The organism is Marinobacter sp. AC-23 (genome assembly GCF_001858325.1).
In the GTDB taxonomy this organism is placed as follows: domain Bacteria; phylum Pseudomonadota; class Gammaproteobacteria; order Pseudomonadales; family Oleiphilaceae; genus Marinobacter.
In genome coordinates, this window is record NZ_MBPP01000025.1 from 56,786 (window position 1) to 97,438 (window position 40,653).

Below are 40,653 nucleotides of genomic sequence, written 5' to 3' on the forward strand. Positions count from 1 at the left end.
GTGTGAGTGTTCAGGTGGCGGCTGTGACCACGCTGGCAAGCTTGGCGTTGGCAACCTGCAATGCGTTTTTGTTTGAGCGGGAGCAGTTTCCGGGAAAGAATTTTCTTTATGTGCTCATGCTAATGCCTTTGGTGGTGCCGGGAGTGATACTTGGGGTCTCTATTCTGGTGTTCAGCAGCACTGTGGCTAACTGGTTTGAGGTGCAATTTAACTACGAGATTGAAGCTCTGCGGCCTGGCCTGCTGTTAGTCACTCTCGGCCAATTTGCCTTCATTACAACCATTGCCACCCTGGTGATTTCTGCGCGCCTGCGCAAATTCGATATCACCCAAGAAGAAGCCGCAATGAACCTTGGGGCCAGTCGGCTGACGGCCATCGCTACTGTAACCGTGCCATTCCTGAAGCCCGCTTTGTTGGGTGCCGGCGTGGTGGCATTCTTGATGTCGTTTGAAAACTTCAATACTACTCTGATGCTGGTTGGTTCAGACGCTCCACTCACTATTGCCATGTTTGACCGGCTTCGGGAGGGCTCAACACCGGTATTGAACGCAGTTTCGGTGTTGCTGATGGTGGGGTCGGCGTGCCTGGCACTGGTCTCGATGTTTGCGCAGCGCCCGGATAAACATTAATAATCTGCCATGTTATGCTAAGTTTGTATGAGGCATTGAGCTTCTCACCGCCAAAGACCCGTTCTGGAACTTGAATACCTATGTCCAGTGGTAACCCATGAGAGAAAAAAATGACAAAGGGCAGAAGGTTAGTGCGGCCATTGCCGAGGGCGAGCAGTTCATAAAAACCATTATGGATAGCACGCCCAATATGATGGGCTATTGGGGCAGGGATTTACGTTGCCGCTATGCCAATAACGCTTATAGTGAATGGTTTGGCATATCGCCGGAAGATGTAATCGGGATCCGGTTTCAGGATCTGGTAAGTGAGCAATTGTTTGCGCTGAATGAGCCTCATATACGTTTAGTGTTAGCTGGTGTGCCACAGCGCTTTGAGCGTACGCTGAAAAAATCCAATGGCAGCGTTGGCCATATCATTGGTCACTATATTCCTGATTTTGACGCCGATGGTACGGTCATAGGGTTTTCCATTCAGGCCAGTGAAGTGACGGTTCTCAAAGAGCTTGAGGCGAAACTCAAGCTGGCGGCGTGTGTTTTTGAGAATACGCTTGATGGTGTTTTGATTACTGATATTGATGGAACTATCTTGTCCGTTAACCCGGGATTCATTGATATAACGGGATATACAGCGAATGAGGCCGTTGGCCAAACACCCCGTATTCTGCAATCCAACCGGCACGACCATGCGTTTTATGCCTCCATGTGGGAGGCTATAGAAGCGGATGGCCGCTGGCACGGCGAGATATGGAATCGTCGTAAAGACGGGGACCTTTATCTGCAACGCATGACTATCAGCATGGTGCTTGGCGAGGATGGTGAGCCCGTGCGCTATGTGTCGGTGTTCAGCGACATTACGGCGCTTTGGCGCAAAGATGAACATATTAAGCACCTGGCTTTTCACGACGCGTTGACCGATTTGCCTAACCGTACGTTGCTGATGGATCGCATGGATCAAAAGCTTCGCCATGCGGATCTTGAGCAGAACCACTTTGCCCTGATGTTTCTCGATCTTGATGGGTTTAAGCTCATTAACGACAAGCTTGGCCATCATGTAGGCGACGACCTGTTAAAAACTGTTGCGAATAAGCTTCTGGCTCTGGTGCGACGATCCGATACCGTGGCCCGTGTGGGTGGCGATGAGTTCATATTCATCCTCGACAATCCTCAAGCGAGTAATGAGATTGCTGATGTCGCGAACCGTATTGTCAGATCGATTAGTGAGCCAATAGATTTTCATGGAGAAACACTCCAGATAGGTGTATCCATTGGCATAGCCATGTTCCCAGCCGACGGGCTTACATCTGTTAATTTAATCAGAAATGCCGACACTGCGATGTATGCTGCCAAAATCTCAGGCACGAACAGTGTCAGCTTTTTCTCTACTGGCGAATTTGCGGCGTGATTGGCTAGCTTGCCGCTGGCAAATCCTGCACATAGGCACCGGGCGCCGGTTCAATTATTGGCAGTTTTCCCTCACCTGCGGCACGAGCTTTCACCTCGCCACCACCAAACTGCTCCGCCCAAGTGACCCAATCAGGCCACCAGGAGCCTTCGAACGATTTGGCGCGACGTAACCAGGCATCCGGATCCAGGTTGCTGTCTTTATGAAGGCGGTAGCCATACTTCTTTCGATCCGGAGGTTGATGATGCCTGCGATATGTCCCGACCCGCCGAGTACGAAGCGCACCGGGCCGCCCAGGCACCGGGAGCCCTGGTAGCATGAGATCCAGGGGGCGATGTGATCCTCGATGGCGGATGCGAAGTAACTTGGTACCTTAACCTTTCCCAGATCAATCGGTGTGCCTGCCAGCTCAATACCACCAGGCTCCCGCAGTCGGTTGTGCAGGTACATGTTGCGCAGATAGAAGCTGTGCATAGCCGCCGGCATGCGGGTGGAGTCTGAGTTCCAGTACAACAGATCGAAGGGTGCAGTATCGCGCCCCAGAAGGTAATTGTTGACGAAGAATGACCATATCAAGCTGTTGGCCCTCAGCATGTTGAAGGCCGTCGCCATTGAGGCCCCCTCAAGACAGCCCTGCTTTTCCATGGCTTTCTCGAGTTTGCTGACGGAGTCTCATCGATGAACGCCTCGAGGTCGCCGACCTCTGAGAAGTCCATGAGGCTATTGAGAAAGGTTGCGCTTTTAACCCGGTTGTCTTCCCGCGCTGCGAGCCAAGCCAGGGTGCAGCCGAGGAGGGTGCCGCCAATACAGTACCCGACGGTGTTGAGTTCACGCTCGCCGGTGGCTTGCTCAATGGCATCCATGGCGGCGATTGGTCCCTCCAGCATGTAATCTTCAAAGGTCTTGTGGGCCAGCTCTGGTCCTGGATTAATCCAGGACACGACGAACACAGTGTGGCCGTGCTCTACCCAGTAACGGATGAACGATTTTTTCTCACCCAGATCAAGAATATAGTACTTGTTGATCCACGGTGGAATCACCAGCAGCGGGCGCCGATGGACGGTTTCGGTGGTTGGTCGGTACTGAATGAGTTGCATTAGATCGTTCTGGTAAATTACGTCGCCTGGGGTGGTGGCCAGATTTTCACCAACTTTAAAGGCGTCCGGATCCGACATTCGGAAGGGCATAGGGCCCTCGCCCTCATCCATGTCACGTAGTAGGTTGGCCAAACCACGCAGCAGATTTTTCCCCCGGCTCTGGATTGTTGCACGCAGCACCTCTGGGTTACTCAGGATGAAGTTGCTCGGTGCCAAAGCGTCGGTCATCTGACCGGTAAAAAATCGCAATTTGCGCCGGGTGTGGTTGTCCAGGCCTCGTACATCGTTGACGGTGTCCATGATCCAGCGATTCGACAGCAGGTATGCCTGTTTGATGACGTTGAACGCCATCGCCTCACTCCAGGCCTGATCGCGAAAGCGCCCGTCACCGGGTTCTGGCTCCGCTACGTCCAGTGGCTTATTTCGCAAACCGCTGGTCAGTAACCCCCACCCGAATCGAGAGCTGTCCCTGACAAGACGCATCTGGGCCAGGATCAGAGTGTCTGGCTGGGTTACGAGCTTGCCGGTTAGAGAAATAAAGGGTTTGGCTATGCTTTTGACGCTGACCGGGCTGGGCGGGCTGCCACGCAACCGGCGCATAATCGAGCGTTTTACAATATTACCGCCATGTATGCTTGCGCGCATCAGGGACTGGGGCACAACGTCGGGCTCGAACTCGGTGGAGGATGTAATTTTAAATGGTTTTTCAGACATTTACGCAGTCTCCGCTCTACGGCCACTGGGGCCGTAGAAGTATCAGGAACGACAACGGACGCAGGTGTTCGATGCGTCTACCAAGACGTGGTGTTACATATACACGCCGCCGTTAACGTTAATCTGCTGGCCGGTGATGTAGTCTCCTTCTGCTGCCAGGAACACGACGGCTCGGGCGATTTCCTCCGGTTGGCCAAAACGGCCCATTGGCACCCTGGCAACGATCTGTTCGCGTATATTCTCAGGAACCTGAGCGAGCATTTCGGTCTCGGTAAAGCCAGGAGCAATGGCGTTAACGGTAATGTTGTGCTTGGCCGCCTCCAACGCCAGGGTTTTGGTGAACGCAATGATGCCACCCTTGCTGGCGGCGTAGTTGGCTTGCCCGAAGTTACCCGCCTGGCCGACGAAAGAAGTGATATTGATGATGCGCCCGTACTTCTGTTCCAACATGATGTTCAGCACTTCGGAACAGGTTGCGTAGACACTCCCCAGGTTGGTATCGAGAACCTCGTTCCAGTCATCATCGGTGAGCTTTCTCATGGACTTGTCGCGGGTGATACCGGCGTTGTTAACCAGGATGTCGATGCGGCCCCAGTCTTCGTGCACCTTCTTGATCATGCCCCGTGCCGCAGGCATCGTTGAAAGATCCGCTTTGATGGCCATTGCCCGGACGCCGGTGGCCTCAATTTCCTTGATGACTTCGTCTGCATCGGACTGGCGCGATCGGTAGTTGATTGCGACGTCGGCGCCGCGTTGGGCAAGCTGAAGTGCGATGTGTCGACCGATGCCACGAGATCCACCGGTCACCACTGCCACTCTACCTTTGAGGTCTTGCATGGCACTCTCCTTGAGATGATGTTGGCACTTAATTATTTTGATTATTAAAACATCACGCCTACGCAGGGAAATGCTGCGAGAAGGGCTCTATTTCAAGCTAGCAGAGGCCCCGCCGCTTAACAAGGAATCAGCAGAAAATCAATGGGTCACGTCGCACGGATGAAATCCCGTAACCGCGGCGCAATAGCTTCGCGCCATTGGCTGCCGTTGAATACACCGTAATGGCCAACACCCGGCTGCAAGTGATGCAGACGGCGGGATTCAGGTATATTGACACACAGATCGTGGGCGGCCCGGGTTTGTCCGGGGCTGGAAATATCGTCCTTCTCGCCTTCGATCGTCATCAGGGCGGTGTCGTGAATCGCGGCTGGGTTCACCAGGCGCCCGCGGTGCTTGAAGCAGCCCCGCGCCAAGTGAAATTCCTGGAAGACACGCTGAATGGTATCCAGATAATACGTTGCTGGCAGATCCATCACCGCCAGGTATTCGTCATAGAAGTCGCGGTGCCGACTGACCTTCTCGGCCTTATCATCGCGAATGGATCTAAATAGCCCGCGATAGGCATCAACGTGGCGGTCGAGGTTCATATTCACAAACCTGCCAGTTGCAAGAATCCGGGATAAACCTTGCGCATGGCTCCGGGGTAGGGCGCGGGTACCGGATGGACCAGGTTGTGTTTGAACCACGCCAATTTGTGCTCGGTGGCCAGTTTGCAGGGCGCGGTGGGATCGACACGGCCGTCTATAGGGCCGCTCATCAGCGCCAGCGAGCGAGGTGTCGCGGGGTGGCCATCCTCGGCCATAATGGCGGTTGCAGCGAGTGCCGCGACCACAGGCTGACAGACCGCCAACACGTGAGTGTCGGGCCCTATGTGGCTGATGAAGTCGACAACGTAGTCGATGTAATCGTCGAGGCCAAAATCGCCCTCAGACAGCGGAACCCGGCACGCATCGCGCCAATCGGTGATGTATACGTCGTGATCCGGCAACATGGCTTCTACAGTGCCCCGCAGCAGCGACGCAAAATGGCCAGATAGAGGCGCAATAATCAGCAATTTCGGGTCATCAGGCCGCGCCACGTCGCGCTGGAAATGTTTGAGCTGCGCAAATGGTTTACGTTTTACAATGGTTTCATGAACGGCGACTTGCTCGCCGTTACATTCGGTTGTGGGCAGATTGAAGGCAGGCTTTGGGTAGCGGCGAGTAAGGTCTTCGAATACACCGTAGGCTGAGGCAACGCTGCGTGCCCCGGGAATGCGGGATAAAGGGCTCAGACGGTGCTGGAGCAGGGTGCTCTGGGCGCCGGTTAGCATGCGTATGGGCTTCAGCGCGGCGCGGCCTATCTCATGGGCAAAGTACATCATGGCATTGTCCTGCTTGAGTTCTGGGTTGCGGCATTTTCCCAGTAAGCCTTAGGGGGCCGTGACAGATACATTAACATGGTTTTGATGAATCGAAATTTGGGTAAGGAAATATCGGCGCCATAAGTCTGCGACTACTATGCTGAAAAGATACTGAACGCTACCGGGCGAGGAGGTGCGACATGCGTATTGAGAGTATTGCGGTGTATACCGCAGATTTAACTTACGCGGGTAAGGCCTATGCCTTTGCGGGAGGAAGATCGCATCGGGTGTTTACCAGTACAGTGGTGGTGGTGACCACGGATACGGGGCTGCATGGCTACGGTGAAGTTTGCCCCTGCGGCCCTAACTATATGGCGGCTTTTTCTGAGGGGGTTCCTTCTTGCCTGTCGATGCTGGCGCCCAGTGTGATAGGTGAGGATCCCACGCACCTCACGCGTATCCACGAATGCATGGACCAGGCGCTGACCGGGCATGCGGTTGCCAAGGCGGCCATTGATATTGCCTGCTGGGATTTGTTGGGCAAGCATACTGGGCTGCCAGTCTACGTTTTGCTCGGCGGGCTGCTTTCGCCGTCTATGCCGCTGCACCGAAATGTTCCATTGGCGGAATCGGATGAGATGGAAGAATCTTTGCGCCAGTTTCGGTCAGAAGGGTTTCGTCGTATTCAGATCAAGCTGGGGCGCAGTGTTGAGGAAGATATCGATCTCGTTCGCGCTCTGAGCAAGGTCAAACATGCAGACGAGCTTTGGATGTGCGACATCAATCGGGCCTGGCGGCAGGATGAAGCGGTGCGTTTCTCGCGGGCGCTTGAAGATCTGGAGATCTATCTTGAGCAGCCTTGTTACAGCTACGAGGAGTGCCTGTCGGTTCGCCGTCGAATTCGCCATCCAGTTAAACTGGACGAAAGCCTGAACTCCCTGGCCGACGTGCAACGGGCCTTGCGCGACGATGCCATGGACGCTATGGCTCTGAAGGTCAGTCGGGTCGGAGGTCTGACGCCGTCACGGATCATTAGAGACGTGTGCGTGGATGCCGGCATAGCCATGACCATTGAAGATGCCTGGGGCAGTGGTATAGCCACGGCAGCCTACGCGCATTTGGCTGCCAGCACCCCTGCAAAAGCTTTGCTGACCACAACGGATCTCCACAATTACAATACCTCCCAATTGGCAACCGGAGCGCCTGTCGTTTCTTCCGGCCAGATGACCCTCAGTGATCGCCCGGGGTTGGGTGTGGTTCCGGATTTTGAGCAGCTGACGCTGCTTGATGTGTATGAGTAAGTTGGCCGATTTTGACAGTACTGTTGGAACGGCCGGTTTTTTCGCCAGAGACTTTCGCGTTATACAAACCCCCAGATTATTTGAGCTCTGATCTATGACCGCTTATTTCATTCAGGCCTTTATTTATCTCTTGGCTGCCGTGATCGCAGTGCCTTTGGCAAAACGCTTTGGCCTGGGTTCCGTGTTGGGCTATCTGGTTGCGGGTGTGGTGATCGGGCCGGTTATGGGGCTTGTCGGACAGGAAACCAGCACGATTCAGCATTTTGCTGAATTTGGTGTTGTGATGATGCTATTCGTGATTGGTATGGAAATCGATCCGAAGGCGCTTTGGGCTATGAGGGTTCGCCTTTTGGGTCTTGGCGGTTTACAGGTGACGTTGACGGCTGGCGCCGGGATGGCGGTGGCTTGGTGGCTTGGGCTTCAATGGCAGACGGCGCTAACGGTTGGCCTTATTTTCGCGCTGTCGTCTACCGCGATCGTGCTGCAAACCCTGGAAGAGAAGGGCTTGTCGAAGACAGAGGGCGGACGCAATACGTTTTCTGTGTTGCTGTTTCAGGATATCGCTGTTATTCCCATGCTTGCCCTGATCCCGCTACTGGCGTTGCCGGGCCTGAAGGGTGATTCTGGCTCTGAATCTGGTCCCGAAGGGGGGTTGAGCCTGGTGGCCAGCCTGCCGGGCTGGGCACATGCTCTGGTTGTTGTGGGCGCAGTCGCGGTGGTTATTGTTGGCGGATACTACCTGAGCCGTCCATTGTTCCGTTATGTGGTGAAGTCCGGGTTGCGGGAGGTTTTCACCGCCACGGCGCTGATGCTGGTTATTGGTATTGCCGCGCTCATGAGCCTCGTAAATCTCTCTCCGGCCCTTGGCGCCTTTCTGGCAGGTGTGGTACTGGCTAACAGTGAGTTCCGCCACGAGCTGGAAGCCAATATTGAGCCGTTTAAGGGGCTGTTACTGGGCCTGTTTTTTATCACAGTGGGTGCTGGAATCAACTTCGAGGTATTGGTGGCAGAGTGGAGCACCATTGCTTCACTGGGCGCGGCTGTGATTGCAGTCAAGGCACTGATCCTGCTGGTCCTTGCACAGATGTTCGGGATTCGCAGCAGCAACGGTTGGCTGTTTACCCTGGGGCTGGCGCAGGCGGGGGAATTCGGTTTTGTGTTGCTCACCTATAGCGTGCAAAGCAATGTGATTCCGCCAGAGATCTCTCAGATTCTCTCGCTGGTTGTCGCACTGTCCATGTTCCTCACGCCACTGTTGTTCATCGTTTACGACCGCATCGTACTTCCACGGTACCGACGCTCCAGGAACGATGAACGGGAAGCGGACACCATTGATGAGCAGGCACCGGTCATTGTGGCCGGGGTGGGGCGGTTTGGACAGATTGTCTGCCGCTTACTGCGGGCCAATAACGTTCCCATTGTTGTGCTCGACCACGAACTCGAGCAGATTGAAAATGTTCGTCAAATTAACATCAAGAGCTTCTTTGGGGATGCCAGCCGGCCCGATTTGCTGGAAAAGGCCGGTATTGAGCAGGCGCGCTTGTTGGTTGTGGCCATTGATGACCGGGATCGCGCCGTAAAGATGGTAAAACATGTAAAGCATTTCTTCCCGGGTGTCTGGGTGCTGGCGCGTGCGTTCGACCGTGGCCACGGCTACCAGCTTCGGGAAGCGGGTGCTGACGACGTGATGAGCGAGACCTACCATTCTGCTCTGGAGCTTGGTGGCCATGCCCTCACGGCTGTGGGCGTGCATCCGATGCGAGCGAAACAGATGACCTGGGCGTTTGTTGAAAATGAGCAGGCTCATGAGGAGCAGTTATTTGAGGCGTGGAAAGAAATAGAGGAGGGCATTAATTTCAGCCCACGCTATGGCGAGCTGTTCATGAAGCTTGAAGAGGCGCTAAGCAGCACTATGCACGGGAACTGGGAAGAGCCAAGGCCTGAGGATGTCCCGGTCTGGACGCCGCCCGCTAAATGAATAAAAACCGCAGGCGCTTATCTTTTAATCAATCTGTATCGCGGCCACGCCTTAGCAGAATCAACAGTGCCAGCGCTGCCATAATGCCGACGAAGACGGAGAATATAACGCCGGTTGTTTTAAGGCCAAGCACGCTGGCCATTAAGCCGATGCCTATCACGGGTACTGAGATGGCGATGTAGGCAACAATAAAAAAGGTTGAGGTGACCGCTGCGCGCTCCGATGGAGGACTGGCCGCAGCTATGGCACCCATGCCAGCGCGAAAAGCGATGCCCTGACCCATGCCGGCGATTACCGCGCCCGCCATGAACAGGGCGAGCGACTGCACATGGATACCGAGCGCCACCGGCGTAACGCCAGCAACGAGCGTAGCGCACCCGATTGGTAAACGCAGGTGCAGTGGCAATTTTCCCTGCAAAAGCTGGCCGAGTGTTGAGGCAATAAAGATGCTGCCTGCGACAACACCGATCAGTAGCCGGTTATCATAACCCAGCACGTTGCCCATCATTGCCGGCGCAATCGAGGTGAAAAAACCACACACCGCAAAACCCGCAAAACCCGCAATGGCGGCGGGCACAAACACACCGCGTACTTCCGGGGGCACGCTCAAGCGTTGTAGTGAAAGCTTTGGGTGCGTTGGTTTTTTTACGGTTTCTGGTGCCCACCAAACACAGATGAGCGCCAGCGTGGCAAGCGCGATGTGTATCAAATAGGTTAGCACCAGCGGCGAGGGCAGGTATTGCGAAAGTGCGCCCGCAAGCATAGGCCCAAGGCCCAGCCCACCCATATTCGCGGCGGTGGCAATAAACGTTGCCCGCTCACGCCAGTGTGGCGGTGCCAACTCCAGCACAGCCACGGTCGCGGTGCCGGTAAAAATACCGGCGGAGAGGCCAGAAAGCACACGGCCAGCAAGGATCATCGCCAGTCCATCGGCCTGCCAGAAAACCAGATCACTGATAATCGAACACACCAGGCCACCAAGTAACAGCGGCCGGCGGCCCAGCTGATCGGACCAGCGCCCGGTGATCACCAGTGCGGCAATCACACCGAAAGCGTACGCGGCGAAGATAATGGTAATCATCAACTGGGAAAACCCGAACGCTTCCTGGTAAATCGGGTAGAGCGGAGTCGGCATGGTGGTACCGATCATCACGACGCTAAATGAGAAAGCGGCGCCAAGAAAAGCCAGGAATGTTGATAAACTGCGTGGGTCTGTGTGAGTGGTTGATGCTTGCATGATGGTCTGGTAAAGATCTCCTAGATTACTTTGCCCGTTTCGGTCTCTGGTTTACCAGGATCTAACCAGGTCGATACATCTGAAATTTTTGTGACCCGTCCACTGTAAAGTAGTCGGCTGGTCCGCCGCCTCGCATTACCGGTTCTGCCGCAGCAGTATCGTAGATTCCATCTTTAAGCAGGTGTTGCGCGATATGCACACCGACCACCTCACCAAATACCATCCAGGTGTCCACTTTCTGCCCATCTGCGCCCGCAAGCTGGAGCACCTGGGTAACCCGGCATTCCAGGGTTACCGGGCTTTCCGCTACGTGCGGCACCGAGATAACCCGGGAGGCTTTGGCGCCAAGCCAGAGAGGGCAAATTCATCAACTTCCGGCCCTACCGCGGCGCAGGTTTTGTTCATGGCCTCACTGAGTGAGCGCGTCACCAGATTCCAGCAGAACTCGCCGGTCTCTTCAGCATTGCGGACGGAGTCCTTGTAGCCAATGCTGGAGAATCCGACGATGGGAGGATGGTAGTTGAAAGCATTGAAGAAGCTGTAGGGCGCAAGGTTAAGCACACCGTCACGGCTTCTGGATGATATCCACCCAATCGGGCGCGGCGCCACCAAGGCGTTGAACGGGTCATGGGCCAGCCCGTGGCCACTGGCGGGTTCGTAAAAATGGATATCTTCTGGCATAAAGCGCTCTTTAGGGGGCTGCAAAGGAATTAAGCCGGTTTTACAAGTTGGCCCAGGTTAGAACTCCAGGTAGATTTTGCCGAAGTGCTTGCCGGATTCCTCATGGCGGAAGGCATCAGCAATCTCTTCCAGTGCAAAGGAACGGTCGAGGATCGGGTGCAGGTCGTTGGCTTCGATCGCGCGAATCATCTCTTGCTGGTGAGCCCGGCTGCCTACAATTAGGCCCTGCAGGCGGGCCTGTTTGGCCATCAGTTTTGCGGTTGGCACATCGCCAGCCCGACCGGTAAGAATGCCTATCAGTGAGATGTGGCCACCAATGCGTACGGCATCAATGGATTCCGGCAGTGTGCCGGGGCCACCAACCTCAATGACATGGTCGACGCCCTGCCTATTGGTCAGTTTTTGGACCTTCTCGCCCCAAGCCGGTGTCGTTTTGTAGTTGATAGTGTGGTCTGCACCCAGCTCTCTGAGCCGTTCCAGCTTCTGGTCCGAGGACGAAGTGGAAATCACTTGTGCGCCCATCATTTTTGCAAATTGCAGTGCAAAGATGGACACGCCGCCGGTACCCAGGGTCAGGACGGTATCGCCGGCTTTCAGGCCTCCGTTGATGACCAATGCACGCCAGGCGGTCAGGCCGGCGGTGGTGAGTGTGGCGGCTTCGGCGTGGCTGTAGCCCTTCGGCGCGTGGGTAAACCAGTTTGTCGGGCGGATCACCTGCTCACGTGCGTAACCATCCTGTCCATCGCCGGGAGTGGTAGTGAAATCATCAATGGGTGCGGGCCCATTCAGCCACTGGGGAAAGAAGGTTGACACTACACGGTCACCAACCCTGAATTCGGCCACACCGTGGCCGACGGCTTCCACAACACCGGCGCCATCTGCCATGGGGATGCGGTTGTTTTCAGTCGGGATTGCTCCGGCGACTACCGCGTAGTCGTGGAAGTTAAGGGAGCAGGCATGAATGCGCACGCGCATCTCGCCTGGTCCCGGTTCGCCTGGCGGCGGTCCGTCATCCAGGTGCAGTTGGTCCAGTCCGCCCGGTTTGGAAAGAGTAATGCGCTTCATTTCAATGGCCTCCTCTACAATTGATTTTAATCTATTACCTGTACTTGTTGCGATCGCCATCGGGACATTCGTGAGTTGCGCGATGACAGTTTCATTGTGAGTCAGTCGGTGCCGGACACCGGATTCACGCGGCGATAAAACGCTTCCAGCATACTGTACGCACCGAACGCGAATAGCCCGACGGCGACAAACCCCATAAGGAATGTTCCGAAGGGTTGCCTGCGAAACGTGTCAAATACCTCAGCTATGCCGCCGGCTTCCTCCGGATTTACGTGATAGGCCGCAATAATAAAAAATAGGCCGACGACCACGAACACCAAACCGCGAATCATTAATCCAAACCGGCATACGGGGTAGGCCCACCGTTGGGTTTGAGGTGGCATGTCAAAATGACGACCAAACTGTGCTCTTGCGCTTTTAATGCCGCCAGTAGTAGTTTGCCCATCGGCGCTGTCAGCAACTGTGACAGAGCGCCTTTGCTTCCTGTGGTCTGGCCGCCTTGATCAACTGCTGCCAATGCGGCGAGCCCACCGACCAACAGGTAAACGATGCCGCGGGCGGCGTATCCAATGCGGGCAAAGAGGGCGAGGGCGCTGTCCATTCCACTCCTTATATAAAGTGTCAGTGTCATAATGCCCCTTTCAGGGCTGTTGTGTTCAGTCTACTATCCCAGACGGATTTCTGGTAACTCCAAAAACAGGGAATGCATCGGCTAATGTTTCTGAGCGACTCCAAAACACTGACGACACCCCGTGGCACCTTTACATACCGCAACGCTGGCCGAGGGGCACCATTGGTGATGATCCATGGTTGGCCAGAAAGCTCCTATTCCTGGGAGCACGTTAGCCGCCATTTGGCTGCCGGGTTCAAAATCATCGCGCCAGACCTGCGCGGCTTGGGCGACAGTGAGCGCGCCGTCGGCGAGGAGCATTACCATAAGGCAGAGCTGGCACAGGATGTGATCAGCATGCTGGATGCTCTTGGTATACAGCAGTTTCAGCTTATAGGGCACGACTGGGGAGGCATTGTTGCGCAGGAGATGGCGCTGGCGATCCCGGAACGGGTTACCCGATTGGGTATCATGAACATTGCTGTGATCAATAACTTGAATGGCAACATGGAGGTTGTTAAGAAAGTGCGCTCAACAGGTGGCGCCAGCTATTGGTATCAGCACTTCCAGCAAGCGCCTGGCATGGCAGAAGCGATGATTCCCGGAAACGAGGAAGTCTGGCTCCGGTACTTCATGAGAGGGGCAGAGCACCCTATCCCGGAAGACTCGATTGCTGAATACGTGCGCATGTACTCCATCCCCGGCACGCCTGCCGCGGCAGCCAACTATTATCGTACCTTCAATAGCGATGCCAAACGCTGGGCTACTCTATCCGATCATGTATGGCCTATGCCGAGCATTTATATCTACGGCAACCGGGATCATGTGATCATTCCCGAATACCTGAATCACATTGAGGGCTGCTTTGAGGATATTCAGGTTGTTCAGGTAAAAGCCGGACACTTTCTGCATGAGGAAAAACCAGAAGAGGTGGCTGGGTATATCAATGGCTTTTTTGAACCTGCTCTGGCGGTGAAATAGTGAACACTTCTATGAAATTTCCGATCGTTACTGTCACCCTGGTTTTGGCCGCGCTGCTGTTTGTTCTATGGGACCAAACCCGAGAACAGACGCAAACGGTTGATGCAAGTCGGTTTACCAATCTGAAGGAAAATCCCGTAAAGCTTAGTACAACCGTGGATTGGGTTGTTACCCAGGTGCCGGCCCTTTGCGGGCAGGCGAATGGCAAAGCCGAAGGCGACAAAGCCCGCTGCATAAAGCAGGCAGAGGCACGCACCTCAACCTGCCGGCGCGGGGTGTACGATCGATTTCCGAGCATTGTGGCGTCAGATGCCGTTTTCCGGGATGTGTCGATTACGTTGATTAATTGCCTGGCTCCGAGCTCGTCAAGTTAGCAACACCGGAACTCTGTGGTATCCACCTACCGGCGCAACTTCTCGCTCTGGCGGTTGTCCTGGCACCAGTTCAATGGACTGCACTTCGCTGAGCAAAGTCTGTAATACAATCCTTAGTTCCCAAGTGGCTAGAAGCCGGCCTGGGCAGATGTGCTTTCCGGCGCCGTACACAATATTCGCGGCCGCATTCCCTTCTGGATCAAACTGGTTGTTGCCGAACACAGCTTCGTCGCGGTTGGCGGATGTCCAGTTCAATTTAATTTTTGCACCAACTGGGATTTCCCGGCCACCGATTCGAACGGGGCAGGTGGTCACGCGCCGATTGGAGGCGAATGGGTTGTCGATGCGCAGTATCTCATCGATGATCGCTTCCATCTCGGCATTCGGGGCAGTTCGCAGCCGATCTACAAGCTCGGGGTGCTGGGCTAGATGGGCGATAAGCACACCAACACACAGAGCGATGGAGCTTAAATCGCCGCCTGTCCAATTGCGCAGAATTGAAACCAGTTCTGGCTCTGTGAGCGGTTGCCCATTGACGGTCTCACGACAGAGCTTTGTGGTTAGGTCGTCGGGCGCATTGCTGCCAGCTGCACGACGGGTTTGGACAACATAGCGGATGATCTCATCAAACTGTTCAGCTATGTCCGCCATCCAGGCATGGTCACTGGAACGGGTAGCCGCATGATTTTCTTTCATCCAGGCCAGCAGCTTTGGCTCCAGTTCCGCAGGCCATCCCAGCCAGGCACACTGAGCACGAACGGCAAACACGGCACCTATGTCATTTACGGCATCCAGTACTTCACCACGGGGCAATTCCGCCACCAGCTGAGTCGCGACGCGTTTGAATATGGGTACGAACGGCTCTACCGCTTCTTGGGAAAGATACTGTTTGATAACGTTGCGGTAGAGGGAATGTTCTTCTCCGTCTAGCCCATTCGGGACCTGCAAATAGCGAGAGACTTGGCTGGAAAACCGCTTGTTATCCAGAGCTGCAGCCAGAACGTCGGTATGGCGCAGCAGCACCCATTCTCCCTTAATATTTCGCACGACAGGATGTTTGGGGCGTAGCTCGTCGGTGTAGGCTCGCAAGTCGCACCCAGCTACGGACAAATCATCCGGCATGTGGTCAGTCATATTGACTCCTCTGCCATCACAATATGTTGCCCGCCTAGCATAACTGCAATTGTTCAAATCAAAATTGCGAAAGAACAAGGCTGGCCGAACTTTGCATCACTTGCTGTAGATTCATTTTGTCGCCATATTTGATTCAGGGCTCTGACGCAGGTTTTCTCCAACCTCTGAGAGAAAGGTCCGGATTCGGGTTACTCGCCGCAGATCCGGGTGAGTTAGCAGCCAAAGTTGGGTCGTCAATTCCGGCACCGGTTCGGAAAGCCGGATGAGTTGCCTGTCGGAATCCCCGATATAGCAGGGTAGTACCGCTATCCCTGAGCCCTCACGTGCGGCTCCTTGCATTCCCAGCATGGAGTCGACTCGGTAATGGCAATGATCGCCGCGATCACCTTCGGTCATCCATTTTTCCAGATTGGCGTCGCCCATGTGGATGTCCGGCCCTATCCACGCTTGTGTTGAAAGATTGTGTATTGGCAGGGGGTAGTGAGTGGCCTGCCATTGTTCGCGTTGGCCGTAGACCGCTTGGGTAATATCTCTAACCCGCCGACCAACGAGTGTTTCCGGTGGGCTGCGGGTGGGACGAATGGCGATATCGGCTTCGCGTCTGGAAAGGCTATGAAGTTGGTTGGAGATGACGACTTCCAACTCGATTTCTGGATGTTTCTTGCGAAAACCCGCGAATATCTTGGCCAGAAGGCCAAAAAATAAAGTGTCGGTGGTAGTAACGCGAATGGTGCCAGTGAGTTTGAGGTCTTTTCCTGCAATGCGACGTTCGGCGCCCAGAACTTCCGCCCGAATGCGGGCGGCAGAAGCCGTCAGGTCTTCGCCTGCCAAGGTCTGGGTGTAGCCGCTGCGTGTCCTGTTGAAGAGGCTTACACCGATTCGTTGCTCCATATCTGTCAAGCGGCGAAAGATGGTGGCATGACTCACTTTCAGGAGGCGCCCTGCACCGGACAAGGAGCCAGTTTCGGCGATCGCAAGTACAATCTGTAGGTCATCCCAACGGATTGATTGTTCATTCATGCAAGCTAACATCTCAAGTTTTTGGAATGTCTGTTCTCTATTCAACAGGTTAGCCTGTCACCAGACATATGGACAGAGGTGTTATTACATGAAGGTGCTTATATTACTGGCTCATCCCGAGCGGGCCTCATTCAATGGTGGACTGGTCGACTTGGCCGCCGAGGTGATGGCGCATGCTGGCCATGAGATTGAGATAGATGATCTTTACATGGAAGGTTTTGATCCCGTTGAGCGGGCATCCTGGTATACGCAAAGAGCGGATAGCAGGTATTTTGCCCCACTGACGGAGCAGCGGGCGCATCACGAGGGCAACTCCTTGCCCGAGGATGTACAGCGAGAAATTGCGCGGCTGGAATGGGCAGAACTTGTGATCTTCCAGTTTCCCCTTTGGTGGCATGCTCAGCCGGCGATACTCAAAGGCTGGTTTGATCGGGTTTTAGTATACGGAGGTCTCTACTCTGGGCGTATGCGTTACAACCACGGGTATTTTCGAGGCAAGCGCGCTATTTGTTCCGTCACTACCGGTTCGCCGGAACACACATTCATGCCGTTCGGGCGTGCGGGCAACATGGTGGAATGGCTGTGGCCGATTCAATCGTCGCTGTATTACGTTGGGTATGATGTGCTCGCACCCCAGGTGAATTATGGAGTTCAGGGTGGTGGCCTTGCCTATCAGAAGGAGGGTGAGTTCAAGGAGCATCTGAAAGCGGCGAAGAAAGCTTGGGCTGCCCGTTTAACCGGTTTGGAAAACGAGTCCGCGATTCCGTTTACAGGATGGGATGACTGGGATGCGGACGGAGTGCTGAAAGCCAGCCACCCCATGCGCTGGCGGCTATGAGCGGGCTCCCAATGCCAAAGAACGCAAAGTGACGGCTTTGTTCCGTGTGCCCATCGAAGAAGGGGCGTTCAAGAGCCGAACAGGTGGTCCCAACGAGGAGGCTGAAGATATGGCCTTACCTGTTTGGCACGGAATACAGGCGATTTGTGCCGAGTATTTCTTTAATCCGCTATATAACGAATCTTGCAAGCATGCTAAAAGATGGCCATCTCGGCGGCGGCCTTGTTCAAGCGTGTGTTTCAGGAACAGTCTGCCTATTTCAATTCATCAGGGTTTCAGCATGTCTGATAAATTTTTCTTCAAAGGTCGACAGGATGCACGCCAGCACCACACGACCTACGGCGGTTTCCAAACCAACGCCAGTCAAAAAAGCGGTAGCAAAAAGCACCCGTTGAAGCTTGTGGTTACCTGCGAAGCCCGCAAGAAAGAGGTTGAGGCACTGGTGGAAGAGGCTCACCTGTATGCGGATATCACGCTCGATTCCAGCAACGGCGCTGTCGAATCTATTGGGGAGCTTACCGCGATTTTGAGCAAGGGCAGCACCATTAAGAAGCAGGCTAAAACGCCTTCTCGAAACGACCCATGTAGTTGCGGTAGCGGCCTGAAATTCAAGAAGTGCTGTGCCTAATACACAGAAAAGGAGTACCCATGCTTATTTGCGGTGTTGAGCTCAGTGGCAGTGATGCCGTGGTGTGTTTGCTGAACCTGGATGCGGGGCAGTTCAGCCTGCCAGAGAACAAGGTTCGCAAAATTACGTTGAAAAAGAACCATACCCGTGAAGACTTGCAGCAGTTTCAGGCGTCTTTTGTGGCGTTTTTGGCGGAACACGATGTAAAAAAAGTGGCGATTAAGGAGCGTATGCCCAAAGGCAAGTTTGCTGGGGGGGCCATCAGCTTCAAAATGGAAGCGGCTATTCAGTTGATGCCAGCCGCGGATGTTGAGGTGAGCCTGTTCTCACCTGCGACCATCAAATCGACACTTTCTTCCAAGCCGATGCCTGTTCCCTTTGCAGCGACAGGGTTGAAAGTGTTTCAGGAAGCCGCTTTTGTTGCAGCTTATGTGGGGCATCTGGCGAAATAGCTGCTGGTGCTGCTTTTCTCCAGATGATCCTGGGGTTTACTGTGCGGTTGTCACGTACTTCAGAACCTCAACCACTTGCTCGGGAGTTTGCGCCCACGCCATGGCGGATGCGTCTACTTCCTTCAGGGGGTGGATAATATCGTCGTTGTGCAGAGTAACGTAAGGTGTGCCCATGGCGGCACAGAACCCGGCATCAAAGGCTGCGTTCCATTGCTTGTACTTGTCACCAAAACGAATCACCGCCAAGTCGCACTGTTCCAGCAGAGTCTTGGTGCGAATGCTGTTCACCTTGGATGACTGGTGATCACGCCAGAACCCTACTTCTGGCTTGCCCAGCATGTCGCCTGCCGCATCGCTGGCTTCATGGTTGGTGACAGGTGCGGTGAATTCCACCGGCAATCCGGCGGCTTCTGCTCCAGCCTGAATCTGCTCACGCCAGTCAGTGTGGATTTCGCCAGAGAGATACACAGTCCAGATCATGGAGTTCTCCTAGATAACGTTGATAGGGGAGGTTTGAACCTGCGAGACCCTATCATAGCTTGGCACTTTACAGAATCTTAGCCTCGTTAATCCTCTTCGTCATCGGTCACCTTCGCAAGCTGAGCCCGGGTCTTCAGGCGCCCCTCTCGGCGAATCTCTGCATTATCAAACCGTCGTTTTTGCTTGCCCCCTTCTGGAATGACTGCGGGCACATCCACGGGTTTGTCGTTGGCGTCCAGGGCTACGAATGTGAAAAACGCAGACAGAATATGACGTGTCTCGCCGGTATAACTGTTCTCAGCTACAACCCGGGCGCCGATTTCCATAGACGATCCCCAGCTGCGGTTCAGCGACAAACTGAACAGCAAGGTATCGTTACCCTTCGCCGGGGCACGAAAGTGGATGGAATCCACCGCAGCGGTCACACAAACATGAGCCGAGTGGCGCTCGGCAACCACCAGTGCCAGGCGGTCGCACTTCGCCATAATCATGCCCCCGAAAACAGTGTCGTGGGCGTTCATGTCATTAGGGAAGACTTTGTAAACGTGCTTCTCAATGGCAGATGCGGATACGGGTTTCGACGAGTTCTCAGGCATAACATCCTTTCTTTGCGAGTGCTTTGGGCTAAGGTTGTTCATGAGGGTACTACATCTTTGAAAGCGCTGTGCAGAGCTTGTAATTCCTCCATTCGCGCCAATTATATATAACCAGAGAACAATCTTTGACCAGATGCGAGGGGTTCGATGGATTTCAAAGATTATTACGCCGTACTCAGTGTGAGTGAATCTGCTTCACCTGAGGAGATTAAAAAAGCTTATCGGAAGTTGGCACGAAAGTACCACCCGGATGTCAGTAAAGAGGATAACGCCGATGAGAAGTTTAAAGATCTCGGTGAGGCTTACGAGGTGCTGAAAGACCCGGAAAAGCGCGGCGAGTACGACCAGCTGCGCAAGCACGGTACCCGGTCAGACGGGTCTTTCCAGCCACCCCCTGGTTGGCAGAGCTCGTCAGGGTTTGGCAGCGGCGGTTATACCGATGCAGATACTCGCCAGTTCAGCGACTTTTTTGAACAGATGTTTGGTGGCGGCCAAGGTTCGGCGCGCGGCGCTGGCAGTGGTTATCGGCAGAACGTGCGCATGCGTGGAGAAGATGTTCGCGCACGGCTGCCGCTTTCACTGGAAGAAGTGTTTAACGGGATCGAGAAGCAGGTTTCCTTTGTAGTGCATGAGGCAGATGAACAAGGCCGCATTGTTGCGCGCCAGAAAAACCTGAAAGTGAAAATCCCCGCAGGCATGCGGGAAGGGCAGCATCTGCGACTTAAAGGCCAGGGGTCGCCTGGTATAGGTGGCGGAGCGCCGGGCGATTTATTGATTGAGGTAGAGCTGGCGCCGCATCCGCTGTTCAGTATCGAAGGCCGAGATGTTGTTGTTACCATTCCGATAGCGCCCTGGGAGGCCGCGTTGGGTGCGACAATCACTGTGCCGACAGTGGGTTCCAAAGTGAATGTGAAGGTGCCCAAAGGCACCTCTTCGGGCCGCAAGTTGCGCCTCAAGGGTAAAGGGCTGCCGGGTAAGCACCCAGGCGACCAGATGGTTATCTTGCAGATAGCCGTGCCGGAACAGCACTCCGAAGAAGCAGAGAAACTTTACGAGCAGCTCGCCGAAGCCGAGAAAGCGTTCGATCCACGCCGCAAGTTCCATCTGTGAGGGGGAGAGTAAAGGATGAGTGACAAAAACAGCATTCTGACCGTTGAAGTGATGGACTCTAATGGCAGCACCTTCACCCTTCACGAAGTGTGTGAGCGGGGTGAGTGTCACGCGGAGTTTGTAATTAAACTGGTAAACTACGGCATTATCACGCCAGTGGAGCCGGCAACTGAGGCCCGCCAGTGGGTGTTCGATGTGGCTGCCCTTGCCCGCTTGCACAAGGCCCTGCGCTTACAGCGAGATCTGAAAATGAACTTGCCTGGCCTGGCCATGTCCTTGGAGCTTCTGGATGAAGTTCAAGACATGCGGAAGGAGATGGAGCGGGTTAAGCGCCAGCTGCGACAATTAACGGGAGAGTGGTAAGCCTCCTTGCCAAACCCGTTTTATTGATTTTCTTCGAGCGCCTTGATCTCGGCGTAAATCTTTTCTGCCTCCTCCATTAGGGTTCCGTGGCTTCTCAGATCCCCATTGCGCTGTGCATGCAGCGCTTTTGTTAATTTTTCCTCGTAGGCTTTTTGTAGCTTTTTTTTCGGATTGCCCTTTAAAAATCCCAGCATGCTTTCGTCTCGTTTTGCATTGTGTTTAGAATTTTACGTCGGTGTCGTTACTTTTGCTCACCAGTTACAATAAGGAAATGCGCCAGATCCCCAGTGAGGACGTATCTAATCTTGTAGTGACAGTGAACCACAGTGTGGTTTGTAGTAAAGGCGCCACCAGTGTTTTCTATTTTGAAGAAACACCTCGTCCGGTTCTAAAAGAGAGAAAGCATCATGAATTCCAGCAGCCCGCCCAATTTTGTTTGTCGCTGGGAACCCACCGAGCTTGCAAGCACTATATTGTCTGCGTCTAGCCGCGAAGTGGTAAGGCATTGGATCAGCGCTGTTGCATTTCTTGATGAAAATCAGCATCCGGTTCTGTTGGCTATGAGCAATGAGAGTGAGCCTTCCTTTAACCAGCTCGTACAAGCTGTGGATCCAGGATTTGCACCCTCTGTGGTTCTCAATGAGCTACTGCGTAAAGGCATTGTTGAGCAGGTAGATAGTGGCTGCGTGCTACTCAGGCGGAGTACCTATATACAGGATGTCCCCGGTTTTGAAACCTCGCCCAAAGCGAGGCGACAGAAGCATCGCTCTGGCTCAGTTGCAGGAAGGCGGCATAGCGATGAAGCCTGACTGCAGGTGTTGGCAAGTGCGCCAACCATCTTTTATAAATCTGCAACAAAACCCTACATAAAGAAGTCCCCTTTTATTGTTTGCTTTGCTACAACTATGGTGCGAAGTATCTTAACGACGACAAAAACAAATACTCCGGCCCCGGAATAACACTTTAAGGGAGTTCCCATGGCCTCTCGCTTTCTGAAAAGTCTGATCTCCAGCCGGCTGCTTCGGCCGGTCTTTCTGGTTTTGATTGTTGCAGGCGTGGCACAAGTTGTGATCAGCCAATGGTTGATCACAGAGCAGGTTGATCGACTGGTAAACACTGCCAGCTCAGAACTTGAGACCAGCAGTAGTGAACTTAGCGAGTCCTTTGGAAATACCCGTGACGATGTTCGGGTGCGCTTGCAGACTATGCGAGAGGAGAGCATTGGTGAATTAGCTAATGAGCTTACGCAGCAGCAGACCGACCAGCAGGAGCGAGTTGCAGAGAATGTGCGCAATGCAGTTATGGCGGAAACGCAAGGCCTGGCAGATGTATTGGCAGCCGTTGCGGGGCCGCTGATCTGGGACAGAGACATTCCAAGACTGACCGAACTTGTGGAACTGGCCGACGCCAGAGATTCGGTGCTGTTTGCTGTCTATTTTGATCAGTATAGTGAGCGTATGACTCGGTACGTAGACCGTACCGATGAGCGTGTTGTTAAGCTTATGAAACAAGGCAAGGGCCGTGGCGCGGCCAGCCGCGTGCTTGATGCGGCTAATCGTGACCCGAATATCGTCATCATAACCGCAGACATAAAGCCAAAAGGCTCCGCTATTGGCCAGCTAAAGCTTGGACTTTCGCTGGAAGGTATAAATCGAGACCTTGCCCAACTTAAAGAGGAGTTTAGCGCGACTCTGGCGAGCACCATCGATGCATCAGGTCAAACGCTTGATACGGAAACCGAACAAGTTAATCAGCGGCTTCAAGAGCAGCTCTCGGCTATGGGTGCTGATACGCAATCGAGTATTAGCGACACAGTAGACGCACTACGGGCAGAAGCATCTGGTTTGTCCTCCAGCCTGGTAGTCGTTGCAGTGAGCTCCATGATTATTCTCTTGATTTTGATGGCTGTTGTGCTTGGGGGTGGCGTTCTGCCACGTATCCTTCGCTTGAACTCTGCCATTCGCGGTATCGCTGATGGGGAGGCCGATCTGACCCGCCGGGTGAACCTGAAGGGCAATGATGAGCTGACGGAGATGGCCCGGGGTGTTAACCAGTTTATCGCCCGCATTCAGGAGCTGGTATCCGATGTTAAGAGTTCCGCAGAGTCTGCCGTCGGGCAGGCGCAAATCCAGGGAGAGGTGAGCCGCGATGCGGTTGCAGCGGTTAATGCCCAGCAGCGCGAAGTGGCAGAGGTATCGGAAACCATGGCGGCTATGTCCCACAGCATTGCCGGGGTTGCGGGTAACATTCAAGAGGTTGCGGGGGCTGTGCGTAGTGTCAGTGCAGAGAGTGAAGCCACCGCGGGGATATCCCGGAACGTGCGCGAGCGTTTGGATGAGGTTGTATCCAATGTAGAAAGAGCTGTAGCAGCGATCAGCACACTCAACAACCAAAGCTCAGAAGTTACTTCTGTGTTGTCGGTTATTGGCGCCATTGCCGAGCAAACCAACCTGCTCGCTCTTAATGCGGCCATTGAAGCCGCAAGGGCTGGGGAGTCAGGCCGTGGTTTTGCAGTTGTCGCGGATGAGGTAAGAACCTTGGCAAGCCGGACTCAGAAATCCACCACAGAAATTGAAGCCATCATTGCGCAGTTGCAGCAGGGCAGCAAACAAGCAGTATCGGTGATTGGTGACGTGTCTAAGCAGGTTGCGGAATCGTCTGCCCAGTTCCGTAGAGCGGATGAGCACTTCGATCAGATTAATCAGTTACTCAGCCGTTTGCAGGAACAGGCTCTGAGTATTTCGTCTGTGGCAGAACAAGAAGGCCTGCAGGCAGGAAAACTCAGCGTCAGTATTGAAGATATTGCCCGCTCATCTTCGGGCACTGTTGAGGCGATTCAGCGCTCTGACCATGCCAGCTCAGAAATCAGCGAACTGCTTGCCGCACTCCAAACCAAAGCATCCCAGTTCCGCGTGTGAGGGAGCGGGGTGCCTTGGTGTTGTGTTTGTTTACCCGCAAACACGTGCCCGTGCGCCTTCATATTCCTGTTTGAGCCGCGATACCAGAGCCTGAACACTGACTACGTCGTTGATTTGGCTAACCCCTTGACCGGCTGACCACACAGTTTTCCAAGCTTTGGCTTCGTCATCCACCGGCTTGAGTTTTTCGCCGTAATTGATTTCGCCAGCCTGGCTTAACTTGTCCATAGGGAACCCGGCGGCTTCCAGGCTTTGCCGCATGAAGCTGGCGGGTATGCCAGAAACCGCTGGAGTATGAATAATGTCGCCGGATACGGATTCAATGATCATGTTGCGGTAGGCATCTTCTGCCCGGGATTCTGTGGTGTTGATAAAGCGTGTGCCCATGTATGCCAGGTCCGCACCAAGGGCTTGGGCGGCCAGTATATCTTCGCCGTGGGATAGCCCGCCGGCCAGCAAAATGATGCCATCAAACACGTCGCGTATTTCATGCACCAGAACAAACGGGTTAATGGTGCCCGCGTGCCCACCGGCGCCGGCTGCAACCGCAATAATCCCGTCCACACCTGCCTCGGCGGCTTTGCGCGCGTGCTTCTGGTTGGTTACATCGTGAAATACCACGCCACCATAGCTGTGAACGGCCTCCACCACCTGGCTCGCCGCGCCCAGCGAGGTGATGATGATGGGTACTTGATGTTTTACACACAACTCCAGATCAGCCTGCCAGCGCGGGTTAGAGCGATGCACGATCAGGTTGACGGCATAGGGGGCGATATTTTCTTCAGAGTGTTCTTCTTTCAGCTTTCCGTGGCCCTCGTTCATTTGGATCAGCCACTCTTCAAACCCTTCGCTGGTGCGTTGGTTAAGCGCTGGAAAACTGCCAACTATGCCTTCTCGGCAACACGCAAGCGCCAATTCCGGGCCGGAGATGATAAACATGGGGGCTGCGATGAGGGGCAGGCTGAGAGAATTCTTGCGAAAGGCAGGGAGTGGCATGAGATCTCCTTAATTTGTATTGGAACTTATGTAGGATATAGAGGATCTTAGCCTGCTTGAGCAATTGTGGGAACGTTCGTTTGCTAACAAACATCGGGCTACCTCTGTAAAACAAAAGGAGTAAAGAATGGGTGAAGCTAATCGTCGTAAACAAACCGGTGCACCGCCGCCCCGAAAAACCGCCTCGAAAAAGCCTTTGGTTATCGGCGTGAGCGTGCTGGTTCTGGCCGCTATTGTGCTCGGTGCTTTTTTCCTTACCGCATCGCCCAAACCAACGTCAGATGCGTTGCCAGTCGCTGTGCCTAATGCAGAAGCCTTTCCGGAGCGGTTGGACCAATACGGAGTTTCTGTAGGTGCTGATGACGCCCCGGTTGTTGTGCGGGAGTTTGCAGACTACCAGTGCCCGGCCTGCGGTATGTTCTCGGAGGCCAGCAAGCGACTGAAAAAGGAATATGTTGAGGCAGGGCAGGTACGCTTTGTGTATTTCGACCTACCGTTGCGACAGCATCAGAATGCTTTTCCAGCCGCTGAGGCTGCCCGCTGTGCCGGCGACCAAGGCGCGTATTGGGAGATGCATGATCGCCTCTTTGACTCTCAGTCTGAATGGAATACCTCTAACGACCCCGTTGCGACCTTCACCCGTTATGGTAACGATCTGGGCTTGGAAGAGCGCCGCTTTCGCCGTTGCATGACAACAGAGCTGCATCGGGAAGCCGTTGAAGCAAGCCGCCGCGTTGCCATGCAGTTGCAAGTAACCAGCACCCCAACGGTGCTTGTGGACAACATTCGCCTTACCCGCCCGGGTTGGGGGCAGCTTTCAGCTGTTGTGCAGCGAGAGCTTTCCAACGCTGGAAAGTAACTGCTAGCTTCAGGCTTCGGCCAGCCCTGACTTGAACAAAAGCCAGAGTGGGTTAAAATCTGCGCCCTCTCTGGCTTAATCTTTCCAGATAAACAAACCCATGCTCCGGATTTACGATCCGGCCCGCAGGAGAATCCCCATGAGCAACAACGTTGTTGTGTGCGCGCTTTACAAGTTCGCCGTTCTGAATGATTACAAAACCCTTCGTCATCCATTGCTGGATATCATGCAGGCCAACGGTGTGCACGGCACGCTCCTGCTTGCCCGGGAAGGTATTAACGGCACCATTGCCGGAAGCCGCAGCGGTATTGATGCAGTGCAGGCCTGGCTGGCCAGCGATGAGCGTTTTAGTGGTATTGATTACAAGGAATCCTTCGTAGATATCCAGCCGTTCAAGCGCACCAAGGTGAAGCTCAAAAAAGAGATTGTCACCATGGGCGTTGATGGCATTGATCCGAAACGCATCGTGGGCACGTATGTAGAGCCCGATGAGTGGAACGCTTTGATTTCAGACCCGGAAGTGCTTCTTGTGGATACCCGTAACCAGTACGAAGTGGAGATTGGCACTTTTGAACATGCCATGAACCCCGCCACGGACACCTTCCGCGAGTTCCCGGATTACGTGAAACAGAACCTGGACCCGGCAAAACATAAAAAGGTTGCCATGTTTTGCACAGGTGGCATTCGTTGTGAAAAGTCCACGGCGTATCTGAGGGAGCAGGGTTTTGAGGAGGTTTATCACCTAAAGGGCGGCATTTTGAAGTACTTGGAAGAGGTGCCGGAAGATCAGAGTCTCTGGAAAGGTGAATGTTTTGTATTTGACGATCGGGTTACGGTCAATCATCGTCTTGAGCGCGGCGGCTATGACCAGTGTCATGCGTGTCGTCGCCCGATTACTGAGGCGGATAAAGAACACCCGGGCTACCAGCAGGGTGTGAGCTGCCGCAGGTGCATCGATTCCCTGAGTGAAGACCAGAAGGCGCGCTTCGCCGAGCGCGAGCTTCAGATGCGCTTGGCAGAGGCTCGAGGAGAGTCCCATGTGGGCGGTGACGCCGCCCGCATTATTGCTGAACGTAAAGCGCGCAAGAAATCTGAACGTGAACGCCAGGCCGAAAAAAGCCTGAAAGGTGAGTGTCAGAACCTACCCGTGCGTTAACAAGTGTTAATACGCTTGAACCAATTATTCAAGGAGCTTTCATGAGATTTAAGAAAACCGTTGCCATTATCGCCATCTCGGCTGCACCACTTGCTTATGGCCAGGATGACAAAAACTGGGAAGGCGAGGCAGAGCTCGGCGTACTTATGACTTCTGGTAATACTGACGAGACCAACGTAAACGGGCGTTTAGGGCTGGTTCATGAGGGAATAGACTGGCGCAACATTGCCGAGTTTAGCTCCAACTACTCTGAATCTGAAAATGAAGACACGGGTGAAGATCAAACCACCGCTGAGAAGTACAAAGCGGCTCTTGAAACGAACTACAAGTTTGATGAAAGCCAGTATTGGTTTTTGCGCGGCACCTACGAGAAAGATCGTTTTTCCGGGTACGATTTTGAATCCACTGCCACCACCGGTTACGGGAATCGAGTTTGGCAGCGTGGCGAGCGCTCATTCCTTGATCTGTCGGCGGGTGTCGGTTATCGCTATAACAAGCTGGTAGTTGTGAACTCCGACGGTGACGATGCTGAGAACGAAGCAATTGCACGTCTGGCTGCGCAGTTTAACTATGCGCTTTCTGAAAACGCGCTGTTTCATCAAAAGCTAAGTACCGAAATTGGTTTGGATGAAAACAACGTGATCAGCCAATCCGAGACGGCTATCAAAGCAAACATAATGGGCAACCTCTCCATGAAGGCAGCTTATCGCGTGAAGCATGTATCCGATGCGCCGGCCGGCACAGCCTCCACCGATACCGAGACGTCCCTCTCACTGTTGTACGGCTTCTAAGCTAAAACCTTACACCTTGTTCCTGAGCCCCAATTCGTCCGGATAGGGGGCCAGGTACTGTTGCAGACGCAGGTAATCTGCGGGTTCCCTGCGCTGCGCCATCCTCAGCAATGTCATGGGCACAATCAGAGGCACCTCGCCGCGGCCATAGGCGTCAATTTGTTCAATCAGAACCTTGCGATCCTCGCCCTCCATAGCATCCCGCAAATAACCCATCAGGTGCTGCATTACGTTTATATGTGAGCCCCGGCTTACTTTCTGGTTCATGGCCTCCATAAATGCCTGAATATAGCGGTTCGCGATGGCTTCCAGTGCGTCTGATTTTAGGTCGCTCAGCATGGGGCCAAGCTGCCGATAGATTTTCTCTGAGTGCGCCAGTAACTGGAATTTGTGACGGGTATGGAACTCGATTAGCGCTTTCGCAGTGAGGTTCTCGCTCGCCACATTCTGCATCCAGTCGTCATAGGCAAACACCCGCTCAATGAAGTTCTCCCGCAGTGCGTCATCGTTCAACCGGCCTTCTTCTTCTACCGGCAGCAACGGGTAGGCACGCATGAGCGCTTCTGCAAACATTCCCTGTCCATCACGGCGCACTACTTGGCCTTCCGGGTTGTGAACTTTGATACGCGCCATGCCGCAGCTTGGGGATTTAGCCATCAGAATGTAGCCGCGCAGGTGGGCCAGTTCAGGCAAAATTCCGTTTGTGAACTCCTGCATAGCGCTGGTGTGGTCGGCAGAGCCTTTCGTGTCTAACAGGCGCATGCCGCTCGGGTATTCGCGCAAATGAATGGCCGGGCGGGGGACGCCCAAACCGGCTTCCAGTTCTGGGCAAATAGGCCGAAAATCAAAGTGCTGTGATAACACTTCTGTGCAGTATCTGGAATGTTTATGGCCGCCATCATGGCGAACTTCTTTGCCTAGCAAACAAGTGCTGATCCCCACAGGAATGTCGCTCACGTTTCTCTCCGTTTGCTTAGTTTTTTATCATTGAGTGCCAAAGTAGTAGCGTAAATCTCGCGAACATCACTGGCAAACTGTTCAACTGAAAAATCTTTGGCGAATGCCAGAGCTTGCTTGGAAAGTGTGTTACGCAGCTCGTCATCCTCCAGCAGCCGCCTTACCTGTGCGCACCACTGATCTTGTCGCTCGGGGGTTTTGAAACCGTTAAAGCCTTGGCGGACAACATCTTCAATGCCGCTTGACCGCACGGCGACCACCGGCAGGCCTGCGGCCATGGCTTCCAGTATGACCATACCTTGAGTTTCGGATTTTGACGCAAACAAAAAGGCATCGCCCAGGCGGTACCACACCGCCATATCTTCCGGTGGCACTGCGCCAACCAGCGTGATGTGTTTTTCCAGGGCGAGTTCCCGGATCCTGTCTTGAAGGCGATCTTTCTGATGGCCCTCACCGATCATCAGGAAGTGAAAAGGCCTGCTTGTTTCCTGGCGCAGCGCACCGATGGCGTCGATCATGAAGTCAATGTTTTTCTCGTTCGACAGCCGTGACACGCTGATGAAAATTTTCTCTTCGTTCAGTTTCAGAGCCTTACGAAGCTTTGCAATCTCAGCGTCCGTGACTGTTTGAAAACGTGTGTACTCGATCCCTGTGGGCTGTACGAATGTGGGTGTCTTCACACCGATCATCCGAAGGTATTCCTCAGTTGAATAAGTGGGCACGATAACGCCATCGCACTTGTTGGCGAAGCGTTTGATTAGTGCATGAGAGATGAGATTGCGGAAGATAAGCCCCGGCAGAGGCACAAAATGGGCGTAATGCTCTAACCGGGTATGGTATGTATAAATGGCTGGGACCTTGAGGCGATGCGCCATAAAAAGCCCAAGCGAGCCCAGCCAGAACGGGTGGTGTAGGTGAATAATGTCTGGGTGAAAGGCCCGCACACGTTTGCGGATACGGCCAAGAAAGATATTGGCCAGCCGGAACTCTCGCTTCTCGCCCATGGCAAGAAGCGAAGGAACCCGGAGCACGCGCTCTTCTATTTCTGGTTGGTCTTTGTAGCGCGGCGCTACAACCAATAGCTTGTCGCCAAGGTTTTCTAACCCTCGCCTGAGTCGCGCAATGGATATAGGCACGCCACCTATAAACGGTAGGTAGTTATTGGTGAACATGGCCACCCTTAACGGCTTCTCCAGCCATGGTGTCGGATCCAGGTTGTAGTCTGGGTAGTAATCCTTGCCCACAAAAATGATCGAGTAGAGTTTGATTGTGATGGCGGCAAACACTGCCACAATCAGGAGGAAATTCAGATAGCCGGCATAAAATAGCGAATACACAAAGAACCAGAAGCTCTCGAGTCGCTTAAGGATTGGATGCTGGCCAACTTCTAGTTGTTGAAGCGTATGGGTGATCTCGCCCGCCGGGCTAACATTCACTCGCACGTAGTGATAGAAGCTGGTGTCGTCGTTCAATACTAACCCACCAGCGCCGCCGGTGGTGACGAACAGCGTGTTACCCAACTGCTTCTCTGAGTACAGCGAGAGGTTGGAGGAGAATACTGCATCAATATTGTGTTTTTCGACCATGCTCATGAGCGCATTGCGAAACTCCGAGGGTGCAAGGTAGTCCTCCGGCTGGTCGAACAGGGCATCCTCCTTGGGCTTTAGAGGAGGATGCCCAATAAACAGAAATCGGGCGTTCGAACTGTCCTGGCTGAGAAGGTCGTCCAGCCAACGAATCTGCCATTGCCAGGGTGTTTTTCCGGTGCTGTCCAGAAAAATTAGCCGACTGTTGCCCGCTTGAATGCTGTAGAAGTGCGGCCCGAAGTGGTCGTAAAAACGGAAGCTGCCAAAGTTATCGTATTCATGGGCGCCAAATGTGAGCAAATAAGGAATATTCAGGTGACTGAGGCTTCCATAAAGGGCGCGATATTTGTCTTCGCCACCCCCGCTCACAGCGTTGCCGGCTGAAACCAGAAAATCCATTCCTGAGGCGTTCAGCTCTGGAATAATGCGCTCTTCAAAAATGCCGACGGAGTTATTGATGTTACCCACCACGGCAAAGCTGAAGGGTTCGGTGGCGGATATATCACGATGAATGCGCTCTACCTGCTCGGTGTGCACGCCGGCAAAGTCTTTCATGAAAAAGTTCAGATAGCCTTTATAGCCAACCAGCAGTACCACGATTAAAAGGCAGAGATAGAACAGTAGCTTTGGCGGGTTTCGGAAAATCATCCGGGTTTCCTGCGACTTTTAATCAGTTCTCTTTGCAGCACGATCAGGCCGATGATCATGCCAAGATAAATGGTGATCAGGCGCCAGCTTACAATAACCAGAATCAGATGGTTCCCTGAAAGGATATCGCTGAAGAAGCTGCCGAAGACACCTTCTGAGATGCCGGATGCTCCGGGTGTTGGCGAGAAGTACATAATGAATGTAGTGACAACCAGCAGCCCCAGCGACATCAGGTAATCAACATCGTAACCCAGGCTGTATATCAATAGGGCAGGAAAGCTGAACAGGCTAAGCAGGAATACGGCGGTAAAAAGGACTGACAGCGCCACGAAAAGAGGCCTGCCTCGAAGGTAGTCACCAAAACTGTGTGAGAATCGCAGCATTTCCCGTCTAGCCTTGAACTGCCAGTGCCTATGGCGGGTGTCGTTTATGATATGCCAGCGATTAAGCGTTCGAAGCAGGCTGCTGAGCGGCCCGATAAGCCAGCGAGTACGAAACAGCAGAGTAATGAAAAAACCCAGATACAGCAGGATGAGGATGGCTAGTGCGAAACCCAGATCGGCGGTGATGGTTTGGCCATCAAATGCATCCAGAGTTAGTAAGAAAGCAGGCGTAAGGGAAAAGATGAACAGCACGGCCAATACGGTTCTAATGGTGGTTGCAGCCGTGGCTCTGCCCACCGGAACCCCATGACGGTGCAGATACCAGATCTGTGCGAACCCGCCGCCGGTAGCCATGGGAGTGACGTTGGAAAAGAACAGGTTGATAAAAACCAAGCGAAATATTGTCGGAAAGGACAAGCGGTGCCCGAGCGCGCGCAGAGTGAAGTGCAAGCGCAAACCATCAGAAACGAAATACACCAGTAACAGGGCAGCAATAGCCGCAAGGGTTTGTGGTGCAATCAGCCGGCTATCAAAACGGATGCTACGCCCCGCGAACTGATCGTACACGGTGTAAAGCCCTGCCGCTGTGAGCGCGATAAAAAGCAGGCTGAACAGTATAAGGCGTTGTGCGGAGGTACGTTTTTGGTAGCTGGTGTCGGTGTTGTCAGTCATGAGCAGCCCGTCAAAATTAGACGGGCAGTTTACAGGACTCTAGTGACCATAAACCATCATGGTGGTATCTGTAATGGCAAAGTCGGTGAACTGAACGCTTCCAATGCTGACTTGGCCTACCTTAAACACAGGCATATCAATGTCGGCCCGGAACTCGACCTCGTGAATCGAAAGTCCTTCTTTGCCAGAAACCGAACCGGTACCGCGAGAGAGCTTGGCAGTGGCGCTTGCCATTCCAAAGTGACCTAGGGTGTCGTTGCCGCGCCGATTATGAATCTGCAAGCCTTCGATGCCCACGGCTGCAAAGTTGAACAGCAAAATGACATCCGCTGCATCCCAGTTCAGGCTGCCGTTGGTGATTTCAAAGTGGGTATCCAGCTGCAATTCGGCCCCAGACACGACGTTGCCATTGGCTAGTGTTTTGGTTGCCCCGCCCGCGTTACGGATAACCAGATCGGTAGGCCCTACATAGCCTTGCAGAAGCACATCGGAAAACAGGGTAGCCGAGCCTTCAGTACCGTTGGTAGTAATACTGCCAACCTCTAGTTCAAAATCCACCGCTTGCAGGTAGTCGGTCAGGCTGGTTGGGTCGCCATAGTCTGTGGCACCCAAGTGAATAACCAGATCGCCACTGTTGAACTGCTTGCCAAACTCGCCGCCCACGGAATATTTCGTTAGTGCGTCGGAGACATCGGCATTGCTGGTACTGAGAAGCCCTGCATTCGCCCGGCGCGCAACTTCCGAAAAGCCATGCTCAAGGACTTCACCGGTGCCGGCAATGTCCACGGTCAGCGTCAGGTTGTCCAGAGCCGTATTGTTATGACCGGAAAGCCGCATGTCGTTTACATTCAGCGAGCCTTCATCTGTCCAGGACAGGCGATCGATGTTGATTTTTGTTTCCAGCTCAATGGTTACTCCGGCCTGCCCCGTTACCCCTGAGAGCGTACTGTCCGTCAATGGCTGGAATTCGGCCATGGCAGTGGTAGGCAAAGAGAGTGCAAGCACCCAGAGTGAAAGCGCTGTTGATCGCGTCGTGCTGCGAAAGGTGTGCGGCTGCATCATGATGGCCCCGGCTTTACGGTCTGTTTGTTACATATTGTTACGATAGGCAGGAAGCAGCGAGATGTCTGTGAGCTCAATCACAGTTGGAGGTAGAAGACAGAGCTGTTTGAATCATCACCTTCTGGTGCTCGGCAAAGTCCCGGATAACAGATTGGGCCTCTTCTACATCCCGCGCTAATACAGCCTGCGGAAGGCGATTGAAAAACTGGCTTGTCTCGGTCAGACCGTGGCGATAGCGCTCCGCACTGAGGTAGTAAGCGCGGCTCACCGCTGGCTTAAAGTTTGAGAGTGCTTCGGTGAGGTATGCATTGCCTACAAGCTCACAGCAAGCCTCCATCACCTCAAAACTGGCTTCCACCACAGCGGTGAGGTCAACCGATGGCTTTTTCATTTGCTCCACAGCATTGGCGACCACAGCCAGCATGCGATCCCGATCGCTTTCCTGCCAGCGCTCACACAGCCTTGCCGCAAGCATCATCAGCAGGTGCATGTAAACGTCGTACAGCTCTGAGGCATGGTTTGCATCGAGCTTTGAGGCAGCTGCGCCCTTGCGAGGCGTGATTTCTACCAAGTGCCAGCGCTCCAAAGTGTACAGCGCCTCTTTTACCGAGGCCCGGCTCACTTTGAGCTCAGTGGCCAGTGTGGCCTCCTGAATGCGCCTGCCAGGCTGTATTTGCCCGGTCATAATTCGTTCTGCCAGGTAGTTGGCGATCTGCTCCGCCAGGGTATTAGGCACCTTGAAATCCATAAAGGTTCTCTGAACAGGTCTTTAAGGCCGGCAGGCCATAAGTTGGTCTTGCTCCGGCAGGAGAGTGTATGGGGCGGAAGTTTAGCATACCCCGCAGCCTGTCTATTAACCGCCATGCTAGGGTGGCGACACCCTTGAAATTCGGCAGAAGCGCACGCACATATATTAACTAAACTTTGAAAATATAAAGGGAAATTTCATGCCCAAGCACTTTGAGCAAGCCCCCGGCCTGCATGACCAGCCGGTTCCGGAAACGGAAGGCTACGTCTTCAACCAGACCATGTTGCGTATTAAAGACCCCGAGCGCTCCATGGACTTCTACACCCGAGTAATGGGAATGAGGTTGGTGCGCAAGCTGGACTTCCCGGAAATGAAATTTACGCTCTATTTTCTGGGCTATCTTGATGACCGGCAAGCCGGTTCCGTGCCATCGGACGACGCTCACCGAACCACCTACACGTTCGGGCGCGAAGCTATGTTGGAACTGACCCACAACTGGGGCACAGAAAACGACAAGGACTTTACCTATCACAACGGTAACGATGAGCCTCAGGGGTTCGGACATATCGGCATCGCAGTGCCTGATGTGTACACCGCTTGCGAGCGCTTTGAGAGCCTGGGTATTGAGTTCGTCAAGAAACCGGACGATGGCAAAATGAAAGGCCTCGCTTTCATCAAGGATCCCGACGGCTACTGGATTGAGATACTGCAGCCGAACATGTTGGAAAAGCATCGCAAGAGCAGCTGATCAGTCTGCTGTGCCCGTGTCGCCTTTCGCGGCGGCACCGGGTTTCCCGCCATAACGCGAGGCCACAATCACCGCTGCGGTGAGTATGAAGGCGCCTGCAATGCCAACCGGCCCAAGAACCTCCTCCAAAAAGATCCAGGCAAGTAAGGCGACAAATAGCGGTTCTAGCGTGACGATAATGCTGGAAAGCGTGGCTGGTGTGGTCTTCATTCCGGCAAAGAAGCTTGCGTAGCCGATGCAGGTAGGCACAATGCCGATAATGGCGACCATCAGCCAATGCCGAAGCTCGAGTTCTTCAATTCCGTCAAAACCACCACTGAGCAACACCACGGGCAGCAGGATTAGCGCGGCGGTAAAAAAGCAGATGAATGCGGTGGTAAAGACAGGCGCGCCGGTTGAACTGTAACGACTTGTAAGCGTGAATCCGGTGTATACAAGCGCTGCCAAAAGCGCCATGAGTATGCCCGCCAGTCGCAGGGTGCCGCTGGTGTCCATGTCGCTGAAGACCAGCATGGTGGTACCGATAACAGCAGTAATCAGCGCCATAATGGTGAGTAGACTTGGCTTTTCTCCCAGCAACGGCGCCGCAAGCAATGCGACCAGCACCGGAGGCAAGCACAGGGCAATCAGTGTGGCGATGCCGGCGCCCGTCAGATCCACGGCCAGAAGGTAGCTGCCTTGATAAATAGCCTGAAAGAGCCCAAGGGCTGCAAGGGGCGCGAGGGATTTCAAATCCAGTTGTCGAAGGAAGCTGCCCGGTGCCGTTGCGTTTGTGCTGGCTTTTCGAAGTTGCCGCTGCTCATTGCGCATCAGCACCCAGAAAAATGGCAAGGCAACGGCTAGCCTGAGAAAAGCCAGAGTTGTAGCTTGCAGTTCAGTCTCGGTAAACAGGAATTTCGCAACGATTCCCGTGGTGGCCCAAAGCAGTGCTGCCAGGGCGATTAGCAGAGCGCCTCGAATCATCCTATAACCAGTATGATCAGTTCTTTGGGGCCGTGAACACCGTAAGCCAGGGTCTGTTCAATGTCGGCGGTTTTGGATGGCCCGGAGATTAACAGAGCGTTTGTTGGCATTCCAGAAGCCCAATTCTGGGCCAACATCGCCTCGTGGAATGTAGCGTGAAGTTCGGAGGCTTTCAGCACTGCAATATGGATGGGCGGCACCAGGCTCATCAGGCGAGGCTCATCCGGTGTAGGCCATAGAATCAACGACCCGGTTTCCGCAATGCCGCCCCGAGTGGAGGTGATGGCAGCATCTACCTCGTTGAACAGATGAGGCTGCCAGTTCTCGATGGGCTCGTCATAGATCAGCAGCTCCGGTAGATCGTCCTGCCTGGAGTCACGCAAATCGCGGCCAATCTGGTGTGCCGTGGGTATCAGCAAGCTGCGGGCACCGCGAGATGAGAGGATGCTGGCAAGCTGGGCAATCCAGGATTCCCGGGTACATAGGTGAACCTCTCCATGCACCGACTCTATGGTTTTCTGAAACTGATCAATGCGTTCAGCCACGGAGGAGGGTGGTCGTTGCATTACCGAGAAGTCGCAGTTCGGCACTTTCAGCTCGCCGCCGCTGCGGTTACGCAGGCGCTGCAAAATAGTGTCCCGAGAACTCATTGGCCGCGCTCCTTCATGCGTTCGTGGAGTGTTTTGGCGGCCAGTCTTGGTGCCGTACGGTATTCTGTCCAGCCTCCAAGTTGCCCAGGTTGCAGCTTTCGCAGGCGTGCTGCCACTGCAGTGCCAAACCGGTAAGCGCCGGGGCGTGCATGCATCCAGCTCCAGCCTTTCCAAACCAGCGCTTCCAAGGTGCCACGTTTTGCCCCGTGGCCGCGTACTTTGGCAGGGTTGAGTTTGTCGCCATCTACGGACTCCCGGCGCAGGCGCACCAGCAGATCCGGGATCGGAATTTTGACCGGGCACACCTCGCCACAGGCACCACAAAGGCTTGAGGCTGTTGGCAGATGCCGGCCTTCATCCAGGCCGATAAGGTGAGGCATCAGAATTTTGCCAATAGGGCCCGGGTAGGTAGTGCCATAGGTATGGCCACCCACGCGAGTATAAACCGGGCAGTGATTCATGCAGGCGCCACACCGAATGCAGCGCAGGGTGTCCAGCAGTTCGTCATCCTGATATATGGATGAGCGGCCGTTATCAACCAGTACCAGATGGACTTCTTCCGGGCCGTCCAGCTCTTCCGGCTTGCGTGGGCTGGAAATCATGTTGAAGTAAGTCGTGATGTGCTGCCCGGTGGCCGAGCGGGTCAGTAGGGCGAGAAGTGGAGCCACATCTTCCAGGTTGCCTACTACTTTCTCTATGCCGGTAACCGCAATATGGCAGGGCGGCACCGTGGTGGTCATGCGGCCGTTGCCTTCATTCTCCACCAGGCAAAGGGTGCCGGTTTCAGCGACGGCGAAGTTAACGCCCGAGACGCCCACATCTGCATTCATGAACTTTTCACGAAGCTGTTGGCGGGCGCTGGCGGTTAGGTACTCCACATCGTTGGATAGGTCGGTGCCGGTTTTTTCGTGCATCAGCTCGGAAATTTCACCGGTATTCTTGTGAATTGCGGGCATGATGATGTGGGAGGGCGTTTCTCCTGCAAGCTGAACGATGTACTCGCCCAGGTCCGACTCCAGAGCCTTAATGTCATGCTCTTCGAGGTAATGGTTGAGCTCCATTTCCTCAGAAACCATGGATTTGCCTTTGATGACCGTTTTGGCATTCCGGGCGACACAGATATCGCGGACAATTCGACAGGCTTCATCGCCATCAATCGCCCAGTGCACTTTGATGCCGTTTTCTGTGAGCTTTTTTTCGAGCTGCTCGAGTAAGTCGGGCAAGTTTGCCAGCGCCCGTAGGCGGATGTTGGCGCCCAAGTCTCTGAGGGCCTCCAGATCCATGCCCTCAAACGCGTCTTTGCGTTTGCTGATCAGTCCGTCCATGGCTTTGCGGAAGTTTTGGCGTATTTTGGGATCCGCAATGGCTGCCCGCGCACGAGGGTGAAATTCTTTTACGTCGATGTGGTGCGGGTCTTCCGAGCTTGCCTGGCTCATGATCCACTCCCATTGTCAGTGCGCTCCCAGAGAAAGCTCACGATATGCTGGCCGGCGAGGGGTTTGCCGTTTTTTTCTGCGTAGCCCGAGATGTTCATCAGGCAGCCGCAATCTGTTGTCACAAATGCCTCTGCGCCGGTGTCGGTCAGGGTGTCCACTTTTTCGCTCACCATGGCCCCGGAAATCTCAGGGTGGCGTACGGCAAAGGTGCCGCCAAAACCGCAACACTCCTCAGCGCGCACCTGCTCAACCAGGTTTACATTTTGCAGTTGCCCTATCAGCTTGGGGCCGACCTCCGCCACGCCCATCTCACGTCGAGCTGAGCAGGACGTGTGCATGGCAATGGTGGTGGGCTCGCCCAAGTCCTTCAGCTTTATGTGGCATACGTTCAGAAGAAAATCCGTTAGTTCCCAGGTTCGGGCGGCAACCTCAGCAGCTTTGACTTCGTGATCGGTATCTTTGAACAGCCTTGGATAATGCTTACGCATCATCCCGCCACAGGAGCCAGAAGGCACTACGATGGGCCAGTCTTCAGGGAACAAACCAAGCTGAGCCTTCGCAACGGCACGGGCTTCATCATGGTAGCCGGACGTATATGCCGGTTGGCCACAACATGTCTGATCTTCGGGGAAGCAGACCTTAATACCCTCGCGTTCGAGTAGCTGTATGCCAGCCATGCCCGCATCCGGGTAAAACATGTCTATCAGGCAGGTTGCGTAAAAATAAACGTGTGAGGGTTTTGGCGGGTAAACCTTAATGGGATCAGCCATAGCATGCCACTCGAGCTGGTTAGAGTTCTTGTCCAGTAATCATAGGGCGGTGGCTGACTGGTTGCCAGACGACTTTTGTGGGGGAAGGTTTGCGGCAGGAAGTGGAGAGGAAAGAACGGCGGCTGCAAGCCGCCGCCTTGCAAGCGGCAGGGGATTATTTCCAACCACTTATTTTACAGTTAAACGGTCAGCGTTCTTTTCAACGGTACGAGCGCCAATTCCTTTTACGTTGGACAAATCCTGGGGCGCTTGGAAAGGGCCATTTGCTTCGCGATACGCAATGATGGCTTCGGCCTTGCTGGCGCCAATGCCGTCGAGGTTCGCCAGAGTAACTGCATCTGCGCTGTTGATATTAATAACAGGCTGTTCTGCATAGGCAAATCCGGTTGCCAGGCTGAACAACAATACGAGTGTGGCGAAAAAGGGTGTGTGCTTCATGTAAGTGACTCCTGAGACTAACGTTTGTCGTTGTGGTTATAAGTCAGGGCACAATGCAGCAAAAGCAGGTTATCTGGCTTTTTAGGGTGAGGGCAAAGTTCGAGGAGAGATGACAGAATGCTCGTGAAAGACAGTGCACGGAGAAGGACTACATTCCATGTAATCCCCTTTCCGTGGCTGACCCCCGCCTGTTCCCTCAGGCTTCGCTCGTCCTGAGCGCTTCATCCTTGGTCGTCCTTGAAAGCCCATATCCTTCGGGCAGTTCCAATTCCTTTTGGCAGCTCCAGTTCCATGGAGCATTTATCCCTCTGCCAACGTTCCTTGCTGGCTTGTCATCCCTGACATTGCCTATTCTAGCGGGAGTACATTTGTGGGATACCGGAGATTGGCTCGCTGGCTTGTGAGATATCTCCTACAGGCGCCGTAGGCTCGAACCTTATTGAGGAAAGCGATATATCATAGCGGGTGTCCCAGTAGCCCAAGAACGCCAAGTGTAATCAGGTAACCTGCAACGATGTAGTTGAGTAAGCGGGGAAATATCAGAATGCCAATGCCTGCACCCAAGCTAATAAGCGGGGCGAGTTCCAGGTGAAGTGTCATAAGTGTCCTCGGTGATTATTTTTTAAAAAACGAAAGAAATCCGCCGGCGGCGATTAACGCTGCGCCACCGATCAGGTACCACATAGTGTCGTCAGTGAAGCGCCCCGTGAACGTCTCGCTTATCTGGTCACCAACTGATTGTGTTGATTGAAAACCGAAGTAGAGCAGGGCAATGCCAACTACGAGTAAAACGATACCGACGAGCTTTGAGCTTCCCATGGCATTCTCCTTGTAACGGCGGTTTGCCGCTTTGTTTTCAGAGCTTGGCACCGGATGCCAACGACAGCAACATCGGCGCAGCGAGCTTGCGAGAGCGAATGTCGCAGTTTTCGGACACATCGTCCGGTAACCCGGTCATTCTTTATCTTACTCAAAAATGATATTGCTTTAAAATTAAAGTGTTATCGGTGTGGCATGATTTTTTCATCTTATTTGGGTGCTAAACAACAAATTCAAGAAGGAGCATTCCATGTCGAACATTGCGTTCAACTGGGTTCGTCGTGTCGCTATACCGGCACTGACAATTTTCGTAGCATTAATGTTGCCATCGCTGCCTGCCAGTGCAGGCCAGACCGACTCCTACACACTGCCACAGCAGGCATACAGTCAGTCTCGGGCCCGGGACTACAAAGTTTATGTCCCGGATAACATTCAGTCGCCTGCTCCCATGGTTATGGCGCTGCATGGCTGTAAACAGACCAACAATGATGTGTTGAATGATTGGGGCCTGAAGGCGGCTGCGGATCAGTACGGCTTTATTCTCGTTGCCCCTTATATCACCAGTTATGACGGGTTGCGTAATCAGAACTGCTGGGGGTTCTGGTTTGAGCATCACCGCCACCAGGGCGCAGGAGAAGTAGAGGATCTTCATCAGATCGCGCTCGCGGTAGAAAATAATACCAACTACGATGTTGATGTTCAGCGCCGCTACATCACAGGGTTGTCCTCTGGTGGGGCCATGGCCGTTGTTACTGCCGTTGCACACAATGAGTACTGGGCGGCAGCTGCGCCGGCGGCCGGCATCCCTTATGGAGAGGACGCAGCTTCGGTATCTCTGTCTGGTCAGTGCCCGGGGAGTGCGACATTCCACAGTGTGTCTCGGGTGGTTTCCGATATAGGGTCCGAGGTAGATGATGCCTATCCCATTCCGCTTATGGTGCTGCATAACGAAAACGACTGCACCGTGATAAAAACCTCGGCCGATCGTATCCGCGACTCCCACCTTAAAGCGTTTGGGGATTCGGCTTTTGATCCTGGATTCAAGTATTAAGTGCAGCACCGCTCGTATCCAAGCCTCCTGAGTATTCGCCCCAGAAAACCTCTGCCGGTGTGCGATAACCCAGCCGTTTTCGTGGCCGGTTATTCAGTTTGTTTACCGCTTGCCTGATGGCTTTTCTGGATAC

The 40,653-nt window shown here is 53.9% G+C and carries 43 protein-coding genes and 2 pseudogenes (1 of these 45 running past the window's edge); 18 read left to right on the forward strand and 27 right to left on the reverse strand.

The window, feature by feature from the left end:
• Together BCA33_RS09610 and BCA33_RS09615 are read left to right on the forward strand one after the other, a co-directional pair.
• Positions 1 to 629 carry the 3' portion of an ABC transporter permease gene (locus BCA33_RS09610; protein ID WP_071265333.1) on the forward strand. It extends 229 nt beyond the left edge of the window, so 629 of the gene's 858 nt are visible here — the last part of the coding sequence; its start codon lies beyond the left edge, outside the window; the stop codon is at positions 627 to 629.
• Between the two features lie 97 nt (positions 630 to 726).
• Entirely contained in the window at positions 727 to 2,031 is a 1,305-nt protein-coding gene (locus BCA33_RS09615; protein WP_083394707.1) for a diguanylate cyclase, read from the forward strand.
• 90 nt (positions 2,032 to 2,121) lie between these two features.
• On the opposite strand, the gene BCA33_RS21715 is transcribed toward BCA33_RS09615, so the two are convergent.
• The 4 genes and pseudogenes from BCA33_RS21715 to BCA33_RS22770 all read right to left on the reverse strand — a co-directional run bounded on the left by BCA33_RS21715 (position 2,122) and on the right by BCA33_RS22770 (position 6,042).
• Complete coding sequence (locus tag BCA33_RS21715; protein WP_254774310.1) at positions 2,122 to 2,643, reverse strand: hypothetical protein; 522 nt, start codon at positions 2,641 to 2,643, stop codon at positions 2,122 to 2,124.
• The gene (locus tag BCA33_RS09620) at positions 2,619 to 3,842 is read right to left on the reverse strand and encodes an alpha/beta hydrolase (protein WP_254774311.1); all 1,224 of its coding nucleotides are present in this window, start codon (positions 3,840 to 3,842) and stop codon (positions 2,619 to 2,621) included. Before BCA33_RS09620 ends, BCA33_RS21715 begins: the two co-directional genes overlap by 25 nt.
• Before the next feature lie 93 nt (positions 3,843 to 3,935).
• Positions 3,936 to 4,679 carry a 3-oxoacyl-[acyl-carrier-protein] reductase gene (fabG, locus tag BCA33_RS09625; protein ID WP_071265335.1) on the reverse strand — a complete coding sequence of 248 codons (744 nt, stop codon included), beginning with the start codon at positions 4,677 to 4,679 and terminating at the stop codon, positions 3,936 to 3,938.
• A 146-nt stretch (positions 4,680 to 4,825) separates the two neighbouring features.
• Positions 4,826 to 6,042, reverse strand: a pseudogene (locus BCA33_RS22770) (polyhydroxyalkanoate depolymerase).
• Between the two features lie 179 nt (positions 6,043 to 6,221).
• Here BCA33_RS22770 and BCA33_RS09635 point away from each other — a divergent pair.
• Both BCA33_RS09635 and BCA33_RS09640 read left to right on the forward strand, forming a co-directional pair.
• Positions 6,222 to 7,322: a mandelate racemase/muconate lactonizing enzyme family protein gene (locus tag BCA33_RS09635; RefSeq protein ID WP_071265337.1), complete on the forward strand. Its 1,101-nt coding sequence runs from the start codon at positions 6,222 to 6,224 to the stop codon at positions 7,320 to 7,322.
• A gap of 94 nt (positions 7,323 to 7,416) precedes the next feature.
• A complete protein-coding gene (locus BCA33_RS09640; RefSeq protein WP_071265339.1) occupies positions 7,417 to 9,300 on the forward strand; it encodes a monovalent cation:proton antiporter-2 (CPA2) family protein in 1,884 nt (627 codons plus the stop codon).
• A gap of 28 nt (positions 9,301 to 9,328) precedes the next feature.
• On the opposite strand, the gene BCA33_RS09645 is transcribed toward BCA33_RS09640, so the two are convergent.
• The 5 genes and pseudogenes from BCA33_RS09645 to BCA33_RS20810 form a co-directional block, all read right to left on the reverse strand.
• Entirely contained in the window at positions 9,329 to 10,537 is a 1,209-nt protein-coding gene (locus BCA33_RS09645) for an MFS transporter (protein WP_071265341.1), read from the reverse strand.
• A gap of 61 nt (positions 10,538 to 10,598) precedes the next feature.
• Positions 10,599 to 11,218, reverse strand: a pseudogene (locus BCA33_RS09650) (flavin reductase family protein).
• A gap of 57 nt (positions 11,219 to 11,275) precedes the next feature.
• Positions 11,276 to 12,283 (reverse strand): NAD(P)-dependent alcohol dehydrogenase, encoded by a 1,008-nt coding sequence (locus BCA33_RS09655; protein ID WP_071265343.1) that lies wholly within the window; start codon positions 12,281 to 12,283, stop codon positions 11,276 to 11,278.
• A gap of 101 nt (positions 12,284 to 12,384) precedes the next feature.
• Positions 12,385 to 12,615 carry a DUF1206 domain-containing protein gene (locus tag BCA33_RS20805; protein ID WP_217632648.1) on the reverse strand — a complete coding sequence of 77 codons (231 nt, stop codon included), beginning with the start codon at positions 12,613 to 12,615 and terminating at the stop codon, positions 12,385 to 12,387.
• Positions 12,615 to 12,884, reverse strand: a complete 270-nt coding sequence (locus BCA33_RS20810; protein ID WP_217632649.1) for a DUF1206 domain-containing protein — start codon at positions 12,882 to 12,884, stop codon at positions 12,615 to 12,617. Before BCA33_RS20810 ends, BCA33_RS20805 begins: the two co-directional genes overlap by 1 nt.
• 114 nt (positions 12,885 to 12,998) lie before the next feature.
• On the opposite strand from BCA33_RS20810, the gene BCA33_RS09665 reads away from it, so the two are divergent.
• A complete protein-coding gene (locus tag BCA33_RS09665; protein ID WP_071265345.1) occupies positions 12,999 to 13,874 on the forward strand; it encodes an alpha/beta fold hydrolase in 876 nt (291 codons plus the stop codon).
• A gap of 11 nt (positions 13,875 to 13,885) precedes the next feature.
• Complete coding sequence (locus BCA33_RS09670) at positions 13,886 to 14,248, forward strand: hypothetical protein (RefSeq protein WP_071265406.1); 363 nt, start codon at positions 13,886 to 13,888, stop codon at positions 14,246 to 14,248.
• Here the strand turns inward: BCA33_RS09670 and BCA33_RS09675 are convergent.
• Both BCA33_RS09675 and BCA33_RS09680 read right to left on the reverse strand, forming a co-directional pair.
• A complete protein-coding gene (locus BCA33_RS09675) occupies positions 14,240 to 15,382 on the reverse strand; it encodes a cytochrome P450 (RefSeq protein WP_071265347.1) in 1,143 nt (380 codons plus the stop codon). The genes BCA33_RS09670 and BCA33_RS09675 overlap by 9 nt on opposite strands.
• A 111-nt stretch (positions 15,383 to 15,493) precedes the next feature.
• Entirely contained in the window at positions 15,494 to 16,402 is a 909-nt protein-coding gene (locus BCA33_RS09680) for a LysR family transcriptional regulator (protein WP_071265349.1), read from the reverse strand.
• A gap of 88 nt (positions 16,403 to 16,490) precedes the next feature.
• Between BCA33_RS09680 and BCA33_RS09685 the strand changes: the two genes are divergently transcribed.
• The 3 genes from BCA33_RS09685 (at position 16,491) to BCA33_RS09695 (ending at position 18,320) form a co-directional block, all read left to right on the forward strand.
• On the forward strand, positions 16,491 to 17,240 hold the full coding sequence (locus tag BCA33_RS09685) for an NAD(P)H-dependent oxidoreductase (RefSeq protein WP_071265351.1): 750 nt from the start codon (positions 16,491 to 16,493) through the stop codon (positions 17,238 to 17,240).
• A gap of 280 nt (positions 17,241 to 17,520) precedes the next feature.
• Entirely contained in the window at positions 17,521 to 17,868 is a 348-nt protein-coding gene (locus tag BCA33_RS09690; protein ID WP_071265353.1) for a PBPRA1643 family SWIM/SEC-C metal-binding motif protein, read from the forward strand.
• Between the two features lie 20 nt (positions 17,869 to 17,888).
• Positions 17,889 to 18,320, forward strand: a complete 432-nt coding sequence (locus tag BCA33_RS09695; RefSeq protein WP_071265355.1) for a DUF3010 family protein — start codon at positions 17,889 to 17,891, stop codon at positions 18,318 to 18,320.
• A gap of 36 nt (positions 18,321 to 18,356) precedes the next feature.
• Here BCA33_RS09695 and BCA33_RS09700 read toward each other — a convergent pair whose 3' ends face one another.
• Both BCA33_RS09700 and BCA33_RS09705 read right to left on the reverse strand, forming a co-directional pair.
• Complete coding sequence (locus BCA33_RS09700; protein WP_071265357.1) at positions 18,357 to 18,800, reverse strand: YtoQ family protein; 444 nt, start codon at positions 18,798 to 18,800, stop codon at positions 18,357 to 18,359.
• 86 nt (positions 18,801 to 18,886) lie between these two features.
• On the reverse strand, positions 18,887 to 19,396 hold the full coding sequence (locus BCA33_RS09705) for an acyl-CoA thioesterase (RefSeq protein ID WP_071265359.1): 510 nt from the start codon (positions 19,394 to 19,396) through the stop codon (positions 18,887 to 18,889).
• Positions 19,397 to 19,543: 147 nt separating this feature from the next.
• Here BCA33_RS09705 and BCA33_RS09710 point away from each other — a divergent pair, with 147 nt between their 5' ends.
• Together BCA33_RS09710 and BCA33_RS09715 are read left to right on the forward strand one after the other, a co-directional pair.
• A complete protein-coding gene (locus BCA33_RS09710) occupies positions 19,544 to 20,506 on the forward strand; it encodes a DnaJ C-terminal domain-containing protein (protein WP_071265361.1) in 963 nt (320 codons plus the stop codon).
• A gap of 15 nt (positions 20,507 to 20,521) precedes the next feature.
• The gene (locus BCA33_RS09715) at positions 20,522 to 20,869 is read left to right on the forward strand and encodes a chaperone modulator CbpM (RefSeq protein ID WP_071265363.1); all 348 of its coding nucleotides are present in this window, start codon (positions 20,522 to 20,524) and stop codon (positions 20,867 to 20,869) included.
• 20 nt (positions 20,870 to 20,889) lie between these two features.
• On the opposite strand, the gene BCA33_RS20230 is transcribed toward BCA33_RS09715, so the two are convergent.
• Positions 20,890 to 21,063: a DUF6435 family protein gene (locus tag BCA33_RS20230; protein ID WP_139172967.1), complete on the reverse strand. Its 174-nt coding sequence runs from the start codon at positions 21,061 to 21,063 to the stop codon at positions 20,890 to 20,892.
• Between the two features lie 213 nt (positions 21,064 to 21,276).
• On the opposite strand from BCA33_RS20230, the gene BCA33_RS09720 reads away from it, so the two are divergent.
• Together BCA33_RS09720 and BCA33_RS09725 are read left to right on the forward strand one after the other, a co-directional pair.
• Positions 21,277 to 21,678, forward strand: a complete 402-nt coding sequence (locus BCA33_RS09720) for a hypothetical protein (protein ID WP_071265365.1) — start codon at positions 21,277 to 21,279, stop codon at positions 21,676 to 21,678.
• A 168-nt stretch (positions 21,679 to 21,846) separates the two neighbouring features.
• Entirely contained in the window at positions 21,847 to 23,787 is a 1,941-nt protein-coding gene (locus tag BCA33_RS09725; RefSeq protein WP_071265367.1) for a methyl-accepting chemotaxis protein, read from the forward strand.
• 30 nt (positions 23,788 to 23,817) lie between these two features.
• Here the strand turns inward: BCA33_RS09725 and BCA33_RS09730 are convergent, their stop codons facing one another.
• On the reverse strand, positions 23,818 to 24,783 hold the full coding sequence (locus BCA33_RS09730; protein WP_071265368.1) for a nitronate monooxygenase family protein: 966 nt from the start codon (positions 24,781 to 24,783) through the stop codon (positions 23,818 to 23,820).
• A 127-nt stretch (positions 24,784 to 24,910) separates the two neighbouring features.
• Between BCA33_RS09730 and BCA33_RS09735 the strand changes: the two genes are divergently transcribed.
• The 3 genes from BCA33_RS09735 to BCA33_RS09745 all read left to right on the forward strand — a co-directional run bounded on the left by BCA33_RS09735 (position 24,911) and on the right by BCA33_RS09745 (position 27,589).
• Positions 24,911 to 25,642 carry a thioredoxin domain-containing protein gene (locus BCA33_RS09735; RefSeq protein WP_071265370.1) on the forward strand — a complete coding sequence of 244 codons (732 nt, stop codon included), beginning with the start codon at positions 24,911 to 24,913 and terminating at the stop codon, positions 25,640 to 25,642.
• 139 nt (positions 25,643 to 25,781) lie between these two features.
• Positions 25,782 to 26,798, forward strand: coding sequence for a rhodanese-related sulfurtransferase (locus BCA33_RS09740; RefSeq protein WP_071265372.1), 1,017 nt, complete (start codon positions 25,782 to 25,784; stop codon positions 26,796 to 26,798).
• A 41-nt stretch (positions 26,799 to 26,839) separates the two neighbouring features.
• A complete protein-coding gene (locus BCA33_RS09745; RefSeq protein ID WP_071265374.1) occupies positions 26,840 to 27,589 on the forward strand; it encodes a YdiY family protein in 750 nt (249 codons plus the stop codon).
• A gap of 9 nt (positions 27,590 to 27,598) precedes the next feature.
• On the opposite strand, the gene BCA33_RS09750 is transcribed toward BCA33_RS09745, so the two are convergent.
• The 5 genes from BCA33_RS09750 to BCA33_RS09770 all read right to left on the reverse strand — a co-directional run bounded on the left by BCA33_RS09750 (position 27,599) and on the right by BCA33_RS09770 (position 33,645).
• Entirely contained in the window at positions 27,599 to 28,546 is a 948-nt protein-coding gene (locus BCA33_RS09750; protein ID WP_071265376.1) for a DUF523 and DUF1722 domain-containing protein, read from the reverse strand.
• Positions 28,543 to 30,780, reverse strand: coding sequence for a glycosyltransferase (locus BCA33_RS09755; protein WP_071265378.1), 2,238 nt, complete (start codon positions 30,778 to 30,780; stop codon positions 28,543 to 28,545). The genes BCA33_RS09750 and BCA33_RS09755 overlap by 4 nt, the downstream gene beginning before the upstream one ends.
• A complete protein-coding gene (locus BCA33_RS09760; protein WP_071265380.1) occupies positions 30,777 to 31,835 on the reverse strand; it encodes a lysylphosphatidylglycerol synthase transmembrane domain-containing protein in 1,059 nt (352 codons plus the stop codon). The genes BCA33_RS09755 and BCA33_RS09760 overlap by 4 nt, the downstream gene beginning before the upstream one ends.
• A gap of 39 nt (positions 31,836 to 31,874) precedes the next feature.
• Positions 31,875 to 32,897, reverse strand: coding sequence for a DUF6160 family protein (locus tag BCA33_RS09765; RefSeq protein ID WP_302848221.1), 1,023 nt, complete (start codon positions 32,895 to 32,897; stop codon positions 31,875 to 31,877).
• Between the two features lie 73 nt (positions 32,898 to 32,970).
• The gene (locus tag BCA33_RS09770; protein WP_071265382.1) at positions 32,971 to 33,645 is read right to left on the reverse strand and encodes a GntR family transcriptional regulator; all 675 of its coding nucleotides are present in this window, start codon (positions 33,643 to 33,645) and stop codon (positions 32,971 to 32,973) included.
• 199 nt (positions 33,646 to 33,844) lie between these two features.
• Between BCA33_RS09770 and gloA the strand changes: the two genes are divergently transcribed.
• Positions 33,845 to 34,393 carry a lactoylglutathione lyase gene (gene gloA, locus BCA33_RS09775; protein ID WP_071265384.1) on the forward strand — a complete coding sequence of 183 codons (549 nt, stop codon included), beginning with the start codon at positions 33,845 to 33,847 and terminating at the stop codon, positions 34,391 to 34,393.
• Here the strand turns inward: gloA and BCA33_RS09780 are convergent, their stop codons facing one another.
• From BCA33_RS09780 to BCA33_RS09805, 7 genes are all read right to left on the reverse strand, one after another.
• Entirely contained in the window at positions 34,394 to 35,356 is a 963-nt protein-coding gene (locus BCA33_RS09780) for a DMT family transporter (RefSeq protein ID WP_071265386.1), read from the reverse strand.
• Complete coding sequence (locus BCA33_RS09785; protein ID WP_071265388.1) at positions 35,353 to 36,006, reverse strand: lactate utilization protein; 654 nt, start codon at positions 36,004 to 36,006, stop codon at positions 35,353 to 35,355. Before BCA33_RS09785 ends, BCA33_RS09780 begins: the two co-directional genes overlap by 4 nt.
• Positions 36,003 to 37,442 carry a LutB/LldF family L-lactate oxidation iron-sulfur protein gene (locus tag BCA33_RS09790; protein WP_071265390.1) on the reverse strand — a complete coding sequence of 480 codons (1,440 nt, stop codon included), beginning with the start codon at positions 37,440 to 37,442 and terminating at the stop codon, positions 36,003 to 36,005. The genes BCA33_RS09785 and BCA33_RS09790 overlap by 4 nt, the downstream gene beginning before the upstream one ends.
• The gene (locus BCA33_RS09795) at positions 37,439 to 38,212 is read right to left on the reverse strand and encodes a (Fe-S)-binding protein (protein ID WP_071265392.1); all 774 of its coding nucleotides are present in this window, start codon (positions 38,210 to 38,212) and stop codon (positions 37,439 to 37,441) included. Before BCA33_RS09795 ends, BCA33_RS09790 begins: the two co-directional genes overlap by 4 nt.
• 168 nt (positions 38,213 to 38,380) lie before the next feature.
• Positions 38,381 to 38,650 carry a ComEA family DNA-binding protein gene (locus BCA33_RS09800; protein ID WP_071265394.1) on the reverse strand — a complete coding sequence of 90 codons (270 nt, stop codon included), beginning with the start codon at positions 38,648 to 38,650 and terminating at the stop codon, positions 38,381 to 38,383.
• Between the two features lie 456 nt (positions 38,651 to 39,106).
• Positions 39,107 to 39,250, reverse strand: a complete 144-nt coding sequence (locus BCA33_RS19785) for a DUF3096 domain-containing protein (RefSeq protein WP_083394708.1) — start codon at positions 39,248 to 39,250, stop codon at positions 39,107 to 39,109.
• Positions 39,251 to 39,265: 15 nt separating this feature from the next.
• The gene (locus tag BCA33_RS09805; RefSeq protein ID WP_071265396.1) at positions 39,266 to 39,469 is read right to left on the reverse strand and encodes a DUF3185 family protein; all 204 of its coding nucleotides are present in this window, start codon (positions 39,467 to 39,469) and stop codon (positions 39,266 to 39,268) included.
• Positions 39,470 to 39,719: 250 nt separating this feature from the next.
• Here BCA33_RS09805 and BCA33_RS09810 point away from each other — a divergent pair, with 250 nt between their 5' ends.
• The gene (locus BCA33_RS09810) at positions 39,720 to 40,520 is read left to right on the forward strand and encodes a PHB depolymerase family esterase (protein ID WP_083394709.1); all 801 of its coding nucleotides are present in this window, start codon (positions 39,720 to 39,722) and stop codon (positions 40,518 to 40,520) included.
• Positions 40,521 to 40,653 lie beyond the last annotated feature (133 nt).

Bases quoted from the DNA above. Each gene is read 5' to 3' on its own strand.
- BCA33_RS09615 (WP_083394707.1), top strand. From the start codon at position 727: ATGAGAGAAAAAAATGACAAAGGGCAGAAGGTTAGTGCGGCCATTGCC.
- BCA33_RS21715 (WP_254774310.1), bottom strand. From the start codon at position 2,643: ATGGCGACGGCCTTCAACATGCTGAGGGCCAACAGCTTGATATGGTCA.
- BCA33_RS09620 (WP_254774311.1), bottom strand. From the start codon at position 3,842: ATGTCTGAAAAACCATTTAAAATTACATCCTCCACCGAGTTCGAGCCC.
- fabG (WP_071265335.1), bottom strand. From the start codon at position 4,679: ATGCAAGACCTCAAAGGTAGAGTGGCAGTGGTGACCGGTGGATCTCGT.
- BCA33_RS09635 (WP_071265337.1), top strand. From the start codon at position 6,222: ATGCGTATTGAGAGTATTGCGGTGTATACCGCAGATTTAACTTACGCG.
- BCA33_RS09640 (WP_071265339.1), top strand. From the start codon at position 7,417: ATGACCGCTTATTTCATTCAGGCCTTTATTTATCTCTTGGCTGCCGTG.
- BCA33_RS09645 (WP_071265341.1), bottom strand. From the start codon at position 10,537: ATGCAAGCATCAACCACTCACACAGACCCACGCAGTTTATCAACATTC.
- BCA33_RS09655 (WP_071265343.1), bottom strand. From the start codon at position 12,283: ATGAAGCGCATTACTCTTTCCAAACCGGGCGGACTGGACCAACTGCAC.
- BCA33_RS20805 (WP_217632648.1), bottom strand. From the start codon at position 12,615: ATGATTCGCGGTTTGGTGTTCGTGGTCGTCGGCCTATTTTTTATTATT.
- BCA33_RS20810 (WP_217632649.1), bottom strand. From the start codon at position 12,884: ATGGACAGCGCCCTCGCCCTCTTTGCCCGCATTGGATACGCCGCCCGC.
- BCA33_RS09665 (WP_071265345.1), top strand. From the start codon at position 12,999: ATGTTTCTGAGCGACTCCAAAACACTGACGACACCCCGTGGCACCTTT.
- BCA33_RS09670 (WP_071265406.1), top strand. From the start codon at position 13,886: ATGAAATTTCCGATCGTTACTGTCACCCTGGTTTTGGCCGCGCTGCTG.
- BCA33_RS09675 (WP_071265347.1), bottom strand. From the start codon at position 15,382: ATGACTGACCACATGCCGGATGATTTGTCCGTAGCTGGGTGCGACTTG.
- BCA33_RS09680 (WP_071265349.1), bottom strand. From the start codon at position 16,402: ATGAATGAACAATCAATCCGTTGGGATGACCTACAGATTGTACTTGCG.
- BCA33_RS09685 (WP_071265351.1), top strand. From the start codon at position 16,491: ATGAAGGTGCTTATATTACTGGCTCATCCCGAGCGGGCCTCATTCAAT.
- BCA33_RS09690 (WP_071265353.1), top strand. From the start codon at position 17,521: ATGTCTGATAAATTTTTCTTCAAAGGTCGACAGGATGCACGCCAGCAC.
- BCA33_RS09695 (WP_071265355.1), top strand. From the start codon at position 17,889: ATGCTTATTTGCGGTGTTGAGCTCAGTGGCAGTGATGCCGTGGTGTGT.
- BCA33_RS09700 (WP_071265357.1), bottom strand. From the start codon at position 18,800: ATGATCTGGACTGTGTATCTCTCTGGCGAAATCCACACTGACTGGCGT.
- BCA33_RS09705 (WP_071265359.1), bottom strand. From the start codon at position 19,396: ATGCCTGAGAACTCGTCGAAACCCGTATCCGCATCTGCCATTGAGAAG.
- BCA33_RS09710 (WP_071265361.1), top strand. From the start codon at position 19,544: ATGGATTTCAAAGATTATTACGCCGTACTCAGTGTGAGTGAATCTGCT.
- BCA33_RS09715 (WP_071265363.1), top strand. From the start codon at position 20,522: ATGAGTGACAAAAACAGCATTCTGACCGTTGAAGTGATGGACTCTAAT.
- BCA33_RS20230 (WP_139172967.1), bottom strand. From the start codon at position 21,063: ATGCTGGGATTTTTAAAGGGCAATCCGAAAAAAAAGCTACAAAAAGCC.
- BCA33_RS09720 (WP_071265365.1), top strand. From the start codon at position 21,277: ATGAATTCCAGCAGCCCGCCCAATTTTGTTTGTCGCTGGGAACCCACC.
- BCA33_RS09725 (WP_071265367.1), top strand. From the start codon at position 21,847: ATGGCCTCTCGCTTTCTGAAAAGTCTGATCTCCAGCCGGCTGCTTCGG.
- BCA33_RS09730 (WP_071265368.1), bottom strand. From the start codon at position 24,783: ATGCCACTCCCTGCCTTTCGCAAGAATTCTCTCAGCCTGCCCCTCATC.
- BCA33_RS09735 (WP_071265370.1), top strand. From the start codon at position 24,911: ATGGGTGAAGCTAATCGTCGTAAACAAACCGGTGCACCGCCGCCCCGA.
- BCA33_RS09740 (WP_071265372.1), top strand. From the start codon at position 25,782: ATGAGCAACAACGTTGTTGTGTGCGCGCTTTACAAGTTCGCCGTTCTG.
- BCA33_RS09745 (WP_071265374.1), top strand. From the start codon at position 26,840: ATGAGATTTAAGAAAACCGTTGCCATTATCGCCATCTCGGCTGCACCA.
- BCA33_RS09755 (WP_071265378.1), bottom strand. From the start codon at position 30,780: ATGATTTTCCGAAACCCGCCAAAGCTACTGTTCTATCTCTGCCTTTTA.
- BCA33_RS09760 (WP_071265380.1), bottom strand. From the start codon at position 31,835: ATGACTGACAACACCGACACCAGCTACCAAAAACGTACCTCCGCACAA.
- BCA33_RS09765 (WP_302848221.1), bottom strand. From the start codon at position 32,897: ATGATGCAGCCGCACACCTTTCGCAGCACGACGCGATCAACAGCGCTT.
- BCA33_RS09770 (WP_071265382.1), bottom strand. From the start codon at position 33,645: ATGGATTTCAAGGTGCCTAATACCCTGGCGGAGCAGATCGCCAACTAC.
- gloA (WP_071265384.1), top strand. From the start codon at position 33,845: ATGCCCAAGCACTTTGAGCAAGCCCCCGGCCTGCATGACCAGCCGGTT.
- BCA33_RS09780 (WP_071265386.1), bottom strand. From the start codon at position 35,356: ATGATTCGAGGCGCTCTGCTAATCGCCCTGGCAGCACTGCTTTGGGCC.
- BCA33_RS09785 (WP_071265388.1), bottom strand. From the start codon at position 36,006: ATGAGTTCTCGGGACACTATTTTGCAGCGCCTGCGTAACCGCAGCGGC.
- BCA33_RS09790 (WP_071265390.1), bottom strand. From the start codon at position 37,442: ATGAGCCAGGCAAGCTCGGAAGACCCGCACCACATCGACGTAAAAGAA.
- BCA33_RS09795 (WP_071265392.1), bottom strand. From the start codon at position 38,212: ATGGCTGATCCCATTAAGGTTTACCCGCCAAAACCCTCACACGTTTAT.
- BCA33_RS09800 (WP_071265394.1), bottom strand. From the start codon at position 38,650: ATGAAGCACACACCCTTTTTCGCCACACTCGTATTGTTGTTCAGCCTG.
- BCA33_RS19785 (WP_083394708.1), bottom strand. From the start codon at position 39,250: ATGACACTTCACCTGGAACTCGCCCCGCTTATTAGCTTGGGTGCAGGC.
- BCA33_RS09805 (WP_071265396.1), bottom strand. From the start codon at position 39,469: ATGGGAAGCTCAAAGCTCGTCGGTATCGTTTTACTCGTAGTTGGCATT.
- BCA33_RS09810 (WP_083394709.1), top strand. From the start codon at position 39,720: ATGTCGAACATTGCGTTCAACTGGGTTCGTCGTGTCGCTATACCGGCA.